Source organism: Aromatoleum anaerobium, assembly GCF_012910705.2.
In the GTDB taxonomy this organism is placed as follows: domain Bacteria; phylum Pseudomonadota; class Gammaproteobacteria; order Burkholderiales; family Rhodocyclaceae; genus Aromatoleum; species Aromatoleum anaerobium.
In genome coordinates, this window is record NZ_WTVG02000040.1 from 1258067 (window position 1) to 1314420 (window position 56354).

Consider the following 56354-nt stretch of genomic DNA (forward strand, 5'->3'; position numbering starts at 1 on the left):
ACCCGCAGCGGGCGCTGGCCGAGATGCACCGCGTGCTGCGCCCGGGAGGCCGGGTCGCGCTGTCGACGTGGGGCGCGCGCGACGACGTCCCGCTGATCGGCTGCGCACAGGATTGCATCGCCCGCCTGCTGCCGGCGCCGAAAGTCGCCCGCCCGTCGGTGTTCCGCTTTGGCGACGCGGCAGTGCTCGAAGCCGCGCTCGCAGCGGCCGGCTTCGTCGACGTGCATATCGAACCCTGCCGCTTCACGTGCGAGTTCGCCGACGCCGCAGCGTACTGGCAGGCTTTCCTCGATCTCGCCGGCGGCGCCGCCGAAGCGCTCGCGCGCCTGCCGCAGGCCACGCAACACGCGTTGCGCGACGCGGTCGCCGCGGAGCTCGAAGCGCACCGCAGCACCGGCGGCACGGGATATTCGCTCGACGCGCTCGCGCTCGTCGCCACCGCGCAGCGCGCGGCGGAATGAACCCTCGGCGGGCAGACCGCGACCAACGGCGGGTGACGAGGGCCGCGCGCCCCCTCCTGCCCGGGACTTCGAGCCCGCCGCGACCGAATCCTTTAAACTGTCGGGCTTGCTCATTGATGGCGGTAGCCGATGTTTGTGCTGTTCGAAGAGGACGGGGCCTTCAAGGCCGGGACGGTTCTCGCTGATAACGACTCCTCGCTGCAGGTGGAGACCTCTCACGGCAAACGGGTGAAGCTGAAAAGCAACCACGTGCTGCTGCAGTTCCGCGAGCCCGCGCCGGGGGAACTGCTCGAACGCGCCGCCGCCGACGCCGAGGAGCTGGACACCGGTTTCCTGTGGGAAGTGTGCGGCGACGGCGAGTTCGGCTTCCAGGACTTCGCCGCCGAGTACCACGGTCACGCGCCGAACGCCGTCGAAGCCGCTGCCGTGCTGCTGCGCCTGCACTCGGCGCCGATCTATTTCCACCGCAAGGGGCGCGGGCGTTTCCGCAAGGCTCCCGCCGAGATCCTGCAGGCGGCGCTCGCCGGCCTGGAAAAGAAGCGCCAGCAGGCCGAGGCGATCGAGCGCATGCGCAGCGAACTCGTCGCGGGCCGCCTGCCGGCCGAACTCGCCGGCATGCTGCCGCAGCTGCTGTACCGCCCGGACCGCAACCGCATCGAGACCAAGGCGTTCGAGGCGGCCTGCGTCGACGCCGGCCTGTCGGCGCCGCGGCTGCTGCTCAAGTGCGGCGCGCTCGCATCGAGCTACGATTTCCACTATCACCGCTTCCTGTTCGAACATTTCGAGGACGGCGTCGCGTTCCCGCCTTTCGAGCCGCCGCACGACCCGGCCGAACTGCCGCGCGCCGATGTCGCGGCGTTCTCGATCGACGACGCGACGACGACCGAGATCGACGACGCGTTCTCGGTGACGCCGCGCGCAGGCGGCGGCTGGCGCATCGGCATCCACATCGCCGCGCCGGCGCTCGGTTTTGCGCGCGGCTCGGCGCTCGACGCGATCGCGCGCCGCCGGCTGTCGACGGTGTATATGCCGGGCAACAAGATCACGATGCTGCCGGACGCCGTCGTCGAGGCCTTCACGCTCGCCGCCGGGCGCGACTGTCCGGCGGTGTCGCTGTACCTCGACGTCACCGCGGCGCTGGCGATCGTCGGCCACGAGAGCCGCGTCGAGCGCGTGCCGATCGTCGCGAACCTGCGCCACCACGACATCGAGCCGCTGTTCAACGAGCAGGTATTGCACGAGCAGGACGGCCCCGACTTCGCGTGGAAGCGCGAACTCACCTTGCTGTGGGACCTCGCGACGGTGCTCGAAGCCGGCCGCGGCAAGGCCGAATCCAACCAGAACCAGGTCGATTTCAACTTCTACGTCGACTGGCAGACCGAGACCGCCGACGGCGCCGGCTACGTGACGATCACGCAGCGCCGGCGCGGTTCGCCGCTCGACAAGCTGGTCGCCGAGATGATGATCCTGGCGAACGCGACGTGGGGCAAGCTGCTCGACGAAGCGGGCGTGCCGGGCCTCTATCGCGCCCAGAGCGGCGGCAAGGTGCGCATGACGACGGTCGCCGCGCCGCATGACGGCTTGGGCGTCGACTGCTACGCGTGGTCGAGTTCGCCGCTGCGCCGCTACGTCGACATGATCAACCAGTGGCAGATCATCTCGGTGCTGCGCCACGAGCCGCCGGCCTTCGCGCCGAAGTCGGCGGACCTGATGGCGGTGCTGCGCGACTTCGAACTGACCTACGCCGCGTATGCCGACTTCCAGCGCCAGATGGAGCGCTACTGGTGCCTGCGCTGGCTGCGCCAGCAGCCCGGCATCGCGGTCGACGGCAAGGTGCTGCGCGACAACCTCGTGCGCCTCGAGACGATTCCGCTGCTGCTGAAAGTGCCGTCGCTGCCGGTGCAGCTGCCGGGCAGTCGCGTGCGCTTGACGATCGAGGACAGCGACGTGCTCGACGTCGACGTCCGCGCGCGCTACGTCGAGACGCTCGCCGAGCCGACCCCGGAAGAGGCCGCAGACGCCGCGCTGGAAGGCTGAGCCGGCTGCGCAATGTCGAGCCGCCCGACCCTCCGCCGATCGACGCCCGCCGCGAGCGCCCTGCGCACGCTGGCGAAGCTGACCGGCGGCGCGGGGCGGGACGCGCGCCGGCTGCAGCTGGCGCTCGCCGTCTCGGTAGTGCTGCATGCGGTGATCCTGAGCATCAGCTTCACGCTCCCGGTGCGCCCGCCGATCCGCGATCCGGGGCTGGAAGTCGTCCTCGTCAATGCCCGCCACGCCCGCGCCCCCGACAAGGCCGAGGCGCTGGCGCAGGCGAACGTCGACGGCGGCGGCAACAGCGGCCGGCAAGTCAGGCCGAAGTCGCCGCTGCCGCCGCAGCAAGTCCGCCGCGACGGCAACGCGCCCGTCGAGGCGAGGAAGCGCGTCGCACCGCCCGCGCCGGTCGAGCGCCGCGTCGCAGCCGAAGGCTGGGCAGCGGTCCGCCCCGCCGCGCACCCGGGGAGACGACGCCGGCCTCGCCGCCACCCCAAGGCTCGATCTCCTCAACAGCGCGGCCACCGTCGCGCGCCTGGAAGCCGAGATCGACCGCCAGCTCGACGACTACGCCAGGCGCCCGCGCAAGAAGTTCATCGGCGCGCGCACCAAGGAATACCGCTTCGCGCAGTACGTCGAGGACTGGCGCCACAAGATCGAGCGCGTCGGCACGCTGAACTACCCGGAAGCGGCGCGCGGGCGGCTGTACGGCAGCCTGCTGCTGGTCGTCGCGATCCGCGCCGACGGCTCGATCGAGCGCGTCGAGGTGCAGCGCTCGTCGGGCGAGCCGATCCTCGACGAAGCCGCGAAGCGCATCGTCCAGCTCGCCGCGCCGTTCGCGCCGTTCCCCGGCGACATCCGCGGCGACACCGACATCCTCGAGATTGCCCGCACCTGGACTTTCACCAACGCCGACAAGGTAACCGCGCAGTGACCATCGACCGTTACGCCGTCATCGGCAACCCGATCTCCCACAGCCGCTCGCCGGCCATCCACGCCGAGTTCGCGCGCCAGACCGGGCAGCAACTGTCCTACGAGGCGCTGCTCGCGCCGCTCGACGGCTTTCGCGACGCGGTCGAGCGCTTTCGCCGTGGCGGCGGGCGCGGCATGAACGTCACGGTGCCGTTCAAGCTCGAAGCGTTCGCGCTGGCCGAGCGCTGCTCGCCGCGCGCGCGCGCCGCCGGCGCCGTCAATACGCTCGCGTTCGGGCCCGACGGCATCTTCGGCGACAACACCGACGGCGCCGGGCTCATCCGCGACATCGTCCACAACCTCGATCGCCCGCTCGAAGGGCAGCGTGTCCTGCTGCTCGGTGCGGGAGGCGCGGCGCGCGGCGTGCTGCTGCCGCTGCTCGCCGAGCGCCCGGCGCAGCTCACGCTCGCGAACCGCAGCGTCGACAAGGCGTATGCACTGGCCGAGGCGTTCCGCAGCCACGCCCCGGACGTCGCGCTCGACGCGTGCGGTTTCGTCGACTTGGCCGGTCGGGCGTTCGACGTCGTCATCAACGCGACCGCCGCGAGCCTCGCCAACGAAGCGCCGCAGCTGCCTGCCGGGCTGTACGCGGCGGGCGGGCTGGCGTACGACATGATGTACGGGCGCGGCGATACGCCCTTCCTCGCCGCGGCCCGCAGCGATGGCGCCACGCAGCGGGCCGACGGCCTGGGCATGCTCGTCGAGCAGGCGGCCGAGAGCTTCCTGCTGTGGCGCGGCGTAAGGCCGGATACCGCGCCGGTGCTCGCCGCGCTGCGCCGCCAGCTCGACGGCAGATGAAAACCGCGCTGCGCGGCGCAGGCTGGGCGCTGCTGGCGCTGGTCGCGCTGTTCGCGCTGTACCAGCTGTGGATTTTCACGCTCGTGCTGTGGTGGAGCCAGTTCAATCCGTCGAGCACGAGTTTCATGCAGCTGCGCCTCGACGAACTGCAGCAGAAGCGGCCGGATGTCGCACTGCGGCACGAGTGGGTGCCGTACGAACGCATCTCGATCCACCTCAAGCGCGCCGTGATCACCGCCGAGGACGACACGTTCATCGACCACGACGGCTTCGACTGGGAAGGCATGCAGCGCGCGCTCGAGAAGAACCAGCGCAAGGGCCGTGCGGTCGCCGGCGGCTCGACGATCAGCCAGCAGCTCGCGAAAAACCTGTTCCTGTCGCCGTCGCGCAACTACTTCCGCAAGGCCCAGGAGGCGGTCATCACGGTGATGATCGAAACCGTGTGGAGCAAGCGCCGCATCCTCGAGGTCTATCTGAACGTGGTCGAATGGGGCAACGGGATTTTCGGCTGTGAAGCTGCGGCGCGGCGCTATTTCCGCGTCCCCGCGGACCGCCTCGGCCCTGCCGAAGCCGCTCGCCTGGCGGTGATGCTGCCGAATCCGCGCCGCTACGAGAAGCAGTTCGGGCCACGCCTCGCCGCCCATGCAGAGCGGATCCGGTCGCGGATGATCCACGCCACGGTGCCCTGAAACCGCCTTCCGGGGAACCGGCTGGCGGCGTGGCCGAGGAGGTCGCCGAGCTGCTGCGCCGAACTTTCGCGGCAGCGCAGCATTTTGCCGGATCCGGGGTCGCAAGGGCGGGTCGAAGCCCGTAGAATTCGCGCCTTACGCCCTGTCCCCACCCGATTCCACCCCCGACCCGGAGGCGCCGATGAGCGCGCAAGACGAGCTCCACCCGGACGACGTCCAGCAGCACCTGCGCGAAGTGCAGGCGCTGCTGTCACGCCACAAAGTGGTGGAAGAACTCGTCCATCGGCAGGACATGCCGCGCCACGAGCTCGTCGAAAACCTCGTCCACAAGCAGCACCTGGCCGAGTTGCAGAGTCGCCTCGACAAGCTCCACCCGGCCGACATCGCGTACATCCTCGAAGCGCTGCCGCCCGAGGACCGCCTGTTCGTCTGGGACCTCGTCAAGGCCGACCGCGACGGCGACATCCTGCTCGAAGTGTCGGACGCGGTGCGCGAGACGCTGATCGAGACGATGCGGCCCGACGAGCTCATCGCCGCGGCCGAAACGCTCGACGCCGACGAGCTCGCCGACCTCGCGCCGGACCTGCCGCCCGAGGTCATGCAGGACGTCTTCCAGGCGCTCGACAGCGAAGGCCGCGAGCAGCTGCGCGCGGCGATGTCGTTCCCGGAAGATTCGGTCGGCGCGCTGATGGACTTCGACATGGTGACGGTGCGCGAGGACGTCACGCTCGAAGTCGTGCTGCGTTACCTGCGCCGCTTCGAGGAGTTGCCCGACCATACCGACAAGTTGTTCGTCGTCGACCGCGACGATCACCTGAAAGGCATCCTGACGCTCGAATCGCTGCTGATCAACGATCCGGAGATGACTGTCGCGTCGGTGATGCACCGCGAGAACGTCATCAGCTTCGAGCCCGACGACGAGGCTGACGACGCCGCGCAGGCGTTCGAGCGCTACGACCTGGTGTCGGCGCCGGTGATCGACCGCGAGCGGCGCGTCATCGGCCGGCTGACCGTCGCCGACGTCGTCGATTTCATCCGCGAGGAATCCGAAGCCGAGATCCTCAGCCACGCCGGCCTGCGCGAGGAGGAGGACATCTTCGCGTCGGTGTGGGATTCGGTGAAGAACCGCTGGGCATGGCTCGCGGTGAATCTCGTCACCGCTTTCATCGCGTCGCGCGTCATCGGCGCGTTCGAAGGCTCGATCGAGAAGCTCGTCGCGCTCGCCGCGCTGATGCCGATCGTCGCCGGCATCGGCGGCAACTCCGGCAACCAGACGATCACGATGATCGTGCGCGCGATCGCGATGGGCCAGGTCGAACAGTCGGCGATGCAGCGCCTGATGAAAAAGGAAATCGGCGTCGCGCTGTTCAACGGCGTGGTGTGGGGCGGGCTGCTCGGCGTGCTCGCGTGGTGGCTCTACGGCAGCGCGTCGCTCGGCGCCGTGATGACGGCCGCGATGACGCTGAACCTGCTGCTCGCCGCCGCCGCCGGCGTCGTGATCCCGATGCTGCGCATGCGCCTCGGCGCCGATCCGGCGATCGGCGGCTCGGTGATGATCACCGCGCTCACCGACTCGGGCGGCTTCTTCATCTTCCTCGGGCTCGCGACGCTGTTCCTGCTGTGATCCCGGCCGGAGCCCTCGGGTTCAGCCGAGGCTCGCGAACACCTTGCGCGCCGCCGCGATCGTCTCATCGATGTCGGCCGCGGTATGTGCCGCCGACACGAAACCCGCCTCGAACGCCGACGGCGCGAAGTAGTGGCCGGCGTCGAGCATCGCGTGGAAGAAGCGGTTGAAGGCGTCGCGGTCGGACGCCATGACGTCGGCGAAGGACTTCGGCACGGCGGCGCTGAAATACACGCCGAACATGCCACCGACCGAGTCGGCACTGAACGTCACGCCCGCGTCGTTCGCCGCCGCGGCAAGCCCTGCGACGAGCTGCGTCGTGCGCGCGCTGAGGTTTTCGTAGAAGCCGGGTTCGCGCAGCAGTTTCAGCGACGCGAGGCCCGCGGCGACCGCGACGGGGCTGCCCGACAGCGTGCCCGCCTGGTACACCGAACCGAGCGGCGCGATTTTCTCCATGATGTCGCGCCGGCCACCGAAGGCGCCGACCGGCATGCCGCCGCCGATGACCTTGCCGAGCGTCGTGAGGTCCGGCGTGATGCCGTAGAGACCCTGCACCCCTTGCGGGCCGACGCGAAAGCCCGTCATGACCTCGTCGAAGATCAGCACCACGCCGTATTCGGTGCATAGCCGGCGCAGCCCTTCGAGGAAGCCCGGCAGCGGCTTGACGAGGTTCATGTTGCCGGCGATCGCTTCGACGATGACTGCGGCGATCTCGCCGCCGCGCGCGCGAAACGCGTCCTCGACCTGCTGCAGGTCGTTGTAGTCAAGCACGATCGTGTGCTTCGCGAAGTCGGCCGGCACGCCGCCCGACGACGGGTTGCCGAACGTCAGCAAGCCGGAGCCGGCCTTGACCAGCAGACTGTCGGCGTGGCCGTGGTAGCAGCCTTCGAACTTGACGATCGCGTCGCGGCCGGTGAAGCCGCGCGCAAGCCGGATCGCGCTCATCGTCGCCTCGGTGCCGGAGCTCACCAGCCGCACCATCTCGATCGACGGCATCAGCTCGCAGATCAGCTCGGCGATGTCGACTTCGGCCTCCGACGGGGCGCCGAACGACAGCCCGGCGAGCGCCGCCTCGCGCACCGCCTCGACGATCGCGGGGTGCGCGTGGCCGGCGATCGCCGGCCCCCACGAGCCGACGTAATCGACATAGGCCTTGCCGTCGGCATCCCACACGCGCGCCCCTTCGGCCCGACTGATGAAGCGCGGCGTGCCGCCGACCGAGCGGAACGCGCGGACCGGTGAGTTGACGCCGCCGGGGATGGACTTCCGGGCACGCTGGAAAAGGGTTTCGTTTCTGCTGGTCATGTCGAGGGCAACCCGTGATGGCATTTGAAGGGAAAAAAGCGGACGTATCAGGCGTCGAACAGCGTGCGGTAGGCGGCAGCGCGCGCGCCCGGATCGGGGGCGTCGAAAACGTCGGCGACGACCGCGACAAGACTCGCCCCGGCCGCGATCACTTGCGCCGCGTTGTCGAGCGTGATGCCGCCGATCGCGGCGAGCGGCACCGCGAGTTCGCGCCTGCCGCGGACGAACAGATCGAGCGGCGCGCGCACTGCGGCCGGTTTCGTTGCCGACGCGAACACCGCGCCGAACGCGACGTAGTCGGCACCGGCCGCGCATCCCGCCACCGCGCGCGGCCATTCGTCGTAGCAGGTCACGCCGAGAATGCGGCCCGCCCCGAGCGCGCGTCGCGCCGCGCCGAGATCGCCGTCCTCGCGGCCGAGATGCACGCCGTCCGCGCCGCTCGCGAGCGCGAGATCGAGGCTGTCGTTGACGATGAACGGCACGCCGGCCTGGCGGCACAGCGCCGCGATCTGCCGCGCCTGCCCGAGCCGCAGCGCGGCGTCCGGCTGCTTGCTGCGGTACTGCAGCAGCGCGGGCCGCCCGCCGAGCGCGCGCGCGACCTGCGCGACGAGCGTTGCCGTGTCGGGAGAGTCCGGGGTGATCAGGTACAGCCCGCGCAGGCGTGCGTCAGGCATCGTCGCGTTCCTCGGGCCGCGCCCAGAAGAAGCGGTCGGGCAGCGCCAGCCCCATCCCCGGCCGGTACGCGCCGGAGAGCGCCTGAAACGTGAACTCCTGGGCCTCGCGCACCGCTTCGGGCACTTCCATGCCGTGCGCCAGCGCAGCCGCGACCGCGCCCGCGAGCGTCGCGCCGGCGCCGAGGAAACGCGCCGGCAGCCGCTCCCACGCGTCGGTGCGCACGACGCCTTCGGCCCCCATCAGGATATTGACGACCTGCGGCCCCGGCTCGCCGACCCCGGTCAGCAACACGTATTCCATGCCGAGCGCGAGCAGGTGCGCGACGGCGTCCTCGAGCAGGAGCGGCTCGTCGGCGTCGGCGTCGGCATCCGCGTCCTCGAGGCTGGCGAGCGCGAGCCGCAGCACTTCGTGGCGGCTCGCGACGAGCACCGTCACCTGCGGCAGGACCAGTTCGGCAAGCGCCGCGAGCATCTCGTCTGCCGCGCCTTCGTCACCCTCGACGTACGACAGCGCCGGCTCCAGCACGAGCGGCAGATCGGGGTAGTCGGACAGGATCTCGGCGATCGCGGCGACGTTCTCGACGTTGCCGACCAGCCCCAGCTTCAACGCCTGCACCGGGATATCTTCGAGCACCGCGCGCGCCTGCGCGGCGACCGCGTCGGCATCGAGCGCGAGCAGCTCCTCGATGCCGCGGGTGTCGCGCACGGCGACCGCTGCGACGACGGTCAGCGGGTGGCATCCCATGCTCGCGAGCGTCAGGACATCGGACTGCAGCCCGCCGCCGCCCGTCGCATCACTGGTGGCAAAACAGAGCACGGAAGGCGGAACGTCGGAAGTACCGTAAGACATTTATGAAGGCTACCTGCTGCTGGGTACGCCGGCTGGTCTGGCGCGGCAGGGAAAATGCGGTAAGATGCGGCGGATTTTACAGCCAATTCGCGCCGAACACGCCGCCAGATGGCCAGCACGCAATACAAGACCTGGATGTGCCTGATCTGCGGCTTCATCTACGACGAAGCCGCCGGAGTGCCCGGCGAAGGCATTCCGCCCGGCACCCGCTGGGAAGACATTCCTCCGAACTGGACCTGCCCCGAGTGCGGAGCCCGCAAGGAAGACTTCGAGCAGGTCGAGCTCTGAAGTGTGCGAAGGCCGCACCGGCCGGGCGGAGCGGCCCGCGCCGGAGGATCTTGTCCGGTCGCATGGCGGAAGGCCTGCAAGAACGAACCAGCGAGGATTGACGTCATGGATCTGACCGGACTCCGGGTGATGGTGATCGACGACAGCAACACCATCCGGCGCAGCGCCGAGATCTTCCTGACCCACTCGGGCTGCGAGGTGCTCCTCGCCGAGGACGGCTTCGATGCGCTGGCGAAGATCGCCGACCATCGCCCTCATGTCATTTTCGTCGACATCATGATGCCGCGCCTCGACGGCTACCAGACCTGCGCGCTGATCAAGAAGAACCCGCGGCTTTCGGCGACGCCGGTGATCATGCTGTCGTCGAAGGACGGGCTGTTCGACCGCGCCCGCGGCCGCATGGCCGGGTCGGACGAATATCTCACCAAGCCGTTCACCAAGGACAGCCTGCTCAGGGCGGCAGCTGCCCACGCCAGCCGCGCCACCGACTGAGCGCCACGGGAGCACCGGGACAAATGACGATCAAGAAAATCCTCGTGGTCGACGATTCGCCGACCGAACGCTTCGCCCTCACCGAGCTGCTGTCCGCGCGCGGCTACCAGGTGGTCACGGCCGAAAACGGCGAGGATGCGATCGCGAAGAGCCAGAGCGAAATGCCGGACCTCATCCTGATGGATGTCGTCATGCCCGGCATCAACGGCTACCAGGCCACGCGCATGATCGCGCGCAGCGAATCCACCCGCTCGATCCCGATCATCATCTGCACCAGCAAAGGCCTCGAGACCGACCGCATCTGGGGCATGCGCCAGGGCGCCCACGACTATCTCGTGAAACCGGTGGACGGCGCCGAACTGCTCATCCGTATCCAGGCGCTGGGCTGAGGCGGATGGCGAAGCGACTGAGCCTGCGCGAGTTCCAGGAAGACCTCGTCCGCCGTTTCGCCGAAGCGCGCAGCGACGACCGCCATGCGCTGCTGGGCGTGCGCGCAGGAACGGAAAACTGGCTGATCAACCTGACCGACACCGGCGAGATCCTGCCGGTGCCGCCGCTCGCGCCGGTGCCGCTCGCGTGCGAATGGTTCCGCGGCCTCGCGAATGTGCGCGGCACGCTGTTCAGCGTCGTGGACTTTGCGGCCTTCCACGATGGCGCGCCGATCGATCCGGGTGGCGCGACGCGGCTGCTGCTGGTGGGCATGCGTCACGGCGTCAATTGCGCGCTGCTCGTCTCGCGCGCGATCGGCCTGCGCAACCCCGACGACTTCCAGCCGGACCGGAGCGGGGGCGACGACGCGCGGCCGTGGGTCCAGGGCCGCCTGCGCGACGCGCGGGAGCGTCTGTGGCTGAAGCTCGACGTCCCGCAACTCCTTGCGCATCGCGGCTTCCTGAACGCCGGCATTGACTGACGCAAACCGGTTTTTCCCCTGAACGACGATCCGAATTCGCGGAGCAAGAACATGGCCCTCAAGCTTCCAAAGCTGGACTTCAGCATCGCCAGGACAGCCTACGTCGAGGATGCACCGGCCGCGACCACGATCATGGAAGCGCCGCTGCGCCGCCCCGCGACGAAGGAACGGAAGGCCCCGGCGCAAAAGCGCGCCCGCACCGCGTCCGAAAAAATCACCCTGCTGGGCGTCGCCTTCGCGCTGACGACGATCGCCGGTCTCGGGCTGATCTTCCACCAGTTCCGCGAATCGGCGCACGCGACAACCTACATTTCCATCGCCGGCGAAATGGAAACGCTGTCGCAACGGATCGCCAAGGCGGCGCAACTGTCGCTGCAAGGCAACCCGCAGGCGTTCGCCGACCTGCGCAGCGGAACGCGCCGCTTCACCGAACTCCTCGACACGCTCGGCCAGGGCGGCGCGGTCGCCGGGAAGGGAATTCCGCCGGTGCCGAACAGCGCGCAAACCGGGATCGACGCGCTGCGCAGTGCCTGGAGCGAGACTGCCCGCAACGCCGCCTGGCTGATCGACCAGGAGAAGACGCTTCTCGCGCTGACCCAGTCGATCGCGTCGCTCAACGAGCAGGACGAACAGCTGTTCCAGCAAGCCCGGCATCTTGCGCAATTCAAGCTGCAGACCAATGCTTCCGGCGCCGACATCGCCGCGGCCAGCACCGTCGTGATGTTGACGCAACGCATCACGAAGAACGCGAACGCGCTGCTCGTCCCCAACGCGATCGAACCGCAGACCGCGGCCGCGCTCGGCCAGGACGCGCGTGCCCTCGTCGACCTGGTCGCCACGATCGCGCAGACGACGACGGATCCCGCGGCGCGTGCGCGCCTGCAGGGTTTCGAGACGCACGCGCAGGACACGCTCGGCGCGGTCACCCGCCTCGTCGACAACATCGACGTCCTCGTGCAGGCGAAACAGGCCGGGCGGCAGATCTTCTATCAGGATTCCGAGGCCCTGACGACCCGCGTGCGCGCGCTGTCCGACACCCTCGACGAGAGCTCCCGCGGCCTGACTCCGGCGACGCTCGGGATCGCCGTCGTCGCCCTGCTCGGCCTGGCGATCCTCGGCCTGATGGCGAAGATCAACAATGCGGAGATCGCTGCCCGCGGCGCCGAAGCCGAAGCGTTGCGCAAGAACGCCGAGAACGAACACAATCTTGCCCAACAGGCGATCCTGCGGCTGATGAACGAGATGGGCGAGCTCGCCGATGGCGACCTGACAGTGCGCACGACCGTCTCGGAGGACATCACCGGCGCGATCGCGGACTCGGTCAATTACACGATCGAAGAACTCTCGGTGCTGGTGCGGCGGATCAACGACGCCGCCGGCCGCGTCACCGCCGCGACCGAATCGGCGCAGAGCACGTCGAACGAGCTGCTCGACGCGACCGGACGCCAGTCGCGGGAGATCCAGGAAGCCGGCGCGGCCGTGCAGCAGATGGCCCGCTCGATGACCGAATCGTCCGAACTCGCGTTGCGCTCGGCGCAGGTCGCGCGGCGCTCGCTCGACTCGGCGCGCAAGGGCGCGGGCGCGGTCGAAAACACGATCCGCGGCATGAACGACATCCGCGGCCAGATCCAGGAAACCTCGAAGCGCATCAAGCGGCTCGGCGAGTCGTCGCAGGAAATCGGCGAGATCGTCGAACTGATCTCGGACATCACCGAACAGACCAACGTCCTCGCATTGAACGCGGCGATCCAGGCCGCGTCGGCCGGCGAAGCGGGGCGCGGCTTCACCGTCGTCGCCGAAGAAGTGCAGCGCCTGGCCGAACGTTCCGGCGAAGCGACGAAGCAGATCGCGGCGATCGTGAAGACGATCCAGACCGACACCAAGGATGCGGTCGGTTCGATGGAAACGGCAACGCGCGACGTCGTCGAAGGGGCGCAGCTGTCCGACGCCGCGGGCCAGGCGCTGGCTGAGATCGGCGACGTGTCGACGGAAACGGCGCGCCTCATCGAACAGATTTCCGGCGACACGCAGCAGCAGGCCGCGGCCGCGACGCGCGTGGCCGAAGCGATGAAGGAGATCCTCGCGGTCACCGAGCAGACCGCGCGCGGCACGCAGCAGACCGCCGTGTCGGTGGGCCAGCTGGCCGATCTCGCGGTCGAGCTCAAGGGCTCGGTGTCGGGCTTCAAGGTCTGACCGCGGCATAGAGGACGCCCATGAGCCACCCTGACGCGCTGGATCTCGGCCCGCTGACCTGGGTCAAGACCGAAATCGACCTCGCGCTCGCGCGCGCCGACGAATCCCTCGATCAAGCGCTCGGCGCATCGGGGGGCGCCGCCTGCGTCCAGTTTGCGCAGACTCATCTCCACCAGGCGTGCGGCGCGTTGTCGATCGTCGGCCTCGACGGGCTGAGCCAGTTCGCGTCCTCGCTCGACCAGCTGCTGGGCATGCTCGCGCACGACGAACGGCCGATCGACGCTTCGACGGTGGAGCTCGCGCGCCGTGCGCTGGCGACGATCGGCAACTATCTCGAGGAGCTTGTGCACGGCACGCCGGACCAGCCGCTGCGCCTTCTGTCGCTATACGAGGAGATTGGCACCGTCCGGGGCGCGGGGCCGCTGTCGCCCGCGGAGCTGTTTTTCCCCGACCTCTCGCTGCGTCCTGCGCGGCGCGGCGCGGCGCCGGCCGGATTGAACGAGGACGTCCGCCAGCAACAGCTGCGCACCCACCGCGCGCTGTTCCAGCGTGGCCTGCTGCAATGGCTGCGCACCCCCGCGGACGCCGCCGGTCCGCACGCGATGCTCGCAGCGGTCGGCGAGATCGAAGCCCTGCACACCGGCACCCCGGTCGGCGTGCTGTGGTACGCCGCACAGGCCTTCCTCGAGACGCTGATCCATCAGGACCTGCCGGCACGGCCGGAAATCAAGCGCCTGTGCTCGCAGCTCGATGCCCAGCTCAAGCGCCTGTCCGACATCCCGGTCGTCGTCCCCGACCGCCTCGTGCGCGAGTTGCTGTACTGGACCAGCCAGGCGCCGGCGCGCAGCGCCCACCAGAAGGACGTCCGCGCGACCTGGCGACTCGACGCGCTGCTTCCGCAACCCGGCGCGACGGTCAGTGCAGCTCCGCTCGCTGCGCTGCTGAAGACCCTGCAGGGGCTGATGAGCGCGGCGAAACAGGCCTGGGACGGCTTCGCGGAGGGCCAGGCGGTGGAGCTGCCACGCTTCGACGCGCATCTCGCCGAGCTCGCCGCACAAGCCTCCCGGCTCGGCCGGCCGGCGCTCGACCGGCTGCTTCGCGGCATCGCCGAATTCATCGCATGGCTGCGCAAGGACCCACTGCGCTGCAGCGACCCGATCGCGCTGGAAGTCGCGACCGCATTGCTGCTGTGCGAGGCGGGGCTCGAGCGCGGCGCACCCGCTGCCGGATTTTCCGCGCACGTCGACGACACGGTCGCGCGCCTGGAAGCGCTGGCGCGAGGCGAGCCGGTCCCTGCTGCCGAGCGTTCGCCGGCCACGGAGACGGCACGGCGCGCGCAAGAGCGCGACGCGCTCGGCCAGCTTGCGCGTGAAATCCTGTCGAGCCTCGCCCAGGTCGAGCAGGTTCTCGACGATTTTTTCCGCAACGAGCAGAAACGCACGCTGCTGGCGAGCCTCGCAAAGCCGCTCGGGCAGATCGCCGGCGCGTTCGCGCTGATCGGCGACGCCCCGGCCGTCGCCCTCGTCGAGGACGCCGCCGGCACGGTCGCCCGCCTTGCGGACGCCGGGCAGAGCCCCGATCAGGGCGAACACGAACGGCTCGCGCGGCGACTGTCGGCGCTGGGTTTTTACGTCGAAGCCCTGCAGCATGGCCCCGCGCAGCTCGAACGCTTTCTCGACCCGCAAGACGTCGAAGAGACGCTGGTCCCGGCCCCTGCGCCCGCCGGCGCACAGTCAGCAGAGCCTGCCGCATCGCCCCCAGCCGCAGCCGCAGCCGCCGACCTCGATGCCGAACTGCTCGCGATCTTCATTGAAGAAGCCCATGAAGTCCTGGCAACGATCGGCGCACGCCTCGACCTGTCGAGCAGCGACGCCGACGCGCGCGAGCATCTCGTCGCGATCCGCCGCGGTTTCCACACCCTCAAGGGCAGCGGCCGCATGGTCGGTCTGCACGACCTCGGCGAGACCGCGTGGGAGATCGAACAGACGCTGAACCGCTGGCTGCAGCTCGAGTGGACGCCCTCATCCGCCCTTCATCGGCTCATCGACGCGGCTCGCACGGCGTTGCTGGAATGGGTGCGCGATCTCGAAGCCGGCCGGGCTCAGGCGCGGGATGTCGCGGCGCTGGTCGCCGAGGCGCAGCACCTGCGCAGCGACGAAAGCGAGGATCTTCTCGCCGGCCTCGAAATCGAGAGCTCGGTCTTCGATTTCGGCGACCTTCCCGGCAGCGATTCTGAAGCGCCATTGCTGCCGTTCGAGCCGGAGGTGTTCAACTTCGCGCCGGGCGCGTCGTTCGAAACGGCTGCCGGCGCGCCCGATGCCGGCCCCGACGAGCCGGCCGCACTGCCCGCGGCCGCCGAACGGGAAGTCGTGCGCATCGGCGCGGCGGAAATCAGCCGGCCGCTCTACGACCTCTACGTCGGCGAAGCGCGTCAGCACCTCGCGGTCCTGCACGCCGAGCTCGCGCGCCTGGAAGCCAATCCGACCCTGATACCGGCGGAGGAAGCGCTTCGCGCCGCCCATACGCTGGCGGGCATCTCGGGCACCACGCGGCTGACGCCGCTGCACGAGCTCGCACGCGGACTCGAACACGCGCTCGAACGCCTGCGCGACACTGCCCAGGAGCCCACGGCCGAACAGGCCGCGCTGCTGAAATCCGCCAACGACACACTCGGCGCGATGCTGGCCGAAGTGGTCGCGCGCCGCATGCCGCTCGCGGTGCCGGAGCTCGTCGAGCAGCTCGACGACGTCGGCCGCGAGACACCGCTGGAAACCGGAACCGAAACCGAAAGGGCGCCGAGCGTCCGCGGCCTCGCCAGCCACGACAACCTCATCGCCGCGCAGCCCGCCGACGCCGGGAGCGTGCCGTCCGGGCCCGGCTCCCCGGTCCATGACGAACTCGACGCGCAGCTGCTGCCGGTCTTTCTCGACGAAGGCGCAGAGCTGCTCGGCGAACTGCACGCAGCGCTGCGCCAGTGGCGCAGCGACGGCGCGGCCGATGCCGCGCAAAGCACGGCGCGATTGCTGCACACGCTGAAGGGCAGCGCGCGCATGGCCGGTGCGATGACGCTCGGGCAGCACGTCCACCACCTCGAATCGCAGCTCGTTGCAGCGCTCGAAGGCGGACAGGAACCGGCCGGCGGACTGATCGACGAACTGACCGCCGGGCTCGATCAGGCCGAACAGCTGATCGACGCGATCGCCGGCGGCGGCCCCGCACAACCGGCGCCGGCCCCGGACGACGCGGCGCCGGCAACGTCAGCCGGGCAGGACGGGGCGAGCGGCGCCGCCACTTTGCGCGTGCGCGCGGACGCGGTCGATCGCTTCGTCAACCAGGCGGGCGAAATCGGCATCACCCGCACGCGCGTCGCCGGCGAGTTGCGCACGCTGCGCCGCTCGCTGCTCGACCTGACCGAAAACGTCATCCGCCTGCGCAACCAGCTGCGCGAAGTCGAGCTCCAGGCCGACGTGCAGATGCAGTCCCGCCTCGCGCGCAGCGACGCGCACGACGGCGCGTTCGACCCGCTCGAGATGGACCGCTACACGCGGCTGCAGGAACTCACGCGGATGATGGCCGAGAGCGTCGGCGACGTGACGACCGTCCAGCAGAGCCTGTTGCGCAACCTCGACGGCGCGGAGCTGGCGCTCAACAGCCAGGCGCGCCTGTCGCGCAACCTGCAGCAGGCGCTGATGCAGGTGAGGATGGTGCCGTTCGACAGCCTCGCCGACCGGCTCTACCGGGTTGTGCGCCAGAGCGCGAAGGAACTGGGCAAGCGTGCTGACCTCGACTTGCGCGGCGGACGCATCGAGATCGACCGCAGCGTGCTCGAACATCTGGTCGCGCCGCTCGAACACCTGCTGCGCAACGCCGTCGCGCACGGCATCGAACATCCCGACGCGCGGCGCGCAGCCGGCAAGGGCGAAATCGGCCAGATCACGCTGAGCGTAAGCCAGGAAGGCAACGAAATCGCGATCGCGCTCGCCGACGACGGCGGCGGCCTCGACTACGGGCGCATCGCCGAACGGGCGCGTGCGAGCGGCCTGCTCGGCGCCGACGAGGCGGCCGACGAGTGGCGCCTGACGAACCTGATCTTCATCCCGGGTTTTTCGACCGCCGACAGCGTGTCGCCGCTCGCCGGCCGCGGCGTCGGCATGGACGTCGTGAAGTCCGAGACGGCGGCGGCGGGCGGTCGCATCGACGTTCATTCCGAGGTCGGCCGCGGCACCGAGTTCCGCCTCCATCTGCCGCTCACGCTCGCGGTCACGCAGGCCTTGCTGGTCCGCGCCGGCAGCCGGACTTACGCGATCCCGTCGAGCATGATTGCGCAGGTGCTCGAACTCAAGGCCGAGCCGCTCGACGCGCTGCGCCGCGACGGCGGCACCGAGTGGCAGGGCCGGCACTTCGCGTACCGCTATCTTCCGCAGCTGCTCGGCGAGCGCTTCACCCAGCCGCCGGAACAACGCTTCAACTGGGTCCTGCTGCTGCGTATCGGCGCGCAGACGCTGGCGCTGCACGTCGATGCGCTGCGCGGCAACCAGGAAATCGTCGTCAAGAACGCCGGCCCGCAGCTTGTGCGCATCGTCGGCATTTCCGGCGCGACAGTACTCGGCGACGGCGAGATCGTGCTGATCCTGAACCCCGTCGCCCTGGCGAGCCGCCGCCTCGCCGAAGGCACCGCGACCGCGGCGAACGCGGGCGGCGAAGCGCCGGAACCGCTGGAGCCGTTCGAGGCGGCGCCGGTCCGCGCCCCCACCGTGATGGTCGTCGACGATTCGCTCACCGTGCGCAAGATCACCGGACGCCTGCTGGAACGCGAAGGCTACCGGGTCGTCGCGGCGAAGGACGGCGTCGATGCGCTGGAGCGGCTGCTCGAAGCGGTGCCGGACGTGATCCTGTCGGACATCGAGATGCCGCGCATGGACGGCTTCGACCTGCTGCGCAACATCCGCGCCGACGAGCGCACGCGCGACGTGCCGGTGATCATGATCACGTCACGGCTCGCCGACAAACACCGCGAGTACGCCGGACGCCTCGGCGCGAACCACTATCTCGGCAAGCCGTACGACGAGGACGAACTGCTCGGGCTGCTGCGCACCCATACCGGGCGGGCCGCCGTGCCGGCCTGGCAACGCGTGCCGAGAAAACCGCGACCTGGGAGCGTGAGTTGCTACGCGGGAGCTGCACGAGGAAGCTGCGACGAAAGATCCCTTCCGCCGCATTCCTGCGCATCCTCGCCACGACGAGCTAAAATGCAGCCATGAGCGCAATCACTTCGAATCTCACGCACCATTTCCTGATCGCCATGCCGAACATGGCCGATCCGAATTTCGTGCGCAGCCTCACCTACATCGCCGAGCACAACGAGCAGGGCGCGCTGGGAATCATCGTCAATCGGCCGATCGACATGACGCTCGCGGCCTTGTTCGAACGCATCGACGTGCCGCTCGAAGCGGACGGGCTCGCCGGCCAGCCGGTTTATTTCGGCGGCCCGGTGCAGACCGATCGCGGCTTCGTGCTGCATCGTCCGGCGGGCGAATGGCATTCGACGCTCGTCGTGAATGACGAAGTCGGCCTGACGAGTTCGCGCGACATCCTGCAGGCGGTCGGCAGCAGCGGCGAGCCGCCCGACGTGCTGGTGACGCTCGGCTACGCGGGCTGGACCGCCGGCCAGCTCGAACAGGAGATCGCCGACAACAGCTGGCTGACCGTGCCGGCCGACCTCGCGATCGTTTTCGGACTCCCGCCCGAGGAGCGTCTCGCCGCGGCGATGCAAAAGCTCGGCATCGACTTCGCGAATCTGAGCGAGTCCGCGGGGCATGCCTGAGGCGCCGGGACCAGCGCCCGCCGCCCTGCCCGCCCGCGGCACCCTGCTCGGCTTCGATTTCGGTCTCGCGCGCATCGGTGTTGCCGTCGGCGAACTCGAAACCCGCCGGGCGAGCGCGCTGCTGACCCTCCAGGGCGAAGCCAGCGCGCCGCGCTTCGCGGCGATCGCAAAGCTCCTCGACGAATGGCGGCCGGTCGGACTGGTGGTCGGCATGCCGAGCCATCTCGACGGCACACCGCACGAAATGACCGCGCGCTGCCGACGTTTCGCGAACCAGCTGCACGGTCGGTTCGGCCTGCCGGTGTTCGAATGCGACGAGCGGCTGTCGTCGGTCGCGGCGGATGCAGCGCTGGCCGAAGCGGGGACGCACGACTGGCGCGCCCGCAAGCAAGTCCTCGACGCCGTCGCGGCACAGATCATCCTGCAACACTTCCTGGACACTCATGGACATGCAAAGCCTTGATGCCGAGGCGCTCTGCAAGACGCTGGTCGAGCAGATGCGCCCGCACGTCTCACCGGCGACCGCGCTGGTGGGCATCCACACCGGCGGCGTGTGGCTCGCCGAACGCCTGCATCGCGCGCTCGGCCTGAGCCAGCCGCCGGGCTCGATCGACGTATCGTTCTACCGCGACGACTTCGGCTCGAAAGGCCTGCACCCGCAGCCCAAGCGTACCGAGATCCCGTTCACGGTGGAAGGCGCCGACGTGATCATCGTCGACGACGTGCTCTACACCGGGCGCACGACGCGCGCGGCGATCAACGAGCTGTTCGACTTCGGCCGCCCGGCGCGCGTCGACCTCGCGGTGCTCATCGACCGCGGCGGCCGCGAACTGCCGATCGCGCCGCGCTGGTGCGCGCTGACCCTGCCCGAACCCCTGCCCGCGAACCAGAGCCTGCAGCTCGAGGCCGGCGCGACGGGCGAACTGACGCTGAGGCTGATCGATGCGTAATCCGCAGCTCAACAAACACGGCGAACTGCAGCACCTCTTGACGATCGACGGCCTGCCGCGCGGCATCCTGACGGCGATCCTCGACACCGCCGCACCCTTCACCGCAGTCGCCGAACGCGAAGTGAAGAAGCTGCCGCTGTTGCGCGGCAAGAGCATCTTCAACCTGTTCTTCGAAAATTCCACGCGCACACGCACGACTTTCGAGATCGCCGCGAAGCGCCTGTCGGCGGACGTCGTCAACCTCAACGTGTCGACCTCCTCGACCGCGAAAGGCGAGAGTCTGCTCGACACTGTCGACAACCTGTGCGCGATGCAGGCCGACATGTTCGTCGTGCGCCACGCGGCGAGCGGCGCGCCGTTCCTGATTGCGCAGCACCTCTTCGCCACCGGCCGCGACGACATCCACGTCGTCAATGCCGGCGACGGGCGCCACGCGCACCCGACGCAGGGGCTGCTCGACATGTACACGATCCGGCACTTCAAGCGCGACTTCACGAACCTCACCGTCGCGATCGTCGGCGACGTGCTGCACTCGCGCGTCGCCCGTTCGCAGATCAGCGCGCTGACGACGCTCGGCGTGCCCGAAGTGCGCGTCATCGGCCCGAAGACCCTGCTGCCGACCGACGTCGAGCGGCTCGGCGTGCGCGTCTTCCACGACATCCGCGAAGGCCTGCGCGGGGTCGATGTCGTGATGATGCTGCGGCTGCAGAACGAGCGCATGAACGGCGCGCTGCTGCCGACGCCGCAGGAGTTCTACAAGGTGTGGGGCCTGACCGCCGAGAAGCTCGCGCTGGCGAAGCCCGACGCGATCGTGATGCACCCGGGGCCGATGAACCGCGGCGTCGAGATCGACTCCTCGGTCGCCGACGGCGCGCAGGCGGTGATCCTGCCGCAGGTCACGTTCGGCATCGCGGTGCGCATGGCAGTCATGAGCATGCTGGCCGGTCAGCAGGGGAGCAAGTAAATGAAGATTCGCATCGCCAATGGCCGCGTCGTGGACCCGGCCAATGGACTCGACGACACGCACGACATGTATCTCGCCGACGGCAAGATCGTCGCCCACGGGCGCGCACCCGACGGCTTCACCGCGGAGCGCACGATCGACGCGACCGGGCTCGTCGTCGCGCCCGGCCTGATCGATCTGGCCGCGCGCCTGCGCGAGCCGGGCTTCGAATACCGCGCCACGCTCGAATCCGAAATGGACGCGGCGATGGCCGGCGGCGTCACGAGCCTCGCGATCCCGCCCGACACCGATCCCGTGCTCGACGAACCCGGCCTCGTCGAGATGCTGTGCTACCGCGCGAAGAAGCTGAACCGCGCGCACGTCTATCCGGTCGGCGCGCTGACGGTCGGGCTCAAGGGCGAACGCCTGTCGGAAATGGCCGAGCTCGTCGAAGCCGGCTGCGTCGCGTTCGGCCAGGCCAACGTCCCGGTCGTCGACAGCGCGGTGCTGTTGCGGGCGATGCAGTACGCCGCGACTTTCGGCTTCCGCGTGTGGCTGCAGCCGCTCGCGCCTTTCCTGTCGCGCGGTTTCGCGCACGACGGCGAAGTCGCGACCCGCCTCGGCCTGCCGGGCATCCCGACGGCCGCCGAAACCATCGCGCTGTATGCCCATATCCAGCTCGCCCGCGCGACCGGCGCGCGCCTGCATGTGACGCGGCTGTCAAGCGCCGAAGGGCTGGCGCTGATCCGGCAGGCGCGCGCCGACGGACTCGACGTCACCTGCGACGTGTCGATCAACCACCTGCACCTGTCCGACATGGATATCGGCTACTTCAACAGCAACTGCCACCTCGTGCCGCCGCTGCGCAGCCAGCGCGACCGCGACGCGCTGCGGCAGGGGCTCGCCGACGGCAGCATCGACGCGCTGTGCTCCGACCACACGCCCGTCGACGACGACGGCAAGCTCACGCCGTTCAGCGAATCCGAGCCCGGCGCGACCGGCCTCGAACTGCTGCTGCCGCTGACGCTGAAGTGGGCGGAAGAAGCGGGCCTGCCGCTGGGTCAGGCGCTCGCCCGCGTCACCTCCGACGCGGCACGCATCGTCGGCATCACGAAGGCCGGACATCTCAGTCCGGGCGCGCGCGCCGACCTGTGCCTGTTCGACCCGGCCGCCCACACGACGGTGCGCCGCGACACGCTGCACAGCCAGGGCAAGAACACGCCCTTCCTCGGGCTGGAATTGCCGGGACGCGTGCACTACACGCTGGTCGAAGGCCAGGTGATGCACGCGCTCGACTGAGCCCGGCCACGGGCGGGAAGAAATCCCGGTCTCCGCGGGGCGCGACCGGCCTGCCGGATCAATCGCACGGAGATGATCCTGCTCGATTGACAGACGCGCAGCGCCGGCCGTCACGCGAGCCTGGGGGCGAGGCGCTCGAGCATCGCGCGGCGCTCCAGCTCGGCCGCCGCGCGCGTCGCGAAAATGCGGAACACGGCGTCGAGCAGCATCTCCGCCCCCATCTCCTTGCTGTCGAGGAAGGCGAGGTGGCCCAGCACCTTGCCCTCGCGCCCGATGATCGGGATGCCGATATAGCTCTCGAACGGCCCTTCGACCGGGAACTTCCGCGCGAGCCCGCACGGATGAAAGCAGGTGCGCGCCTCGTGGATCACCGCCTCGCACGGCGTGCCGGCGAGCTCGTATTCGAGGCTGTCGAGGAACGATGACGCGGACCAGAACGCGAGCGTGCGCACCCGCGTCGGCGGCTGGTCGGTGCACTCGGTGATGAAGGCGCACGACACTTCCAGCGCCGCGGCGAAGTGGCGCACGAGGCAGCGGAAGAAGTCCTCGCCGTAGGTGCCCGCGGTGCCCTCGACGACCTGCTGCAGCACGTACTCGACGCGCTTGATCGCGGTGATGTCGGTGTCGAGCCCAATGATGCGGTAGGCGCGACCGTTGGCGTGGCGCACCGCGCTGCCGCGCGAGAGCATCCAGCGATAACGGCCGTCCTTGTGCAGCAGGCGCAGCTGGCGCTCGTAGCGGGGGGTGGCGCCTTCGAGATGGGCCGCGAGCGCGGCCTCGGCGCCGTCGCGATCGTCCGGATGCACGTGCTCGCGCCACGCCTCGATCGCGTTCGGGAACTCGTCATCGGCATAGCCAAGCAGGCTCTTCCAGCGCGGCGAGAGGATCAGCCGCGCGTTGTCCAGATCGCGCTCCCACAGGCCGTCGTGGGCGCCGCGCACCGCGATCGCGAGCCGCTCCTCGCTCAGCGCGAGGGCCCGCTCGGCGCGCTCGCACCGCTCGTCCGCGGCGCACAACTCGGCCCGCTGCGCGGCGGCCGTCTGCTGCAGGCCGTGGATCGCACGCTCGATGCGCCGGAACGCCGCGTCGGCGGCTGCGACCGGCGCCGCCGCGGGCTGCGCTGCGGCTTCCCCCAGGCGCGCGAGTGCGGCGAGGGGGCGGCGCACGGTGAACTCGACCGTCACCGCGATCACCGCCAGCATCGGCACGAGCCCCGCCAGCAGCGCGGCCCCGTGCGAGGCTTGCGACACCAGCGCCGGCGCGCCGCCCCACGCGAACGCGCCGGCCAGCACGAGGGCATACACCGCCGCGGGCAGAACGATCTTCGCTGTCAGGTTCATGGCCATGCCTCCGTGCGCCGTCGCGCGCGAACTGAAGAAACCTTGACTCCCTCGTGACGCTTCCGTGACGACTGCGCGCGACACTGGCCGCATCGCCGCGCTCCCGCCGCGCGCCACCACCAGGACCCGACGCCATGCCCCTGCCATCCGACCCCGCGACGAGACCCCGACGCATTCCGCGCCGCGCCGGCATCGGCCTGCGCGCCCCGCACTATCGCCGCCTGCTCGACGAGCTGCCCGATGTCGGCTGGCTCGAAGTCCATAGCGAAAATTACTTCGGCGACGGCGGCCAGCCGCTGCACTACCTCGAACGCGCCCGCGCGCACTATCCGCTGAGCCTGCACGGCGTGGGGCTGTCGCTCGGCTCGGCGCAGCCCCTCGACCGCGGCCACCTCGCGCGGCTCGCGGCGCTGCTGCGGCGCTTCGAGCCGGATCTCGTGTCCGAGCACCTGAGCTGGGGCGCGGTGCCGGGCCGCCACCTCAACGACCTGCTGCCGCTGCCCTACACCGAGGAGGCGCTGGCGGTCACGGCGGCGCACGTCGCCGAAGTGCAGGATGCGCTCGGCCGCCCCATCCTCGTCGAGAACATCTCGAGCTACCTGCGCTTTCGCCATTCGACGATCGGCGAGGCGGAGTTCATCGCGGCGCTGGCGGCGCAGACCGGCTGCGGAATCCTGCTCGACGTGAACAACATCCACGTGAGCGCCGCGAATCACGGCTTCGACGCCGCGGCCTACGTCGAGGCGATCCCGGTCGCGGCGGTGCGCGAGATCCATCTGGCCGGTTTCGACCGCATCGGCGAGCTGCTCGTCGACACCCACGGCACGCGCGTCGCGCCACCCGTGTGGGCACTCTACCGGCTCGCGCTGACGCGCTTCGGCGCGGTGCCGACGCTCATCGAGTGGGACACCGACCTGCCCGAGCTCGACGTGCTGCTCGCCGAGGCCGCGACCGCGGAACGCTTCATGGAGGCCCATCGTGCCCTCGCTGCCTGAGTTGCAGGAAACCTTCGCCGCCGCACTGCTCGCCCCCGCGCCCGACGGCGCGCTGCCCTTCGTCGTGGCCGACCGCATCGCGCCGGCCGAGCGCCTCGCGGTCTATCGCCACAACGTGCGGCACAACTTCCGCGAAGCGCTGCGCGCGGTCTACGCGGTGGTCGACCGGCTCGTCGGCGCCCGCTTCTTCGATTACGCGGCCGACCGCTATACCCGCGAGCACCCTTCGACGAGCGGCGACATCCACGCCTTCGGCGCGCGCTTTGCAGACTTCCTCGCCGCTTTCGCACCGGCCGCGGGCCTGCCCTACCTGCCCGACGTGGCGCGCCTCGAGTGGGCGATGCACGAGGTCTTCCACGCCGCCGCGCCGCCCCCCTTCCCGCTTGAGCGGCTCGCCGCGCTGCCGGCCGCGGCGCACGCCGCGCTGTGCTTCACGCCGAGCCCGGCGTGCCGGCTGCTCGCCTCGCGCTGGCCCGTGCACCGCCTGTGGGCGCTCAACCAGCCCGGCGTGGCGTGGGACGAGACCTTCGACCTCGGCGCCGGCGGCGTCACGCTGCTGGTGCGCCGCAGCGGCTTCGAGGTCGAACTCGAGCCGCTGCCCGGCGCCGAATTCGCGCTGCTCGATCGCCTCGCCGGCGGACAGGCCCTCGCCGCCGCGCTCGAGGCCGTGGGCACGAGCGCGCCGGACTTCGATCTGGCCGCCTTCCTGCAGCGTCATCTGCTCACCGCCACGCTGTGCGACTTCAGCCCGGGCTGACGGCGGGCGCGGCCGGCAGTTCGACGACGAAGCGCGTCCCCTGCCCCGGCGTGCTCTCCGCGCGGATCGTGCCCGCGTGCAGCTCGACGATGCGGCGCGTGATCGCCAGCCCGAGCCCGGCATGGGCGGCGTTGCCGGGCTCGCCGCGGTCGACCCGGTAGTAGCGGTCGAACACGTTCGCCAGCTCGTTGGTGGCGATGCCCTTGCCGGTATCGCTGACGCCCAGCCTCACCGCCGCGCCGCCGTCCGCCTGCAGCGTGACGCGGATCGTGCCTTCCGCCGGCGTGTAGCGCATCGCGTTCTCGATGAGGTTCTCGAGCACGCGCTCGATCATGCCGATATCGGCGAGCACCATCGGCACCTCGGGCGCGATCTCGGTGACGAGGTGCTGGCCGGCCTTTCTCGCCTGCAGCTCGAACTTCTGCGCCACGTCCTGCACCAGTTCGGCGAGCGGAAAGCGCTCCGGCTGCGGACGGATCTCGTGCGCCTCGAGCCGTGTCAGCTCGAACAGGTCGCGCACCAGCTTGCCCAGCCGCTCGCAGTGGCGGGTCGCCACCTGCAGGTAGCTGCGCCGCTCCTCCGGCGTGAGACTGCCGTCCTTCAGCAGCAGGGTCTCGAGATAGCCCTGCATCGACGCGAGCGGCGTGCGCAGGTCGTGCGAAACGTTGGCGAGCAGCTCGCGGCGGCGCGCATCGACCTGCGCGAGCGCCTCGAGCTGGCACACGATGCGCTCCGACATCTCGGCGAACACCGCTGCCAGCATGTCGATCTCGTCGCCGCCGCCGTTGCCGGCGAGCTGCAACGGCGCGGAGAAGCCGCCGTCGCGGAAGACCTCGATCGACTCGCACAACGTGCGCAGCCGGCGCGTCAGGAAGCGGAACACGATCAGCGCCGCCAGCAGGCTGAACGCGACCGCGCCGACGATCAGGTAGGTGGCGAGCTCGAGCAGCAGGTTCGGCTCGAGCACCGTCTGCAGGCGCTCCGGCTCGAACATCGTCTGCGAGGCGACGATCATCAGCCCGCCGACGGCGACGAAAACGCCCATCAGCACCGCCGCGAGCCGGCCGTAGAGGGAGCGGAACATCCTCAGCTCCGCGCCACGTCGCGAAACTTGTACCCCACGCCCCACACCGTCTGGATGTATTCGGGCTGGTTCGGGTTGGTCTCGATCTTCGCGCGCAGGCGGTTGATGTGCGAGTTCACCGTGTGCTCGTAGCCGCTGTGGCTGTAGCCCCACACCTGGTCGAGGAGCTGCGCGCGCGTGAAGACCCGGCCGGGGTGGCGCGCGAAGTGGAGCAGGAGCTCGAATTCGGTCGCGGTGAGTTCCACCGGCCGGCCGTCGAGCCGCACTTCGCGCCGCTCGACGTCGATCACGAGCGCGCCGCTCTCGATCACCTGGCCGGTCGCGGCCGACTGGTTCGCGAGGCTCTCGACGCGGCGGAAGATCGCCTTCACCCGCGCGACGAGCTCGAGCACGCTGAAGGGCTTGGTGACGTAGTCGTCGGCGCCCATCTCGAGCCCCAGCACGCGGTCGAGCTCCCCGGACTTGGCGGTGAGCATCAGGATCGGCGTGTAGGCGGGGCGCGCGCGGATGCGCCGGCAGATCTCCAGCCCGTCGATGCCCGGCAGCATCAGGTCGAGGATCACCAGGTCGTAGGGCTTCGCCTCCAGTTCGGCGAACCCGCGCAGCCCGTCCGCGGCGAGCTTGACCGTGCACCCGATGTCGGCGAGCTGCAGCTTGATCAGCCGGCCGATGTCGGGGTCGTCCTCGATGACCAGTACCTGTCGCGCCATACCGTCGCCTCCGGTCGGGTGCTTGAAGCATAGGCAAGCGCGACGCCCTTCGCCGGCTCGTTTTGCGGTCGGCCGGGCGTGACGAAAACGTGAGGATCAGGCGACCGGCGCGTGAATTCTGCCGCCGATCATGCACACCACGGACAGGCGCAAAGCCGGTCCGCTTCCCCAATCACCGACATGGAGTGCGAATCATGAAAAGCGAACTGATCATCCGTGGTGCGATGGCGAGCCTGCTTGCGCTGAGCGTCGTGGCCGCCAGCGGCCAGGCGCTGGCCGCCAAGGGCGACATGGAGAAATGCGCCGGCGTGGCGAAGGCGGGCAAGAACGACTGCGGCACCTCGAAGAGCTCGTGCGCAGGCACGGCGAAGGCCGACAACGACCCCGAGGCCTGGGTGCTCGTACCCAAGGGCACCTGCGAAAAGATCGCCGGCGGCACGGTCACGGACAAGCCCTACAACGCGCCCGGCGGCATGGCCGCGCTGAAAAAGTAAGCCGCGGCTTCGCCCTGCACCGGCCGCGCGAGCGGCCGGACTGCCCTCCCCCTTTCTGCGTTCCCTTCCAAGGAGACCGACATGGATTTCGCAGCCAGCCGCCCCCCGGCCGCCGCCCGCGCGCCCCGGGGCATCATGGCCGGCCTCGGCCGCGCCGCCGACGCTGCCCGCAGCGCGCTCGTGTTCTTCACCCCGGCGCTCGATTTCGGCATTCGCCTGCTGTTGGCGAGCGTCTTCTTCAAGGCCGGCCTGACCAAGATCGCGAGCTGGAGCACGACGCTCGCGCTGTTCGAGTACGAGTACGCGGTACCGCTGCTGCCGCCGGAGGCGGCCGCCTGGCTCGGCACCGCGGCCGAACTCACGCTGCCGGTGCTGCTGGTGCTCGGACTCGGCACGCGGCTCGCGGCGTTCGCGCTGTTCGTCTTCAACATCGTCGCGGTGATTTCCTACCCGGACCTCGGCGAGGTCGGCTTGAAGGATCACCAGTACTGGGGCCTGCTGCTGCTCGTCACGCTGTTCCACGGTCCGGGCAAGCTGTCGCTCGATCACCTGATCCACCGGCGTTTCGGCTGAGCCGCGCGAGGAGACGACCATGCATACCGATCGCGCCGCAGTCCTTGCGCCGCCCGCCACCAACCGCGGGTCCGGCGACCGCACCATCGTCATCATCGGCGGCGGCTTCGCCGGCACGACGCTCGCCCGCTCGCTCGAACGGCTGCTGCCGGCGAACTGGCACGTGCTGCTGGTAAGCCAGGAGAGCTACACGACCTTCAACCCGATGCTCGCCGAAGTCGTCGGCGCCTCGGTGTTCCCCGAGCAGGTGGTGGCGCCGATCCGCCAGATGCTGCGCCGCACCCGCTTTGTCATGGGTACCGTGACCGGCGTCGATCTCGAGCGCCGCACGGTGCTCGCCGACACGCTCGCCGGCCCGCGCGACCTGCCCTATGCGCACCTCGTGTTCGCCTTCGGCACGCGCGCCAATCTCGCGCTCGTGCCGGGCATGGCCGAGCACGCGCTGCCGCTGAAGCTCGTCGGCGACGCAATGTTCATCCGCAACCGCGTGCTGCAGCGCGTCGCACGCATCGAGCTCGAGTCCGACCCCGCGGTGCGCCGGCGGCTGGGGCACTTCGTCGTCGTCGGCGGCGGCTTCTCCGGCGTCGAGGTGGCTGGCGAACTCGCCGATTTCCTGCGCAGCGCGCGGCGCTACTACCCGCGCGTGCGGGCCGACGAGCTGCAGGTCACGATCCTGCAGGACGGCCCACGGCTGCTGCCGGAGCTGCCCGAGAAGCTCGGGCACGGTGCCGCACGCTCGATGCGCCGACGCGGCATCGACGTGCGCCTCGGGGCGCGCGCCGCGCGGGTCGCGGCCGACGGCGTGACGCTCGCCGACGGCACCGCGATTGCCGCCGCCACCGTGATCTGCACCATCGGCACGCATCCGCACCGGCTCGTCGAGCGGCTCGCGCTGCCGCTCGCGCGCGGGCGCATCGAAACCGCCCCCGACATGTCGGTGCCCGGCGTGCCCGGCGTGTGGGCGATCGGCGACTGCGCGCTGGTGAAGAACGCCGCGGCGGACGACGCCTTCTCGCCGCCGACCGCGCAGTTCGCGGTGGCCCAGGCGCGGCAGCTTGCGCACAACCTCGCGCAGCGCATCCATGGCCGTCCGACGCGCGCCTTCGGCCACGTCTCGAAAGGGATGATGGCCACGGTCGGCCACATGAACGGCGTCGCCCAGGTGTTCGGCGTGCGCCTCTCGGGGGTGCCGGCGTGGCTGCTGTGGCGCGCCTTCTACCTCCTGCGCATGCCCACCTTCGGCCGCAAGCTGCATATCTGGATGGAATGGACGTGGGGGATGTTCTTCCGCGCCGACATCACCCACCTGCGCTTCAACCGCAGCAACGAGACGGAAGACGAGCCCGCGCCCGTCGAATCCGCCGCCCTGCACTGACCCACCCCCAGCAAGGAGAACGACATGCTCAAAGGAAAATCCGCGATCGTCACCGGTTCCACCAGCGGGATCGGACTCGGCATCGCGAGCGCGCTCGCCCGCGCGGGCGCCGACGTGATGCTCAACGGCTTCGGCGACGCCGACACGATCGAGACGCTGCGCTACCGGCTCGAGCAGGAGCACGGCGTGCGCGTGCGCTATTCGCGCGCCGACATGAGCCGCCCCGAAGCCATCGCCGCGATGGCCGAGACCGCCCGCGCCGAGTTCGGCCACGTTGACATTGTCGTGAACAACGCCGGCATCCAGCACGTCGCACCGGTCGACGAGTTCCCCGCGGAGAAGTGGGACGCGATCCTCGCGATCAACCTGTCGTCGGCCTTCCACCTCGTCAAGGCGGTGCTGCCGCAGATGAAGGCCCGCCGCTGGGGCCGCATCATCAACGTCGCCTCGGCACACGGGCTCACCGCCTCGCCGTTCAAGTCCGCCTACGTCGCCGCCAAGCACGGCATGGTCGGGCTCACGCGCGCGGTCGCGCTCGAGGTCGCGCAGCACGGCATCACCTGCAACACGGTGTGTCCCGGCTACGTCATGACGCCGCTCGTCGAGCAGCAGATCGCCGACCAGGCAAAAGCCCACGGCATCTCGCCCGAACGGGTCGTGAGCGAGGTGATGCTGGTGCATCAGGCGCGCAAGGCGTTCGTGCAGGTCGACGAGCTCGCCGCACTCACCGTGTTCCTGTGCTCGGACGCTGCCGCGTCGATGACCGGGACCGCGCTGCCGATGGACGGCGGCTGGACCCTGCACTGAAGGGAGCGTGCCGTGAATTTACGAGACATGACCAGCGAGCGGCCAGCCGCCGCTCACAAGAGCCCGCTGCGCGTCAAGCCGGTGACGCTCGCCCTGCAGGGCGGGGGTGCGCACGGCGCCTTCGCGTGGGGCGTGCTCGACCGGCTCCTCGAGGACGGGCGGCTCGCCTTCGAGGGGGTCAGCGCGACCAGTGCCGGCGCGATGAACGCCGCGGTGCTCGCCTGCGGCCTGATGCGCGGCGGGCGCGACGGTGCGCGCGCCGCGCTCGCCGAGTTCTGGCGCGACATCGCCGACACCGCCGCACTGTGCAGCCCCTTCCGCCAATGGCCGTGGGCGGGCGGTGCCAACGGCCACACGCTCGACAACTCGCCGTTCTACCTGATGACGGACATGCTGCTGCGGGTCTTCTCGCCCTATCAGTTCAACCCGTTCAACTTCAATCCGCTGCGCGAGGTGCTTGCCCGCCACGTCGACTTCGCCGCGCTGCGCGAGCACGGGACGCTGCGGCTCTTCCTCTGCGCGACCAATGTCGAGACCGGCAAGGTGCGCATCTTCCCGCGCGAGGAGGTGTGCATCGACGCGGTGCTCGCCTCGGCCTGCCTGCCCTTCCTGTTCCAGGCGGTCGAGATCGACGGCGAGCCCTACTGGGACGGCGGCTACGTCGGCAACCCGGCGATCTACCCGCTGATCTACGAGTGCGACACGCGCGACGTCGTGATCGTGCACATCAACCCGATCGTGCGCCGCGGCGTGCCGCACACTGCCGCCGAGATCCTCAACCGCATCAACGAGGTGAGCTTCAACTCGTCGCTGATGCGCGAGATGCGCGCGATCGCCTTCGTCACCTCGCTGATCGAGCGCGGCAAGGTCGCGCCGGGCGAGATGAAGCAGATGCTGATCCACTCGATCCGCTCGGACGAGACCATGACCGGGCTCGGCGTCTCGAGCAAGCTCAACGCCGACTGGGGCTTTCTCACCGAGCTGCGCGAGCGCGGGCGCGAAGAGGCCGAGGCCTGGCTCGCCGCGTCCTTCGACGCGGTGGGCGAGCGCTCCACCGTCGACCTCCGCACCGAATTCCTGTGACCCCCACCCCCGACCCGAGGACCACTGCCATGCAGATCGAAGACATTCTCCAGACCGCGTCGATGCCGCTCGCCAGCCCCAGCTACCCGAAGGGCCCCTACCGCTTCATCGACCGCGAGTACATGATCATCACCTACGAATCGGACCCCGCGGCGATCCGCACCGCGGTGCCCGAGCCGCTCGCGCCCGACGGCTCGAACCAGGTGCTCTACGAGTTCATCCGCATGCCCGACTCGACCGGCTTCGGCGACTACACCGAGTCGGGCATCGTGATCCCGTGCCGCTTTCAGGGCGAGGCGATCAATTTCGTCGCCCAGATGTACCTCGACTGCGAGCCGCCGATCTCGGGCGGGCGCGAGATCTGGGGCTTCCCGAAGAAGCTCGCGGACGTGTCGCTGAAGGTCGTGCGCGACACGCTCGCCGGCCGCCTCGAGTACGCGGGCCAGCCGGTGGCGCTCGCGAGCATGGCCTACAAGCACGACAACCTCATCTGCGCCGGCAACGGCAGCCTGGTGTGCGACACCGCGCCGCTGGTGAAGAAGCTCACCAAGACCCAGGTCAACCTCAAGCTGATCCCGGACGTCGATGGGTCGCTGGCGATCGCCCAGCTCGTCGCCTACAACCTCGCCGACGTGCACGTGAAGGGCGCGTGGGAGAGCCCCGCGCGGCTGCACCTGATCCCGCACGTCAATGCGCCGGTCGCGGACCTGCCGGTGCGCCGCGTGGTGGGCGGCAGCCACTTCGTCGCCGACCTCACGCTGCCTTACGGGCGCGTGCTGTTCGACTATCTCGCCGACAAGGAGCGCACATGGCACACCGACTCGCCAACGCTGCGGTCATTGGCGCCGCAATCGGCCTGAGCGTGCTCGCGGTGCAGCAGTTCACCCACGCGCTGCCCGGCTCGCCGAAGACCTTCACGTCGGAGCGCGAGCGCTGCTACGGGGTGGTGCGGGCCGGGCGCAACGACTGCGGCACCTCGAAGCACGCCTGCGCCGGACAGGCGCGGCGCGACCGCGACGCCGAGGAATGGCTGATGCTGCCCGCCGGCACCTGCGAACGCCTCGCCGGCGGACGGCTCAAGGCCGGCGCAGCATGAAGGAGAGCGTCATGGAAAGCGCGAGCCTCGACCCGGCCCCGACGGCGGACGCCGCCTTCGCGCGGCTCGTCGCCACGCTGGCGAGACGCCTCGCCGCGCTGCGGCCGGCCTCGTCGGCCGCGCTGCCGGCCCGCGTGCGGGACGCGATCGCGCGCGAGCAGTACCGCAGCGAGCTGCTCGTCACCGCGGTCCAGCTCGCCATCGCCGCGCTGCTCGCGCTCCTTTATGCCGGCACGCCGCGCGGCTTCGCGCCCGACGCGCCGGTCGAGGCGGCGCCGCTGGGGCTGTCGCTGTTCGCGATCCTGTCGCTCGTGCGCCTGTACTTCGCGCTCACCGGCCAGCTCGGGCGCGGGCTCCTCGGCTTCACCGTGGTCGCCGAGATGGCGGTGCTGATGTCCGTGATCTTCGCCTACCACCTGCAGTACGAGCAGCCGCCGCAACTGTCGCTGAAGAGCACCGAGTTCGCCTACGTCTTCATGCTGATCGCGCTGCGCGCGCTGCGCTTCGAGGCGGTGTGGGTGGTGCTCTCGGGGCTCACCGCGGCGGCGAGCTGGGTCGCGCTGGTGGCCTGGTCGGTGGCGAGCGCGACGGCGAATCCCGTGACCTGGGACTACGTCACGTCGCTGCGCTCGTTCCAGATCCACTACGGCGGCGAGTTCGACAAGCTGCTGGCGATCCTGGTGGTCACCGCGATGCTCGCCTTCTCGCTCGCTCGCGCGCGGCAGCTGCTGGCCGACGCGGTCGCGCGCGAGCAGGCGGTCGCGGACCTGTCGCTGTTCTTCGACGACTCGGTCGCCGCCCGCATCACCGGCTCCGAAGCCGAGGTCATGGCCGGCCAGGGCGAGCTGCGCGAGGCTGCGATCCTGTTCCTCGACCTGCGCGGCTTCACCGCGGCCGCCGCGCGCCTGTCACCCGACGCGCTGATCGCGCTGCTCGGCGACTACCAAGGCCTGGTGCTGCCGATCATCAAGGCGCACGGCGGCAGCATCGACAAATTCATGGGCGACGGCATCCTCGCGAGCTTCGGCGCGGTGCGCCCCGATCCGCAGTTCGCCGCGAACGCGCTGCGCGCCACCGATGCGATCCGGCTCGCCGTCGACCGCTGGCGCGCCGCCCGCGAGGCCGCCGGCCTCCCCGCCCCCGACGTCGGCGCGGGGCTTGCGACCGGCGCGGTCGTGTTCGGCATCATCGGCCACGCGCGCCGCCTCGAATACACCGTGATCGGCGATGCGGTCAATCTCGCGGCCAAGCTCGAAAAGCACAACAAGGTCGAGCGCACGCGCGGGCTGGCCACGCGCACCGCATACGAGCTCGCGCGCGAGCAGGGCTACCGCGACGTCCGCGAGATCCTCGCCCGACGCCGCGTCGGCGGCGTCGCGGCGCCGCTCGACCTCGTCGCGCTCGGCGGCGAGCGGGGCACCTGTTAACCCGGCAACCCCATACCGTCGGGCCGAGCCTGTCGAAGCCCTGCCGTCGCCCTGCGACAAGCTCAGGGCGAACGGATTTACTCGATCACCGGGTCAATAGCCGAGGGCGCGCAGCGCGGCGAGCGCAGCCCCGCGCGGGTCGGCGATCCGCACCCGCTTCGCGCGCGAGCTCTCGCCGCTCACCAGCGTCACCGCCGCGCGCGGCACGCCGCAGAATTCGGCGAGGAAGACGCACAGCGCGGTGTTCGCCCGGCCGTCGACCGGCGGCGCGGCGAGGCGCAGTTTCATCGCCTCGCCATGCGGGCCGGTGAATTCCGTCTTCTTCGCTCCGGGCTGGACATGCAGCGACAGGACGAGGCTGCCGTCCGCGGCTTCACGCAGCCAGTGCACGCCCGTCAGCCCGCGAGCAGCGCGACAAAGTTGCCGCGCAGCCCGCTGACCACCATCAGCACAATCTGCAGCACCAGCAGCAGCACCAGCGGCGACAGGTCGACGTTCGCGATCGGCGGGATCACGCGGCGGAACGGCCGCAGGAACGGCGCCGACAGATTTTGGAAGACCGACGCCGCCGGGGCGTGCGGGCTGACCCACGACAGCACGGCCGACATCAGCACCACGGCGAAGACCAGATAGATCGCCATGCGCAGCAGTTCCAGCAGGCCGAGCCCCCAGACGCCGAGCAGCAGGCCGGCGACACTGCCGTCGAGTGGCACCCCCCTCACCCACAGCTCGATGAACACCATCAGCGTCTGCAGCACCCAGGCCGGCACGAGACTGGCGAGGTCGATCCCCATCAGGCCGGGAATCACGCGGCGCAGCGGGCGGACGATCCAGTCGGTCGTCGCGACGACGAACTGGCCGATCTGGTTGCGGAACGACACCCGCTGCCACTGCATGAAGAAGCGTGCGAGCAGCATCAGCGTCAGGAAGCCGGCCGCGGTGTTCAGGATCAGGAGCAGCACGTTGCCGAGCATGGCCGATCAATCCTTTCCGAGCTGTTCGCCGAGTTCGCGGCCGCGCACGTCCGCCGCGTGCACCGCGCGCACGATCGCGTCGAACACGCCCGACGACGCCATGCTCGCGAGCGCGGCCTCGGTCGTGCCGCCTTTCGACGTCACGCGCTCGCGCAACACGCCGGGCGCCTCATCGGAGCCGGCGGCAAGCTTCGCCGCACCGAGCACGGTATCGATCGCCAGCCGCCGCGCGGTTGCCGCATCGAAGCCGAGCGAGGCGCCGGCCGCTTCGAGCGCCTCGATGAAATGGAACACGTAGGCCGGGCCGCTGCCGGAGACGGCCGTCACCGCGTCCATCTGCGCCTCGTCGGCGATCCACACCGTGCTGCCGACGGCGCCGAGAATGCGCTCGGCCGATTCGCGCCCGGCGGCATCCACGGAAGGGTCGGCGTACAGGCCGGTGACGCCGGCGCCGATCAGCGCAGGCGTGTTCGGCATCGCGCGCACCAGCCGATGGTAGCCGCCGAGCCAGCGACCGACGTCGGCGAGCCGCAGGCCGGCGGCGATGCTGACGACCACCTGGCGCGTCAGGCGCCCCGCCAGCGGCGCGACGGCGGCCTTCATCTGTTGCGGCTTGACCGCCAGCACGACGACGTCGCACGCGAGCACCTCGTCATCGACGGCCGGGGCCGTGCGGATGCCGAAGCGCTCCGCGAGCCGCGCGCGGCTGTCGGCCTGCAGGTCGACCGCCTGGATGTCTGCGCTCGCAAAGCCGCGCTCGGCGAGGCCGCCGATCAGCGCGGTCGCCATGTTGCCGCCGCCGAGGAAACTGATCTTCATGCGTTCCGTCATGTTTGCTCCTCGCGCACGTTCCGTGCGCCGAAAATTGCAGTGCCTACCCGCACCATCGTCGCACCTTCGGCGATCGCCAGTTCCAGGTCGTCCGACATGCCCATCGACAGCGTGTCGAGCGCAATCCCCGCGTCGTTGAGGCGATCGCGCAGCTGCCTCAAAGTCGCGAAGCGCGCACGCAACAGCGCTTCGTCGCCCCCCGCTTCGGGAATGCACATCAGCCCGCGCAGCGCCAGACGCGGCAGCTTCGCGACCGCCGCCGCGAACGCCGGCACTTCGTCCGGCGCGACACCGCTCTTGCTCGCCTCGCCGCCGACATTGACCTGGATGCAGACGTTCAGCGGCGGCAGGTCGTCGCCGCGCTGTTCCGACAACCGTTCGGCGAGCTTGAGCCGGTCGACCGAATGGACCCAGTGGAAATGCGCCGCGACGGGACGCGTCTTGTTGCTCTGCAGCGGCCCGATGAAATGCCATTCGAGTTGCAGCGCGTGCAGCTCGACCGCTTTCGCGACACCTTCCCGGACGTAGTTTTCGCCGAACAGCCGCTGGCCGGCGTGCGCCGCCTCGGCCACGCGCTGCGCCGGCTGCGTCTTGCTGACGGCGATCAGCGCGACGTCCTCCGGCGTGCGTCCCGCAGCCCGTGCGGCAGCCGCGACGCGCCGGCGCACGGCTTGCAAGTTCGCGGAGATTGATGTCATATAGCGGCGGATTTCGGCCGTGGATCAGGCGAGCGAGTATATAGCATCGCGACCGGGACGCCCCCGCGCCCCGCAATCCGCCCGGTCAACCTCAAGCGACAATCCCATGGACATCACCGAACTGCTTGCCTTCGCGGTCAAGAACAAGGCATCCGACCTGCATCTGTCGTCCGGACTGCCGCCGATGATCCGGGTACATGGCGACGTGCGCCGCATCAACCTGCCGCCGATGGAGCACAAGGACGTGCACTCGATGGTGTACGACATCATGAACGACGGCCAGCGCAAGCAGTTCGAGGAAGTGCTCGAATGCGACTTCTCGTTCGCAGTGCCGAACCTCGCGCGCTTCCGCGTCAATGCGTTCAACCAGAACCGTGGTGCCTCGGCCGTGTTCCGGACGATCCCGACGAAAGTGCTGAGCCTCGAGGAACTGGACGCGCCGAAGATCTTCAAGGACATCGCCAAGCAGGCGCGCGGCATCGTGCTGGTGACCGGCCCGACCGGTTCGGGCAAGTCGACGACCCTCGCCGCGATGGTCGATTACGTCAACGAGAACGACTACGGCCACATCCTGACGATCGAGGACCCGATCGAATTCGTCCACGAATCGAAGCGCTGCCTGATCAACCAGCGCGAAGTCGCCCGCGACACGCTGTCGTTCAACAACGCGCTGCGCTCGGCGCTGCGCGAGGATCCGGACGTCATCCTCGTCGGCGAATTGCGCGACCTCGAGACGATCCGCCTCGCGCTGACCGGCGCCGAAACCGGCCACCTCGTGTTCGGCACGCTGCACACCTCGTCGGCGGCGAAGACCGTCGACCGCATCGTCGACGTCTTTCCGGCAGCCGAGAAAGACATGGTGCGCGCGATGCTGTCGGAGTCGCTGCGCGCGGTGATCTCGCAGACGCTCTTGAAGACCAAGGACGGCCAGGGCCGCGTCGCGGCGCACGAGATCATGATCGGCACCCCGGCGATCCGCAACCTGATCCGCGAGAACAAGATCGCGCAGATGTACTCGGCGATCCAGACCGGCCAGGCCGTCGGCATGCAGACGCTGGACCAGAACCTCGCCGACCTGGTGCGACGCAACGTCGTGTCGGTTGCCGAAGCGAGGCTGCGCGCGCAGAACAAGGACAATTTCGCCGGGTAAATTTCGCCCGGTGATTCCGGCCCGCGGCGCCGCAACCACCCCTGTTTCACCCCGATTGGCGGCGATAATCGGGCGACTTGGCATTCAAAGCGGACACTTTCCGCGGGAGCGCAGCAATGGAACGCGATCAGGCCCTGAAGTTCATGCACGACCTGCTGCGGCTGATGGTGCAGAAAAACGGCTCGGACCTCTTCATCACCGCCGGTTTTCCGCCAGCGATCAAGGTGGACGGGCGCGTCACGCCGCAGTCGAACCAGACGCTGACGGCGCAGCACACGACCGAACTCGCGCGCGCGATCATGAACGACCGCCAGGCGGCCGAGTTCGAGTCGACGAAGGAATGCAACTTCGCGATCTCGCCGCCGGGCGTCGGGCGCTTCCGCGCCAACGCGTTCATCCAGCAAGGCAAGGTCGGCCTCGTGCTGCGCACGATTGCGCAGACGATCCCGAACTTCGACGAGCTCGGCATGCCGCCGGTGCTGCGCGACATCGCGATGGCCAAGCGCGGGCTGGTGATCTTCGTCGGCGGCACCGGCACCGGCAAGACGACCTCGCTCGCGGCGATGGTCGACTTCCGCAACGAACACTCCTACGGCCACATCATCACCGTCGAGGACCCGATCGAATACGTGCATCAGCACAAGAACTGCATCGTCACGCAGCGCGAGATCGGCATCGACACCGACAATTGGGAAGCGGCGCTGAAGAACACGCTGCGCCAGGCGCCCGACGTGATCCTGATGGGCGAAATCCGCGACCGCGAGACGATGGACTACGCGATCGCGTTTGCCGAAACCGGCCACCTGTGCCTGGCGACGCTGCACGCGAACAGCGCCAACCAGGCGATCGACCGGATCATCAATTTCTTCCCCGAAGACCGCCGCCCGCAGCTGCTGATGGACCTGTCGCTGAACCTGCGCGGGCTGATCTCGCAGCGCCTGCTGCCGCTCAAGGAGCGCAAGGGGCGCGTGCCGGCGGTCGAGGTGCTGCTGAACTCGCCGCTGATCGCCGACCTGATCTTCAAGGGTGAAGTGCCGGGGATCAAGGAGGTCATGAAGCGCTCGCGCGAGCTCGGCATGCAGACGTTCGACCAGAGCCTGTTCGACCTCTACGAGGAAGATCGGATCAGCTACGAGGACGCGCTGCGCAACGCCGACTCGGTCAACGATCTGCGCCTGCAGATCAAGCTCAACAGCAAGCACGGCGACAAGGACCTGGTGTCGGGCATCCAGCACCTCGACATCGTGTGAAGCGTCCGGCCTCCGGGCCGCTGCCTCCGCAGGCCGCGCGCCTACTCGCCGCCGGCCGGCTTGCGCCGCATGCTGCCGGCAACCATGCGGTATTCGAACAGCCGGCACTCGAGCGCGCCGTTGAACAGCGGCGTGCGCTTGCTGGCCTTGAGCCCGATCAGTTTGGGCAGCGCCGGGTCGGCCGTGAGGAAATAGCAGCGCCAGCCGCTCCAGCGCTGCTTCAGCGCGTCGCCGAACTGCGGATACAGCGCCGCCAGCTCTTCCGCCTCGCCGATGCGCACGCCATAGGGCGGATTGGTCACCAGCACGCCCGACTGCGCCGGCGGTTCGAGCTTGAGGAAATCGGCGCGGTCGAGGACGACGCAATCGCCGAGCCCCGCCGACTGCAGGTTGACGCGGCTGCGCCGCACCTGCTCGCCGACGATATCCGAGCCGTATATCTTCAGCCGCCGCGGCGGCTGGCGACGTGCCTCGGCCGCCTGCCGGATGCTTGCCCAGGCCGCGCGATCGAGATGACGGAAGCGCTCGAACGCGAAGCCGCGACCGAGCCCCGGCGCGATGTCCAGCGCGATCTGCGCTGCCTCGATGAGGAAAGTGCCGCTGCCGCACATCGGATCGAGCAGCGCTTCGCCCGGCTGCCACCCCGACAGGCGCAGGATGCCGGCGGCAAGGTTTTCCTTCAGCGGCGCTTCGACGGCGGCCGGCTTGAAGCCGCGCTTGTACAGCGGCTCGCCGGAGGTATCGAGATACAGCGTGACGCGGTCGCGCGTCAGGAAGGCGTGGATGCGGATGGCCGGATTCGCGGTGTCGACGCTCGGGCGCTTGCCGGTCACGGTGCGGAAGTGATCGCACACCGCGTCCTTGATGCGCAACGTGATGAATTCGAGGCTTTTCAGCGGCGACTGCTTCGCCGTGACATGGATGCGGATCGTGTCGTCGACGGTGAACCACTTCGCCCAGGTCACGCCGTAGGCGAGGCGATAGATGTCCTCCTCGCTCTGGTAGCGCCCCTCGGCGAGGCGCCACATGACGCGGGTCGCGAGGCGGCTCTCGAGGTTGGCGCGGTAGCACACGCGCCAGTCGCCGGAAAAACCGACCCCGCCGTGGGTCGGCGCGATCGAAGCGGCGCCGAGCGTCGCGAGTTCCTCGGCGAGCGCCGGCTCGAGGCCGCGCGGACAGGGGGAAAAAAAGGATTCGGACATATCGGGGACCGCGACGGGAAAGGGAAGGGAAAGAAAGGAAAGGGAATCGGAAAGGATGCGACGCATCGGGCGGCGCGGCGGCAAAGCGATCGTGCGACCGCCTCGCCGCCGGCACTGTACGTCAGAACGGCTTCAACACCGCGAGAAAGACGACCGCGAACAGCACCAGCACCGGCACTTCGTTGAACACCCTGAACCAGACATGGCTGCGGGTGTTGCGGCCGGCGGCGAAATCCCGCATCAGTTTGCCGCAGTACAGGTGGTACGCGACGAGGAACAGCACCAGCATCGTTTTCGCATGCAGCCAGCCGCCGATCGCGATCCTGTCGCCGAAGCCGAACCACAGCCAGAAGCCGAGGCCGACCGCGAGGATGCCGAGCGGCGTCATGAACCGGTACAGCTTGTATTCCATCAGCGCGAGGCGCTCGCGCGTCGCCGCGTCCTCGACCATCGCATGGTTCACGAACAGGCGCGGCAGATAGAACAGCCCGGCGAACCAGCTCACGACGAACGTGATGTGCAGCGCCTTGACCACCAGCATCAAATGTTTCCTCCGCGATCGTTGCGTGCCGCGGCGAACCCTTCGCGCACGGTCGGGTATTTCAGGCGCACGCGCAATTCGCGCCGGATGCGCTCGTTCGACAAACGGCGCGACTCCGACATGAACGACAGCGCCATCGGCGAGAGGGCCGCGGCAATGTCGTCCCGGCTCATGCGCGGCGGCCGCGGAACGCCAAAAAAATCCGCGGCGAAGTCGAAATAGTCCCCCATCTTCATGCTCGTATCATCGACCGCGTTATACACCCGCCCCGGGCGTCCGCGAAAGATCGCGACACAGGCGAGCTGTGCGAGGTCATCGGCATGAATGTGGTGGGTATGCACGTCCTGCTCTGCCAGCAGCACCGGCTCGCCCCGCTGCAGGCGAGCGAGCGGCAGGCGGTCGGCGGCATAAATGCCGGGCGCGCGCAGGATGCTGACGGCAACTGCGCAGCGGCGCCCGAAACGCCTCAGGCGGCGCTCGGCGTCGACGCGGCGCCGTGCCCGATCGGTCCGCGGCGCGCAACGGCTCGCCTCGCCGACCCACGCGCCGCCGCAGTCGCCATAGACGCCCGTCGTACTTATGTATATGACCCGCTGTGGTAGACTCGGCCGCTGCGCCAGCGCTGCCAGCAGCCATGCGGTACGCGGGTCCTGGAGTCCGGCGCCCGGAGGCGGGGCGAAATGCAGGACCGTGTCGGCGATCCCGGCCAGTCGTGCGAGGCTGCGCCGGTCGTCGAGATCCGCGAGCAACGGGATCGCGCCGCGGGAGCGGAGCGCCGCGCACGCGGTCGGGCTGCGCGTCACGGCATATACCCGGAAGCGTTTCGCCAGCCACGGAATCGCCCGCATGGCAACGTCACCGCTGCCGACGATCAATATTCTCTTCATGTCTTAATTATCTCACGCCCGATGCCGTTCCAGATTTCACTCGAGCCTGACGGACAGCGCTTCACCGCCGAAGACGACCAGACCATTCTCGACGCGGCGCTCGCGGCCGGACTGCTGCTTCCGCACGGCTGCCGGGACGGCGCGTGCGGCGCATGCAAGGGGCGGGTGCTCAGCGGCGAGGTGGACATCGGCCAGGTTTCGCCGAGCGCGCTGCCCGACGCGGAGCGCGCTGCCGGCCTCGCGCTGTTCTGCCGCGCCCGCGCCCGCAGCGATCTCGTCCTTGAAGCGCGCAACGTGCGCCGCGCCGGCGACATCCCGGTCAGGAAGCTGCCGTGTCGCGTGCAGCGCCTGCGCCGCGTGGCTCACGACGTGATGATCGTCGAGGTGAAGCTGCCGGCCAGCGAGACTTTCCGCTTCCGTGCCGGCCAGTACATCGACTTCATCCTCGCCGGCGGCGGCCGCCGCAGCTTCTCGATCGCCAATGCGCCGGAGGATGCCGATCACCTCGAACTGCACGTCCGGCACGTGCCCGGCGGACAATTCACCGACCACGTGTTCAACGCGATGAAAGAGCGCGACATCCTGCGCTTCGAAGGCCCGCTCGGCAGCTTCGGCCTGCACGAAGGCTCCAGCGGACCGACGGTGCTGATCGCGGGCGGCACCGGGTTCGCGCCGATCAAGAGCATCGTCGAGCACGCGATCCGCACCGGAGAACGACGTCCGATAACGTTGTATTGGGGCGCGCGCGACCGCGCCGGTCTTTACCTCGACGACCTGGCCCGCTCATGGGAATCGCTGCTGCCCGGCTTCCGGTACGTTCCGGTCCTCTCCGAACCCGGCCCAGGCGACTCGTGGAACGGGCGAACGGGTCTCGTCCACCACGCCGTGATGCAGGACCTCCCCGATCTCTCCGCCCATGAAGTGTATGCCTGCGGCGCTCCGGCGATGATCGACGCGGCGCGCCGGGACCTCGTCGCCGAGCGCCACCTGCGCGCAGAGACTTTCTTCTCCGACGCATTCACCTTCGCTTCCGACGCGGGCCGCTGAGACGATGGCCGAGACTGCCTTTCTCACGCGCGAACCGGTCGTCAACCGCAACCGGGCGATCACCGCGAACCGCTTGATTGCCCATGGCCCGCATATCGCCGCCGTGGTGGAAATGCTCAACGGACTCGGCGAGACGTGGCCGACGCATCACCCCGTTTTCCTCTGCCTCGGCAAACTCGTGCCGATGCCGGAGCTGATGAAGTGGCAGGCGCCGACGAACGCGATGATCGAGATTCCGGTGCAGGCCCTCGCCCATCCGCAGACCCAGGCCCTGCTGCCGCAGCTGCGCGAAGCCGGCGTCAGCGTATGCCTGAGCTGGTTCTCGCCGGGAACGCCTGTGCCGGCCGGCTACGACTGGCGCTTCGTCCTGATGGACAGCAGGAAGCATCAGGCCTCGTCGGGTTCGCCCGGCATTGCCCTCGCGTGGGGGCTGCCCCATGTCGACGCCTTCGGGCAGGCCGTCCAGGCCGGCTACGACGGCGCCTCCGGCTGGTTCTTCCTGCACGGCAATCAGCCGCCGAAGCAGCTGTCGCCGGCGCACGCGCAACTTGTCCGGCTGATCGGGCTGGTGCGCCACAACGCCGACATCCGCGAGATCGAGGCCGTGCTGCGCCAGGACGTCGCGGTTTCCTACAAGCTGTTGCGCTACATCAACTCCGCCGGATTCGGGCTGATGTGCGAGATCCAGTCCTTCCGCCACGCGGTCAGCATCCTGGGCTACGCGAAACTGCACAAATGGCTGTCGTTGCTGCTGGTCACCGCGAACCGCGACCCGGGCGCGCCGGCGATGATGCAGACGTCGATTTCGCGCGGCCGGTTCATGGAGGAGATCGGCGCGTCGTTCTTCGACAAGTCCGAGCGTGACAACCTGTTCATCACGGGCGCATTTTCGCTGCTCGACGTCATGCTCGGGACGTCGATGCAGAGCCTGCTCGAGGAGATGAGCCTTCCCGCCGCGGTCAGCGACGCGCTGCTTCTGGATCAGGGCGCCTATGCGCCTTTCCTGAAGCTGGCGAAAAAGTGCGAAAGCTTCGACCCTGCGGCGTTGCAGAAGCAGGCGGCGGAACTGCAGATCGCTCCGGAGCAGCTCAACCGCGCAATCGTCGGCGCGCTGGGCTTCGCGGACAGCCTGCAGGCTTGAGCGGCCCGCAGCCCGAGGGCACTCTCCCCCTGTCGGCAGCGTCCGCAGACGCAGGATCAGGCATGCGTTAGTCGTTCCCGCAGGCATTCGGTCACATCGCGCGCAACGCGTCGCCCCTAGAATGCCCCATTGTCCCGACAAAAGCGCCCGGCCACCCGATGACGGTCCTGTCCGAGCAAGGCCTCTTCCCTGTCCGTTCTTTCGCCCCCCTGGCCGAGCACCGGGAGGGGGCGCTGCGGCTGCTCGTTCCCGACGCGCCCGACTGGGACGAGCTCGCGTCGCTGATCCTGCGCGACCCGGCCCTGCTGTGTGCGATTTTCGCCGCCGCCCCGCTGCCGCCGCCCCAGCGCCTCGCCTCGACACTGCGCGTCGAACTCTCGCAGCGGCTGCAGATCCTCGGTGCCAGCGTGCTGCGTGCCTGGCTGCTGCAGCTCGCATGGAGCGCGGCCCCTGTCGATCGCGATGCCCGCCTGCGCTACGGCGAGGCCCTGATGGGGGCTGAATGCGCGCTCCATCTCGCCCTGGAAACCCGCTACCCGTATCCGGACGAAGCCTATCTCGCCGGCCTGTGGCACCCGTTCGGAGCGACCGTCGCCCACCGCTGCGGGCTCGCCGGCCCGCTTGCCGACGCGCTGGCATTCGACCACCCGCTGGAAGAAGCCGTGCTGTCCGCCCATCCGCTCGTGCCCCTGCTGCGGACGGCGCGCCGGCTCGCCCGCGAGGGCTGGGAACGCGAGTTGCCAAGCCTCGTGCGGATGTGCGGCTTGGCGGTCGAGACGCTCCTGAGCCTGCGTACCGACGTCGGCTTCCTGGTGCGGCAGTCCTCGGCCCCGCCGGCGCTGACCGACGCGATGGTCGACGAACCGGGCGGCGAGCGGACCGGCGGCGGTGCGCGGGTTGTTGCCAGACCGGGGGCCTCTTGCGGATCGGGCCTTGATGCGGTGCTCGACACGGCGCTGTCCGGACTGCTGCGGACCGCCTTCATGGACCTCGACCCGCAACGCGTCGCGGAGCGCCTCGCCATGGCGCTTCGCCTGCTGTGCGGAAACGATGCGGATGCGGTATTGGTGGTCGCCGCCGACGAGCACGGCATCCTCCAGGCGCTGCCGCTGGGCGCGGGGCAGGACATTGCGCAAGCGTACGGCGAACTGCGCCTGCGCCTCGAGGACGAAGCCAGCATCATCGCGCTGGCGGCCCGCACGGCAAGCCCTTCGTCATGTTTCCCGCGCTCCGGCGTGCCGCCGCGGAGCGTCCACGACTGGCACATCGTGCGCTGGCTCGGCCGGGAAGGGATCCGCTGCGTACCCTTGGGGTTGAAGGACGGCGCGGGCGTTGCCGTCATCGCAGCCGACGAGCGCAGCCCGCTGGCGCCCGCGGCGGCCCGCATCCTGGCCGAACTCGCGACCGCCGCTGCGCGGGCCCTGCGCGACCTCGACCAGCGGCAGAGCGCTCGCGCCGAAGCCGAAGAACGCATCGAGGCGCATCATCGCGAACATGTCCGACGCATCGTCCACGAGGCGCGCAACCCTCTCACCGTCATCAAGAGTTACCTCGGCATCGTCGCCCAGCGCCATCCGGGCGCCAGCGGACTCGCCGGGGAAATGGACGCGCTGCACGGCGAGCTGGACCGCATCGCCGACCTTCTGCAGCGGGCAGCCGAGACTCCGGCTGCCGAATCCGAACCCGCACGCTGCCGCGTCCCCGAACTGCTGCAGGAACTCCACGGCCTGTACGGCGAATCCCTGTTCGCCCGGCGCGGCATCCGGTTCGAGCTGCGCGCCGCAGCCGCTCTGCCTGCTGCCGCAATCCCGGGTTCGGCGCTCCGCCAGGTGCTGTTGAACCTGTTCCGCAATGCGGCCGAGGCCCTTCACCCGGGCGGCCGCTTCTCGGTTGCCGTTCCCGGGCAGGTGCTTGCAAACGGCAGGCAATGCCTTGAAATCCGCCTGATCGACAACGGCCCCGGCCTGCCCCCGGAGCGGCTCGCGGATCTTTTCAGCCCCCGTCCGAGCGGCAAGGGCAGCGGCCACGACGGCATCGGCCTGTCGATCGTCCGTGAAATCCTCGAACAATGGCACGGCCTGATCCTCTGCCGCAGCCAGGCCGGCAGCGGCACCAGCTTCCAATTGCTGTTACCTCTGGATACAAACACCTGAACTGAGGCATCATTGTCCGTCCATCGAGTGCATTGATCAGATCGGAGAACCATGGTTATTCCGGCAGAAGAGCCTTTCTACGACAGTGCATCCGACTCTCGTACGGATTCCGCGTCGGCGCGGATCCTGATCGTCGATGACGACGCACCGCTGCGGCGCGCCCTGCCGCACCTGCTCGCCCGCGACGGGCGCAGCTTCGACGAGTGCGCGAATGTCGCCGAAACGATTGCACGGCTCCACGACACGCAGTACGACCTGATCCTGCTCGACTACCGCCTGCCGGACGGTACCGGTCTTGCCGTGCTCGACTGGCTCGCGAGCCGTCGCCGCAGCGAAGCCGTGATCATGATTTCCGGCGAGGATGCGATCGACGCCGCGATCGGCGCGTTGCGGCGCGGGGCGGACGACTTCGTGCGCAAGCCCTACCATGTCGCGCAGTTGCAGCGCGCCGTGCAGGGCGCGCTGCACAAAACGGCGCTGGAACGCGCGAACCGGGCCATGAGCAGCCGCCTGCACGCATCCGAACGGCTGCACCGCTACCTCGTCGAGAGTTCGCCGGACCTGATCTTCACGCTCGATACCGCGGGCCGCTTCAGTTACCTCAACCCGCGCGTCGAAGACCTCCTCGGATTCGAGCGCGACCAGCTGATCGGCCGCCCGTTCCTGTCGCTCGTGATGCCGGAAGACGCCGAGCGCATCGAACACCTGCTGGAGGCGGAACAAACCGCGGCCGGCGCTGCCTTTTCCGTCGAACTGCGCCTGCGCCGCCCAAGGCAGGCAGGGGCCGGATACGTCACCGTGGCGCTGCAGGGGACGCCGATGCTTGCCGGCATCGCCGACCGGCGCACCTGCGGGCTGTACGGCGTCGCCCGCGACATTTCCGAACGCAAGCGCGCCGAAGAGATCATCACTTTCCAGGCCTATCACGACCAGCTCACCCAGCTGCCGAACCGGGTGCTGTTCAAGGACCGGCTCGAACTGGCAATCGTCCAGGCGCAGCGCCAGCGCGGCACGCTGGCCGTGATGTTCATCGACGTCGACCGCTTCAAGCTGGTCAACGACAGCTACGGCCACGCCGAGGGCGACGCGCTGTTGCGCGGTATCGCAGACCGCCTGTCCGCGGCGCTGCGACGCGGCGACACGCTGGCGCGACTGGGAGGCGACGAGTTCACGATCCTGCTTCCGGACATCGGCCACGCCCGCGATGCCGAAATCACTGCACGCAAGATCCTCGAGGCGCTCGACACCCCGTTCACGCTCGGGCATGGCGAGTTCCGGGCGACGGCGAGTGTCGGCGTCGCGCTCTATCCGCGCGACGGCGGGACTGCCGAAGCGCTGACCCAGCACGCCGACATCGCGATGTATCAGGTCAAGCGTTCGGGAAAGAACGGTTTCCGGTTCTTCGATCCGGAACTCAACCACCACCATCATGACCGGATCACGCTCGAAAACGATCTGCGCGCGGCAGTCGACCAGTCCCAGTTGCAGCTTTACTTCCAGCCCCAGGTCAGCCTCTCGCAACAGCGGGTCGTCGGCACCGAGGCCTTGTTGCGCTGGAACCGTCCGGCCCACGGTTTCGTCGCCCCCGACCTGTTCATCCCGCTCGCGGAGGAACTCGGCCTGATCGGCGAAATCAGCCGCTGGGTGTTGAACGCGGCATGCAGGCAACTGGCGCAGTGGCGGCGGGCCGGGTTTGCCGACCTGAAGATGTCGCTCAATCTGTCGACGCACGATTTCGAACGTGAGGACATCGTCTCCGCAGTCATCGAGTGCCTGCAACGGCACGACATCCCGCCAAGCCGTCTCGACCTCGAAATCACCGAAAGCATGATGATGCAGGATACGGCGCTTGTCGCGCACAAGGTGCGGCAACTGCGCGACGCCGGTCTCGGCATCGCGATCGACGATTTCGGCACCGGTTATTCGGCGCTTGCCTATCTGCAGAAAATCCCCGTCAGCACGTTGAAGATCGACCGCAGCTTCGTGCGCGACCTCGACGGACCGGTGACGAATCCGATCATCTCGGCAATCACCGGCATCGCGCGCGGTTTCGGGCTGCAATTGATCGCCGAAGGCATCGAACGCCCGGCGCAGGCCGAAACGCTCCGGGCTCTCGGATGCGACGTAATGCAGGGTTTCTATTATTCGCGCCCCACTCCGCCGAATGAAACCGTCGCATGGATGACGAGGCCGCCGGCCGGTTTGCTGAACTGAGCCCGCCGGCCACTGCTCCGGGCGGGCGGTACGACGGGACATCGGGGCTCTCCGCCAACTCGACCTCGATTCGATCGCCTCCATCGCGCCAAGTTGTGCCGTCAAGCCCAGTTTGCCTTCCTGGTTTTTTCGGACCCCGTCGCTCAGGCGGCGCAGGAAACCGGCCCGCCGGAGCGGGCGGACAACCCCGACACCGGCGCGCCGAGCACCACGTGGATCGCCGCCTCGAGCCCGGCCAGTTCGTCGAGCTGCGCGAGCATCGCGGCCTCGGCCTGTGCGAGCTCGGCGATCCGTTCTTCGAGGGTGTCGGTTGCCTGGTGGATGCGCTTGACGCTTTCGAGCCGGCGCTTGAGCTGGAGCTGGTATTCCCGCACCTGCGTCTCGAGCGGCGACATCACCGCCCGCAACCAGCGCTCGACGTCCCGATTGGCGACTTCGAAGGTGCGTCGCGCCTGAACCGCGACTGTTTCGAAGAAACGCTGCGTCAGTGTGTGCTTTTCGATCGTCACGAGCGTGAGCGCGGTGTTGATCTGGCGATTGAACGCGACTTCGAGCCGTTCGAGTTCGCGCTCGTAGCGCAATGTCGAAAACGCTTCGGGCGCGGCCAGCTTGAGTCCGTGCTCGACGCTGAAACGCTTGTACATGCTGTCGAGCATGCGCGTGATCTCGGCGATCTCGCCCGCCGATCGCGCCAGGCTGCCGCGCAGGTTTTCGAAGAAACCTTCCATCGCCGCGCTCAGGCCTTTCGAGAACGTGGATTCCAGCATGGCTTCGCGGGTGCGGCGCGTCTCGTCGCGCAACATGTCCATGCCCAGGTGGGCGAGCAGGTTGTTCGTCAGGTTCGAGAACACGCTGCGCACTGCGTAGTACTTCTGCAGCCCTTCCTCGAACTCGGTTTTTTCCGTGCGGATCTTGCGCATCATGTATTCGATGACGCTCTGGTTCTTGCCCCGCAGATCGGTGAGCTCGTGCAATTGCTCGCGCAGCCCGGAAAGCCGCGCGCCGAGGAGTTCGCGCGCCTGCAGGATCAGGTCGTCGGTTTCGCCGAGCGCACCATCGCGGACGATTTCCTGCTTCGTCGGCAGCAGCTCCTCGCCGAGCGCGCGCTCCAGCGCGCCGAGGCGACTGCGTTCGAGCAGCGCTTCGTCATCGTGGATCCGCGCGACCAGCCCTTTCTGTGCCGACACCGGGAAGACACTTTCCGCAGGCACTCCCAGCGCGCCCGCGACCGAGCGCAGTTGCCGGTCGATTTCCTCGTCGATGCGGGCCTCGTCGCGCAGACCGTCCCACAGACCATCGATCTTGTTCAGCACGACGAGTCCTCCCCTCCTCCCTCCGCCCGGGCCGCCGCGCACGTATTCGCGCCACACCGCGAGGTCGCTGTGCGTAACGCCGGTATCGGCTGCGAGGATGAACAGCACCGCGTGCGCATTCGGCAGCAGCGACAGCGTGAGCTCGGGCTCCGCGCCGATCGCATTGAGGCCCGGCGTGTCGAGCACGACCAGCCCCTGTTCGAGCAGCGGGTGCGGAAACTGGACCACGACGTGCCGCCAGCTCGGGATTTCGACGAGGCCGTCGAGGCCGGCCTTGAGCCCGTCCGCGCTGGCCGGATCGACTTCGAAGCCCAGCTGCCGTGCCTCGGTGGGCGACACCCGCTCGGTGTCGCCGACCCGCGAGAATCCCTGCTGCAGGCTGCCGACCGAGCCGACGTCGAGCGGCAGCACGAGCCATTCCTGCGGGAACCGCTTGAGCTCGCTGACGTTCGCGTGCGTCGCCCGGGTACGGATCGGCAGCAGACGGATCTCGGGGCATGCATCCGCGCTCCATTGCAGTTCGGTCGGGCACATTGTCGTGCGGCCGGCGCTCGATGGCAGCACGCGGTCGCCATAGCCGGAGAAAAAAAGCGCGTTGATCAGTTCCGACTTGCCGCGCGAGAACTCGGCGACGAAGGCCACCGTGAGCTTGTCGTCGCGCAGGCGTTCGAGCACACACTGCAGCCGCAGGTCGCCCTGCGCATCGCCGATCTCGCTGTGCGACAGCCATTGGCGCAAGCGGCCGACAGCAGACGAGGCTGCGGCCCGCCACTGGCTGTAAGCCGAGAATTGGTCAACCAGGGTCATGTCGGTCTCGCTCGCACGCGGAGGTTCACCGCGCAAATATTACACACGGCGCCAGCATAACCCCGATTCCGGCACCATCCAATTTGGGACTGGCGCCAGGTAACGGGTGCATCCCGCCGGTATCGCTCCAGCGGGGAAAGGGTTTCCCGGAACCGCTCAGCGCCGCTGGCAGCGCGGGCAGAAAAAAGTCGAGCGCTGGCCGATCACGACACGACGAACGGGCGTGGCACATACCCGGCACGCCAGGCCTTCACGCCCGTACACGAAGTACTGCTGCTGGAAATACCCGGCGCGCCCGTCCCCACCGACGAAGTCCCGCAACGTGCTGCCCCCGGCGTCGATCGCCGCGAGCAGCGTTTCGCGCACCGACGCGACAAGGCGCGCAAGGCGCTGCGGCCCGATCGCGCCGGCCGGTGCGAGCGGATGGATGCGGGCGCGGAACAGGCTCTCGGACGCGTAGATGTTGCCGACTCCGACGACACGGTGCGCATCCATCAGCGTCTGCTTGATCGAGAGCCGCACTCCACGCGTCGCTTCATGCAGCCAGGCGCCGGTAAAACCGCGCTCGAGCGGCTCGCGCCCGAGCGCCGCGAGCAGCGGGTGGGACAAGCCGTCGCCCGCATGCCACAGCACGAGGCCGAACCGGCGCGGATCGCGCAGCCGCAGCGCCTCGGCACCGAACACCAGGTCGACGTGATCGTGCACGCCCGCGGGCTCGTCGGCCGACACCACCCTGAGGCTGCCGGACATGCCAAGATGCACGAGGACGCTGCCGTGCGGAAAATCCAGCAGAAGGTATTTCGCACGGCGCCGCACGCCCTGCAGTCGCTCGCCGACGAGCGTCTGCGCGAGATCCGCGGGCACTGGCTGGCGCAACCGCGGATTGCGCACTTCGAGCGCAGTCAGGGTCCGCCCGGCGACGAGCGGGCGAATGCCGCGGCACGTGATTTCCACCTCCGGCAATTCCGGCATCGGCAATCCTTCTTCGAATTCCTCGCGCAAGCGCGTGCTTGCTCATGCGACGTGAAACTGCATAACATGGGGCGAACGGAATCGCCTCCGGCCCTTCTAATCCACCACCACTCGTTGGCGGACCCCAGCATACAGCCGGATACGGCGACTTGCAGCGTCCGCGGCTTCACGGAATCCCCTCGGGCATCAACCATGAATCGCACTCTTTCCCTGCTCACTGCCGGCCTCGGGCTGGCGATCGCGTTTGCGTTCCCGGCGTTCGCCCAGACGCCCGCCCTCGACGCTGCCGCCCCCTCGGCGGAAAGGACCGAGGTTCCGGGGCAGCCGCTGACCGCGCAGATGCTATACACATTCCTGCTGGCCGAGATCGCCGGGGCCCGCGGCGAAATCGGCATCTCGGTGCAAGCCTACCTCGATCTGGCGCAACGCACGCGCGACCCGCGCATCGCGCGGCGCGCAGTCGAAATCGCGCTGTTCGCGCGCAACCTGTCCGCCGCCACCGAAGCTGCCAGGATCTGGATCGACGTCGAGCCCGAGTCCGCCGAAGCCCGGCGCGTGATGGCCGGAATTCTCTCCGGCGGCAGCGGGCAGCTCGAGCAGGTGCAGATCCAGCTCGCGCGCCTGCTGGCAGAGTCGCCAGACCAGATCGAAAACCACCTGATGGGGCTCAACCGCGCATTCGCGCGCATCGACGACAAGCAGGCGGTGAAAGGCATCATCGACCGCCTGACCGAACCGTACCTCGACCTCCCCGAGGCGCAATTCGCCCGCGCGCAGGCCGCGATCGCCGCCGACGACGCGATCGCATCGCTCGCCGCGATCGACCTCGCGCTCGGGCTTCGCCCGGATTGGGAGCTTGCGATCCTGTTCAAGGCGCAGCTGCTGGCGCAGTCCGATTCGCCCGACGCGGCGCTGCAGCTCATCAAGGAGCATATCGACCGTCACCCCGAGAGCCAGAACGCGCGCGTTGCCTACGCGCGGGGCCTTGTTTCGGCACGCCGCTTCGAGGCGGCACGCGACGAGTTCCGCAAGCTCCTCGACAATGCGCCAAACGATCGCGACCTGATGTACGCGGTCGGCCTGCTGTCGGCCCAGCTCGACGATTTCGACGCCGCTGCGCCACTGCTCGAGCAGGCGCTGAACGCCGGCCATCCGGAAGCGGACGGTATCCGCCTCAACCTCGGCCAGATCGCCGAACGCCGCGACGACAGCGAAGGCGCGCTGCGCTGGTACCGCACAGTCGAGCACGGACGCCACCACACCGACGCCCAGATCCGCATCGCGGCGCTGCTCGCGCAACAGGGGAAACTGCAGCAGGCGCGCGAACATCTGCAGTCGGTGCAGGCCGGACCCGACACGATCAAGCGGCTGCGGCTCGCCGAAGCGCAACTGCTGCGGGCCGAAGGGCGCGAAGCCGAAGCGCTCGAACTCATCGACGGCGAACTGCGCAAGGCGCCTGAAGACCCGGACCTGCTCTACGAGTCGTCGATGCTCGCCGAACAGCTCGGGCAGCTCGACGTCATGGAAGGGCGCCTGCGCAAGCTCATCTCCCTGCAGCCCGACCACGCCCACGCCTACAACGCGCTCGGGTATTCGCTGGCCGACCGCGGACTGCGCCTCGACGAAGCCGAAGCGCTGATCGGCCGCGCGCTGGAACTGACGCCCGGCGATCCCTTCATCCTCGACAGCATGGGCTGGGTCAACTTCCGGCAGGGCGACGCGGCCACGGCGCTCGCACATCTCGAAAAAGCCTACAGCCTGCATCCCGACCCCGAAATCGCCGCCCACTTGGGCGAGGTATTGTGGAGCCTGAACCGCCAGGCCGACGCCACGCGGATCTGGAACGAAGCCTTGCAGGCTCACCCCGACAGCACGGTGTTGAAGAACATCATGCAGCGTTTCGGCCAGCGATGAACCGGCCTCTTGCAGGGTTTGTGGCGATCGCGGCGCTCACGACCGTCGCGCTGACCGGCTGCGCGATCCAGCCCGCCCCGCCGGCGGCGACAGTCGCGCCGCGGCCGATCGCCTCCGCGTTCGAACTCGAAGGCCGCATTTCGGCGACCGATGGCGAGCGCGCTGCGAACGGCGGGTTGCAGTGGTTTCATTCGCCGGCCGTGGACGAATGGACCGTCCTGAGCCCGCTCGGCCAGATCGTCGGCCAACTCGTCACGTCCGCGGAAAGCGCCCGACTACGCACCGCTGACGGGCGCGTCGAGCACAGCGACGACGCCGCTGGCATGCTGCACCGGTTGCTCGGTGTCGCCGCACCGCTCGACGGGCTTGCCTACTGGGTGCAGGCGGCGGCACGCCCTGGCGCCCGCGTGCTCGGCACAGATGAGCGGGGCCGTCCGGCGCGCATCACCGACGCCGGCTGGACGATCGACTACGTCGAATATGCCGGCGCTGCGGTCGACGCGATGCCACGCCGGATCGATGCCCACTGGGGCGACGCCCGTATTCGGCTTATCATCGATCAATGGACACCGCTGAACTGACCCGTCTCGCCGATTGCCCGGCGCCGGCGAAGCTGAACCTCTTCCTGCATGTCATCGGGCGCCGTCCGGATGGCTACCACCTGCTGCAAACGGCGTTTCGCCTGCTCGACTGGGGCGACGCGCTGTCGTTCGAGCTGCGCCATGACGGCGTCGTCGCACGCGTCACCGATCTTCCCGGCGTTTCTGCCGAGCATGACCTCGTCGTGCGCGCCGCGCGGCTGCTGCAGTCATACACCGGCTGCCGCCTCGGCGCCGACATCCGCGTCGACAAGCGACTGCCGATGGGTGGCGGTCTCGGCGGCGGCAGTTCGGACGCCGCGACGACGCTGATCGCGCTGAACCGTCTGTGGCGCACCGGCGTCCGCGGTGAAGAGCTCACCGCGCTCGGGCTGCGGCTCGGCGCCGACGTCCCGTTTTTCATCTTCGGCCGCGACGCGTTCGCCGAAGGCGTCGGCGACGAACTGCGCCCGCTCGACCTCCCGCCAGCCTGGTACGTCGTCGTCGCGCCGCCGGTCACGGTACCCACCGTGGAAATTTTTGCAGCAGGGGAGTTGACGCGGGATACCGAACCCATCAAAATTATGGACTTCGCAGCGAGCACCACTCGTAACGATCTGCAAGCAGTTGCCTGCAGCCGTTATCCCGAGATCGGTGCAGCAATCGACTGGCTGGCGCAGTTTGCGCCGGCGCGAATGACCGGTTCGGGCGCCTGCGTATTTGCGCAGGTGGCAAGCGAGGACGACGCCGAACGCATCGTCGCAAGCTGCCCGGGGTCGTACCGGGCATGGAAAGCGCGCAGCGTGATGCAGCATCCGCTTCGTGGCTGGGTCGGTTGAGCGGGCGAAAAGGTTTTACTGGGGAGTCGCCAAGTTGGTCAAGGCACCGGATTTTGATTCCGGCATTCGAAGGTTCGAATCCTTCTTCCCCAGCCAGTAAATTACGGGCAGGCCGCGCGCCTGCCCGTATCGTTTCATCCTCGCCATCCTATCGGCATCGGAGTTTCGGACATGGCCTACGGCAGCCTGATGGTCTTCACCGGCAACGCCAACCCCAAGCTTGCCGCGGACGTCGTTCGCAGACTGGGCATTTCGATCGGGGCGGCCACGGTGGGCCGGTTCTCCGACGGTGAAGTCAATATCGAACTGCTCGAAAACGTCCGCGGCAAGGACATCTTCGTGCTGCAGCCGACCTGCTCGCCGACGAACGAGAACCTGATGGAACTGCTGGTCCTCGTCGATGCGCTCAAGCGCGCGTCCGCAGGCCGCATCACCGCCGCGATCCCGTACTTCGGCTACGCCCGCCAGGATCGCCGCCCGCGCTCGGCGCGCGTGCCGATCACCGCGAAAGTCGTCGCCAACATGCTGCAGGCCGTCGGGGTGCAGCGCCTCCTGACGATGGACCTGCACGCCGACCAGATCCAGGGCTTTTTCGACATCGCGGTCGACAACGTCTATGCCGCGCCGGTGCTGCTCGCCGACCTCGACAAGCAGAAATACGACGACCTCCTGGTCGTGTCGCCCGACGTCGGCGGCGTCGTGCGCGCCCGCGCATTCGCGAAGCGCATGGAATGCGATCTGGCGATCATCGACAAGCGTCGCCCGAAGGCGAACGTGTCCGAAGTCATGAACATCATCGGCGAGGTCAAGGACCGCACCTGCGTGATCATGGACGACATCGTCGACACCGCCGGCACGCTGTGCAAGGCCGCGACCGCGCTGAAGGAAAACGGCGCCCGCCGCGTCCTGTCCTATTGCACCCATGCGGTGCTGTCCGGTTCGGCGGCCGCTCGCATCGCCGATTCCGACCTCGACGAACTGGTCGTCACCGACACCATCCCGCTGCGCGCCGACGCCAAAGCCTGTCCGCGCATCCGCCAGATCTCGGTCGCCTCGCTGCTCGCCGACACCGTGCTGCGGATCAGCAACGAGGAATCGGTCAGCTCGCTGTTCATGGAATGAATTTTCGCCGCCGGCACGAGCCGGCGGCCCAACCCATCCGCCTGGTCGCGGGCGGATCGTTTCAACCAGGAGTCACACAATGCAAATCGTATTCAAGGCCACCCAGCGCGTGGAACAGGGCACGGGTGCGAGCCGCCGCCTGCGTCGCGCCGGCCAGATCCCCGGCATCATCTACGGTACCGACGCCGATGCACAAGCGATCACGGTCGACCACAACGAGCTCTACCACCTGCTGAAGAAGGAAGCCTTCCACGCTTCGGTGCTGGCGATCGACGTCGAAGGTGCAAAGCAGACCGTCGTGTTGCGCGATGTCCAGTGGCATCCGTACAAGCAGCAAGTGCTGCACCTCGACTTCCAGCGCGTTGATGCGAGTCACAAGCTCCACCTGAAAGTGCCGCTGCACTTCGTGAATGGCGACACCAACCCGGCGGTCAAGCTGGGCGGCTGCATGATCTCGCACACGATCACCGAACTCGACGTCGAATGCCTGCCGGCGAACCTGCCTGAATTCATCGAAGTCGACCTGCAAACGCTCGAAGCCGGCCAGTCGATCCACGTCTCGCAGATCAAGCTGCCCGAAGGCGTCGAGGTCGTCCACCACGGCGAAGGCGACCCGGTCGTCGCGACCGCGCTGACCGTCAAGGGCGGTGCGGCCGAGGCTGCCGAAGGCGAAGCCG

The 56354-nt window shown here is 69.0% G+C and carries 53 protein-coding genes and 1 tRNA gene (2 of these 54 running past the window's edge); 39 read left to right on the top strand and 15 right to left on the bottom strand.

Annotated features, from left to right (window positions below; all coding sequences use genetic code 11):
- The 6 genes from GO606_RS21425 to mgtE form a co-directional block, all read left to right on the top strand.
- On the top strand, positions 1-461 hold the 3' portion of the coding sequence (locus GO606_RS21425) for a methyltransferase domain-containing protein (protein WP_169119784.1). The gene continues 418 nt to the left of window position 1, outside the view; the window shows 461 of its 879 coding nt (coding positions 419-879); its start codon lies beyond the left edge, outside the window; its stop codon occupies positions 459-461.
- Positions 462-590: 129 nt separating this feature from the next.
- Positions 591-2498 (top strand): ribonuclease catalytic domain-containing protein, encoded by a 1908-nt coding sequence (locus tag GO606_RS21430; RefSeq protein WP_169119783.1) that lies wholly within the window; start codon positions 591-593, stop codon positions 2496-2498.
- Positions 2499-2724: 226 nt separating this feature from the next.
- Complete coding sequence (locus tag GO606_RS21435) at positions 2725-3426, top strand: energy transducer TonB (RefSeq protein ID WP_343316359.1); 702 nt, start codon at positions 2725-2727, stop codon at positions 3424-3426.
- 2 nt (positions 3427-3428) lie between these two features.
- Complete coding sequence (gene aroE, locus GO606_RS21440) at positions 3429-4262, top strand: shikimate dehydrogenase (RefSeq protein ID WP_169118310.1); 834 nt, start codon at positions 3429-3431, stop codon at positions 4260-4262.
- Positions 4259-4951, top strand: a complete 693-nt coding sequence (mtgA, locus tag GO606_RS21445) for a monofunctional biosynthetic peptidoglycan transglycosylase (protein WP_169118303.1) — start codon at positions 4259-4261, stop codon at positions 4949-4951. Before aroE ends, mtgA begins: the two co-directional genes overlap by 4 nt.
- Positions 4952-5132: 181 nt before the next feature.
- A complete protein-coding gene (gene mgtE, locus GO606_RS21450; RefSeq protein ID WP_169118302.1) occupies positions 5133-6575 on the top strand; it encodes a magnesium transporter in 1443 nt (480 codons plus the stop codon).
- Between the two features lie 21 nt (positions 6576-6596).
- Here mgtE and hemL read toward each other — a convergent pair whose 3' ends face one another.
- Genes hemL through thiD form a run of 3 tightly spaced genes read right to left on the bottom strand, consistent with a single transcriptional unit; the run spans position 6597 to position 9404 of the window.
- Positions 6597-7880, bottom strand: coding sequence for a glutamate-1-semialdehyde 2,1-aminomutase (gene hemL, locus GO606_RS21455; RefSeq protein WP_169118301.1), 1284 nt, complete (start codon positions 7878-7880; stop codon positions 6597-6599).
- 47 nt (positions 7881-7927) lie between these two features.
- Complete coding sequence (gene thiE / locus GO606_RS21460; protein ID WP_169118300.1) at positions 7928-8554, bottom strand: thiamine phosphate synthase; 627 nt, start codon at positions 8552-8554, stop codon at positions 7928-7930.
- The gene (thiD, locus tag GO606_RS21465) at positions 8547-9404 is read right to left on the bottom strand and encodes a bifunctional hydroxymethylpyrimidine kinase/phosphomethylpyrimidine kinase (RefSeq protein WP_169118299.1); all 858 of its coding nucleotides are present in this window, start codon (positions 9402-9404) and stop codon (positions 8547-8549) included. The genes thiE and thiD overlap by 8 nt, the downstream gene beginning before the upstream one ends.
- A 135-nt stretch (positions 9405-9539) precedes the next feature.
- Here thiD and GO606_RS21470 point away from each other — a divergent pair, with 135 nt between their 5' ends.
- The 11 genes from GO606_RS21470 (at position 9540) to GO606_RS21520 (ending at position 22303) form a co-directional block, all read left to right on the top strand.
- Positions 9540-9692: a rubredoxin gene (locus tag GO606_RS21470; protein ID WP_211166608.1), complete on the top strand. Its 153-nt coding sequence runs from the start codon at positions 9540-9542 to the stop codon at positions 9690-9692.
- A gap of 105 nt (positions 9693-9797) precedes the next feature.
- Positions 9798-10184, top strand: coding sequence for a response regulator (locus GO606_RS21475; protein ID WP_169118297.1), 387 nt, complete (start codon positions 9798-9800; stop codon positions 10182-10184).
- A 23-nt stretch (positions 10185-10207) separates the two neighbouring features.
- A complete protein-coding gene (locus GO606_RS21480; RefSeq protein ID WP_169118296.1) occupies positions 10208-10573 on the top strand; it encodes a response regulator in 366 nt (121 codons plus the stop codon).
- Between the two features lie 5 nt (positions 10574-10578).
- Entirely contained in the window at positions 10579-11094 is a 516-nt protein-coding gene (locus GO606_RS21485; protein ID WP_169118295.1) for a chemotaxis protein CheW, read from the top strand.
- Between the two features lie 51 nt (positions 11095-11145).
- Complete coding sequence (locus GO606_RS21490; protein WP_169118294.1) at positions 11146-13287, top strand: methyl-accepting chemotaxis protein; 2142 nt, start codon at positions 11146-11148, stop codon at positions 13285-13287.
- Between the two features lie 20 nt (positions 13288-13307).
- A complete protein-coding gene (locus GO606_RS21495) occupies positions 13308-18548 on the top strand; it encodes a hybrid sensor histidine kinase/response regulator (protein WP_169118293.1) in 5241 nt (1746 codons plus the stop codon).
- The gene (locus GO606_RS21500) at positions 18545-19111 is read left to right on the top strand and encodes a YqgE/AlgH family protein (RefSeq protein WP_169118292.1); all 567 of its coding nucleotides are present in this window, start codon (positions 18545-18547) and stop codon (positions 19109-19111) included. Before GO606_RS21495 ends, GO606_RS21500 begins: the two co-directional genes overlap by 4 nt.
- Positions 19104-19574 (top strand): Holliday junction resolvase RuvX, encoded by a 471-nt coding sequence (ruvX, locus tag GO606_RS21505; protein WP_169118291.1) that lies wholly within the window; start codon positions 19104-19106, stop codon positions 19572-19574. The genes GO606_RS21500 and ruvX overlap by 8 nt, the downstream gene beginning before the upstream one ends.
- Positions 19561-20061, top strand: coding sequence for a bifunctional pyr operon transcriptional regulator/uracil phosphoribosyltransferase PyrR (gene pyrR, locus GO606_RS21510; protein ID WP_169118290.1), 501 nt, complete (start codon positions 19561-19563; stop codon positions 20059-20061). Before ruvX ends, pyrR begins: the two co-directional genes overlap by 14 nt.
- The gene (locus tag GO606_RS21515; RefSeq protein WP_169118289.1) at positions 20054-21025 is read left to right on the top strand and encodes an aspartate carbamoyltransferase catalytic subunit; all 972 of its coding nucleotides are present in this window, start codon (positions 20054-20056) and stop codon (positions 21023-21025) included. The genes pyrR and GO606_RS21515 overlap by 8 nt, the downstream gene beginning before the upstream one ends.
- The gene (locus tag GO606_RS21520; RefSeq protein WP_169118288.1) at positions 21026-22303 is read left to right on the top strand and encodes a dihydroorotase; all 1278 of its coding nucleotides are present in this window, start codon (positions 21026-21028) and stop codon (positions 22301-22303) included. It abuts the gene before it with no gap.
- Between the two features lie 110 nt (positions 22304-22413).
- Here GO606_RS21520 and GO606_RS21525 read toward each other — a convergent pair whose 3' ends face one another.
- Positions 22414-23643, bottom strand: coding sequence for a PAS domain-containing protein (locus tag GO606_RS21525; protein WP_169118287.1), 1230 nt, complete (start codon positions 23641-23643; stop codon positions 22414-22416).
- A gap of 134 nt (positions 23644-23777) precedes the next feature.
- On the opposite strand from GO606_RS21525, the gene bufB reads away from it, so the two are divergent.
- Both bufB and GO606_RS21535 read left to right on the top strand, forming a co-directional pair.
- Entirely contained in the window at positions 23778-24638 is an 861-nt protein-coding gene (bufB, locus tag GO606_RS21530) for an MNIO family bufferin maturase (RefSeq protein WP_169118286.1), read from the top strand.
- Entirely contained in the window at positions 24622-25395 is a 774-nt protein-coding gene (locus tag GO606_RS21535; protein ID WP_169118285.1) for an HvfC/BufC N-terminal domain-containing protein, read from the top strand. Before bufB ends, GO606_RS21535 begins: the two co-directional genes overlap by 17 nt.
- On the opposite strand, the gene GO606_RS21540 is transcribed toward GO606_RS21535, so the two are convergent.
- Together GO606_RS21540 and GO606_RS21545 are read right to left on the bottom strand one after the other, a co-directional pair.
- The gene (locus tag GO606_RS21540; protein WP_169118284.1) at positions 25382-26479 is read right to left on the bottom strand and encodes a HAMP domain-containing sensor histidine kinase; all 1098 of its coding nucleotides are present in this window, start codon (positions 26477-26479) and stop codon (positions 25382-25384) included. The two genes, GO606_RS21535 and GO606_RS21540, sit on opposite strands and share 14 nt — an antisense overlap.
- 2 nt (positions 26480-26481) lie before the next feature.
- The gene (locus GO606_RS21545) at positions 26482-27189 is read right to left on the bottom strand and encodes a response regulator transcription factor (protein ID WP_169118283.1); all 708 of its coding nucleotides are present in this window, start codon (positions 27187-27189) and stop codon (positions 26482-26484) included.
- Between the two features lie 194 nt (positions 27190-27383).
- On the opposite strand from GO606_RS21545, the gene GO606_RS21550 reads away from it, so the two are divergent.
- The 8 genes from GO606_RS21550 (at position 27384) to GO606_RS21585 (ending at position 34044) form a co-directional block, all read left to right on the top strand.
- Positions 27384-27683 carry a BufA1 family periplasmic bufferin-type metallophore gene (locus tag GO606_RS21550; RefSeq protein ID WP_169118282.1) on the top strand — a complete coding sequence of 100 codons (300 nt, stop codon included), beginning with the start codon at positions 27384-27386 and terminating at the stop codon, positions 27681-27683.
- An 81-nt stretch (positions 27684-27764) separates the two neighbouring features.
- Positions 27765-28256: a DoxX family protein gene (locus tag GO606_RS21555; protein ID WP_246979835.1), complete on the top strand. Its 492-nt coding sequence runs from the start codon at positions 27765-27767 to the stop codon at positions 28254-28256.
- A 19-nt stretch (positions 28257-28275) separates the two neighbouring features.
- Positions 28276-29631: an NAD(P)/FAD-dependent oxidoreductase gene (locus GO606_RS21560; RefSeq protein WP_169118281.1), complete on the top strand. Its 1356-nt coding sequence runs from the start codon at positions 28276-28278 to the stop codon at positions 29629-29631.
- Between the two features lie 24 nt (positions 29632-29655).
- Positions 29656-30438 carry a 3-hydroxybutyrate dehydrogenase gene (locus tag GO606_RS21565; RefSeq protein WP_169118280.1) on the top strand — a complete coding sequence of 261 codons (783 nt, stop codon included), beginning with the start codon at positions 29656-29658 and terminating at the stop codon, positions 30436-30438.
- A 12-nt stretch (positions 30439-30450) separates the two neighbouring features.
- Positions 30451-31521 carry a patatin-like phospholipase family protein gene (locus GO606_RS21570; RefSeq protein ID WP_246979836.1) on the top strand — a complete coding sequence of 357 codons (1071 nt, stop codon included), beginning with the start codon at positions 30451-30453 and terminating at the stop codon, positions 31519-31521.
- Positions 31522-31550: 29 nt separating this feature from the next.
- Positions 31551-32381 carry an acetoacetate decarboxylase gene (locus GO606_RS21575; protein WP_169118279.1) on the top strand — a complete coding sequence of 277 codons (831 nt, stop codon included), beginning with the start codon at positions 31551-31553 and terminating at the stop codon, positions 32379-32381.
- Positions 32330-32617 (top strand): BufA1 family periplasmic bufferin-type metallophore, encoded by a 288-nt coding sequence (locus GO606_RS21580; RefSeq protein ID WP_169118278.1) that lies wholly within the window; start codon positions 32330-32332, stop codon positions 32615-32617. The genes GO606_RS21575 and GO606_RS21580 overlap by 52 nt, the downstream gene beginning before the upstream one ends.
- Before the next feature lie 11 nt (positions 32618-32628).
- Complete coding sequence (locus GO606_RS21585) at positions 32629-34044, top strand: adenylate/guanylate cyclase domain-containing protein (RefSeq protein WP_169118277.1); 1416 nt, start codon at positions 32629-32631, stop codon at positions 34042-34044.
- A 93-nt stretch (positions 34045-34137) separates the two neighbouring features.
- Here GO606_RS21585 and GO606_RS21590 read toward each other — a convergent pair whose 3' ends face one another.
- From GO606_RS21590 to GO606_RS21605, 4 genes are read right to left on the bottom strand one after another with little or no spacing between them, the layout of a single operon-like run.
- Entirely contained in the window at positions 34138-34434 is a 297-nt protein-coding gene (locus GO606_RS21590; RefSeq protein WP_169118276.1) for a DUF167 domain-containing protein, read from the bottom strand.
- Positions 34435-34439: 5 nt separating this feature from the next.
- Entirely contained in the window at positions 34440-35018 is a 579-nt protein-coding gene (locus GO606_RS21595; protein WP_169118275.1) for a YggT family protein, read from the bottom strand.
- Between the two features lie 6 nt (positions 35019-35024).
- Positions 35025-35837 carry a pyrroline-5-carboxylate reductase gene (proC, locus tag GO606_RS21600; RefSeq protein WP_169118307.1) on the bottom strand — a complete coding sequence of 271 codons (813 nt, stop codon included), beginning with the start codon at positions 35835-35837 and terminating at the stop codon, positions 35025-35027.
- An 8-nt stretch (positions 35838-35845) separates the two neighbouring features.
- Positions 35846-36547, bottom strand: a complete 702-nt coding sequence (locus GO606_RS21605) for a YggS family pyridoxal phosphate-dependent enzyme (RefSeq protein WP_169118274.1) — start codon at positions 36545-36547, stop codon at positions 35846-35848.
- Between the two features lie 106 nt (positions 36548-36653).
- On the opposite strand from GO606_RS21605, the gene GO606_RS21610 reads away from it, so the two are divergent.
- Entirely contained in the window at positions 36654-37697 is a 1044-nt protein-coding gene (locus GO606_RS21610; protein ID WP_169118273.1) for a type IV pilus twitching motility protein PilT, read from the top strand.
- A 116-nt stretch (positions 37698-37813) separates the two neighbouring features.
- On the top strand, positions 37814-38947 hold the full coding sequence (locus tag GO606_RS21615; protein ID WP_169118272.1) for a PilT/PilU family type 4a pilus ATPase: 1134 nt from the start codon (positions 37814-37816) through the stop codon (positions 38945-38947).
- A 41-nt stretch (positions 38948-38988) separates the two neighbouring features.
- Here GO606_RS21615 and GO606_RS21620 read toward each other — a convergent pair whose 3' ends face one another.
- The 3 genes from GO606_RS21620 to GO606_RS21630 form a co-directional block, all read right to left on the bottom strand.
- Positions 38989-40149 (bottom strand): THUMP domain-containing class I SAM-dependent RNA methyltransferase, encoded by a 1161-nt coding sequence (locus tag GO606_RS21620; RefSeq protein ID WP_169118271.1) that lies wholly within the window; start codon positions 40147-40149, stop codon positions 38989-38991.
- Between the two features lie 121 nt (positions 40150-40270).
- Positions 40271-40690, bottom strand: a complete 420-nt coding sequence (locus GO606_RS21625; protein WP_169118270.1) for a CopD family protein — start codon at positions 40688-40690, stop codon at positions 40271-40273.
- A complete protein-coding gene (locus tag GO606_RS21630) occupies positions 40690-41577 on the bottom strand; it encodes an SDR family oxidoreductase (protein WP_169118269.1) in 888 nt (295 codons plus the stop codon). Before GO606_RS21630 ends, GO606_RS21625 begins: the two co-directional genes overlap by 1 nt.
- Before the next feature lie 21 nt (positions 41578-41598).
- Between GO606_RS21630 and GO606_RS21635 the strand changes: the two genes are divergently transcribed.
- The 4 genes from GO606_RS21635 to GO606_RS21650 all read left to right on the top strand — a co-directional run bounded on the left by GO606_RS21635 (position 41599) and on the right by GO606_RS21650 (position 48132).
- A complete protein-coding gene (locus tag GO606_RS21635; protein WP_169118268.1) occupies positions 41599-42624 on the top strand; it encodes a CDP-6-deoxy-delta-3,4-glucoseen reductase in 1026 nt (341 codons plus the stop codon).
- Between the two features lie 4 nt (positions 42625-42628).
- Positions 42629-43765, top strand: a complete 1137-nt coding sequence (locus GO606_RS21640; RefSeq protein ID WP_169118267.1) for an EAL and HDOD domain-containing protein — start codon at positions 42629-42631, stop codon at positions 43763-43765.
- Between the two features lie 158 nt (positions 43766-43923).
- Positions 43924-45918, top strand: coding sequence for a sensor histidine kinase (locus tag GO606_RS21645; protein WP_169118266.1), 1995 nt, complete (start codon positions 43924-43926; stop codon positions 45916-45918).
- A gap of 51 nt (positions 45919-45969) precedes the next feature.
- Positions 45970-48132 (top strand): putative bifunctional diguanylate cyclase/phosphodiesterase, encoded by a 2163-nt coding sequence (locus GO606_RS21650; RefSeq protein ID WP_169118265.1) that lies wholly within the window; start codon positions 45970-45972, stop codon positions 48130-48132.
- A gap of 143 nt (positions 48133-48275) precedes the next feature.
- Here the strand turns inward: GO606_RS21650 and GO606_RS21655 are convergent, their stop codons facing one another.
- Together GO606_RS21655 and mutM are read right to left on the bottom strand one after the other, a co-directional pair.
- Positions 48276-50252 (bottom strand): dynamin family protein, encoded by a 1977-nt coding sequence (locus tag GO606_RS21655; RefSeq protein WP_169118264.1) that lies wholly within the window; start codon positions 50250-50252, stop codon positions 48276-48278.
- A gap of 156 nt (positions 50253-50408) precedes the next feature.
- Entirely contained in the window at positions 50409-51224 is an 816-nt protein-coding gene (gene mutM / locus GO606_RS21660; RefSeq protein ID WP_011236611.1) for a bifunctional DNA-formamidopyrimidine glycosylase/DNA-(apurinic or apyrimidinic site) lyase, read from the bottom strand.
- A gap of 192 nt (positions 51225-51416) precedes the next feature.
- Between mutM and GO606_RS21665 the strand changes: the two genes are divergently transcribed.
- The 6 genes from GO606_RS21665 to GO606_RS21690 all read left to right on the top strand — a co-directional run.
- A complete protein-coding gene (locus tag GO606_RS21665) occupies positions 51417-53138 on the top strand; it encodes a tetratricopeptide repeat protein (protein WP_169118263.1) in 1722 nt (573 codons plus the stop codon).
- Complete coding sequence (gene lolB, locus GO606_RS21670) at positions 53135-53719, top strand: lipoprotein insertase outer membrane protein LolB (protein ID WP_211166606.1); 585 nt, start codon at positions 53135-53137, stop codon at positions 53717-53719. Before GO606_RS21665 ends, lolB begins: the two co-directional genes overlap by 4 nt.
- Positions 53701-54555 carry a 4-(cytidine 5'-diphospho)-2-C-methyl-D-erythritol kinase gene (gene ispE, locus GO606_RS21675; RefSeq protein ID WP_169118262.1) on the top strand — a complete coding sequence of 285 codons (855 nt, stop codon included), beginning with the start codon at positions 53701-53703 and terminating at the stop codon, positions 54553-54555. Before lolB ends, ispE begins: the two co-directional genes overlap by 19 nt.
- Positions 54556-54574: 19 nt before the next feature.
- Positions 54575-54651, top strand: a tRNA-Gln gene (locus tag GO606_RS21680).
- 75 nt (positions 54652-54726) lie between these two features.
- Positions 54727-55677 carry a ribose-phosphate pyrophosphokinase gene (locus GO606_RS21685; RefSeq protein ID WP_169118261.1) on the top strand — a complete coding sequence of 317 codons (951 nt, stop codon included), beginning with the start codon at positions 54727-54729 and terminating at the stop codon, positions 55675-55677.
- A gap of 79 nt (positions 55678-55756) precedes the next feature.
- A protein-coding gene (locus GO606_RS21690; protein WP_169118260.1) for a 50S ribosomal protein L25/general stress protein Ctc crosses the window boundary here: on the top strand, positions 55757-56354 show its 5' portion. 8 nt of this gene lie beyond the right edge of the window; only the first 598 of its 606 coding nucleotides appear in the window; its start codon is at positions 55757-55759; its stop codon lies off the right edge, out of view.

Bases quoted from the DNA above. Each gene is read 5' to 3' on its own strand.
- GO606_RS21480 (WP_169118296.1), top strand. From the start codon at position 10,208: ATGACGATCAAGAAAATCCTCGTGGTCGACGATTCGCCGACCGAACGC.
- GO606_RS21540 (WP_169118284.1), bottom strand. From the start codon at position 26,479: ATGTTCCGCTCCCTCTACGGCCGGCTCGCGGCGGTGCTGATGGGCGTT.
- GO606_RS21515 (WP_169118289.1), top strand. From the start codon at position 20,054: ATGCGTAATCCGCAGCTCAACAAACACGGCGAACTGCAGCACCTCTTG.
- GO606_RS21620 (WP_169118271.1), bottom strand. From the start codon at position 40,149: ATGTCCGAATCCTTTTTTTCCCCCTGTCCGCGCGGCCTCGAGCCGGCG.
- GO606_RS21435 (WP_343316359.1), top strand. From the start codon at position 2,725: ATGCCCGCCACGCCCGCGCCCCCGACAAGGCCGAGGCGCTGGCGCAGG.
- GO606_RS21475 (WP_169118297.1), top strand. From the start codon at position 9,798: ATGGATCTGACCGGACTCCGGGTGATGGTGATCGACGACAGCAACACC.
- GO606_RS21565 (WP_169118280.1), top strand. From the start codon at position 29,656: ATGCTCAAAGGAAAATCCGCGATCGTCACCGGTTCCACCAGCGGGATC.
- GO606_RS21630 (WP_169118269.1), bottom strand. From the start codon at position 41,577: ATGAAGAGAATATTGATCGTCGGCAGCGGTGACGTTGCCATGCGGGCG.
- GO606_RS21550 (WP_169118282.1), top strand. From the start codon at position 27,384: ATGAAAAGCGAACTGATCATCCGTGGTGCGATGGCGAGCCTGCTTGCG.
- GO606_RS21495 (WP_169118293.1), top strand. From the start codon at position 13,308: ATGAGCCACCCTGACGCGCTGGATCTCGGCCCGCTGACCTGGGTCAAG.
- mutM (WP_011236611.1), bottom strand. From the start codon at position 51,224: ATGCCGGAATTGCCGGAGGTGGAAATCACGTGCCGCGGCATTCGCCCG.
- GO606_RS21545 (WP_169118283.1), bottom strand. From the start codon at position 27,189: ATGGCGCGACAGGTACTGGTCATCGAGGACGACCCCGACATCGGCCGG.
- GO606_RS21645 (WP_169118266.1), top strand. From the start codon at position 43,924: ATGACGGTCCTGTCCGAGCAAGGCCTCTTCCCTGTCCGTTCTTTCGCC.
- GO606_RS21650 (WP_169118265.1), top strand. From the start codon at position 45,970: ATGGTTATTCCGGCAGAAGAGCCTTTCTACGACAGTGCATCCGACTCT.
- GO606_RS21555 (WP_246979835.1), top strand. From the start codon at position 27,765: ATGGATTTCGCAGCCAGCCGCCCCCCGGCCGCCGCCCGCGCGCCCCGG.
- GO606_RS21615 (WP_169118272.1), top strand. From the start codon at position 37,814: ATGGAACGCGATCAGGCCCTGAAGTTCATGCACGACCTGCTGCGGCTG.
- GO606_RS21635 (WP_169118268.1), top strand. From the start codon at position 41,599: ATGCCGTTCCAGATTTCACTCGAGCCTGACGGACAGCGCTTCACCGCC.
- mgtE (WP_169118302.1), top strand. From the start codon at position 5,133: ATGAGCGCGCAAGACGAGCTCCACCCGGACGACGTCCAGCAGCACCTG.
- GO606_RS21585 (WP_169118277.1), top strand. From the start codon at position 32,629: ATGGAAAGCGCGAGCCTCGACCCGGCCCCGACGGCGGACGCCGCCTTC.
- GO606_RS21490 (WP_169118294.1), top strand. From the start codon at position 11,146: ATGGCCCTCAAGCTTCCAAAGCTGGACTTCAGCATCGCCAGGACAGCC.
- thiD (WP_169118299.1), bottom strand. From the start codon at position 9,404: ATGTCTTACGGTACTTCCGACGTTCCGCCTTCCGTGCTCTGTTTTGCC.
- mtgA (WP_169118303.1), top strand. From the start codon at position 4,259: ATGAAAACCGCGCTGCGCGGCGCAGGCTGGGCGCTGCTGGCGCTGGTC.
- GO606_RS21580 (WP_169118278.1), top strand. From the start codon at position 32,330: ATGGCACACCGACTCGCCAACGCTGCGGTCATTGGCGCCGCAATCGGC.
- bufB (WP_169118286.1), top strand. From the start codon at position 23,778: ATGCCCCTGCCATCCGACCCCGCGACGAGACCCCGACGCATTCCGCGC.
- GO606_RS21430 (WP_169119783.1), top strand. From the start codon at position 591: ATGTTTGTGCTGTTCGAAGAGGACGGGGCCTTCAAGGCCGGGACGGTT.
- GO606_RS21525 (WP_169118287.1), bottom strand. From the start codon at position 23,643: ATGAACCTGACAGCGAAGATCGTTCTGCCCGCGGCGGTGTATGCCCTC.
- GO606_RS21575 (WP_169118279.1), top strand. From the start codon at position 31,551: ATGCAGATCGAAGACATTCTCCAGACCGCGTCGATGCCGCTCGCCAGC.
- ruvX (WP_169118291.1), top strand. From the start codon at position 19,104: ATGCCTGAGGCGCCGGGACCAGCGCCCGCCGCCCTGCCCGCCCGCGGC.
- proC (WP_169118307.1), bottom strand. From the start codon at position 35,837: ATGAAGATCAGTTTCCTCGGCGGCGGCAACATGGCGACCGCGCTGATC.
- GO606_RS21595 (WP_169118275.1), bottom strand. From the start codon at position 35,018: ATGCTCGGCAACGTGCTGCTCCTGATCCTGAACACCGCGGCCGGCTTC.
- GO606_RS21470 (WP_211166608.1), top strand. From the start codon at position 9,540: ATGTGCCTGATCTGCGGCTTCATCTACGACGAAGCCGCCGGAGTGCCC.
- hemL (WP_169118301.1), bottom strand. From the start codon at position 7,880: ATGACCAGCAGAAACGAAACCCTTTTCCAGCGTGCCCGGAAGTCCATC.
- GO606_RS21655 (WP_169118264.1), bottom strand. From the start codon at position 50,252: ATGACCCTGGTTGACCAATTCTCGGCTTACAGCCAGTGGCGGGCCGCA.
- lolB (WP_211166606.1), top strand. From the start codon at position 53,135: ATGAACCGGCCTCTTGCAGGGTTTGTGGCGATCGCGGCGCTCACGACC.
- GO606_RS21640 (WP_169118267.1), top strand. From the start codon at position 42,629: ATGGCCGAGACTGCCTTTCTCACGCGCGAACCGGTCGTCAACCGCAAC.
- GO606_RS21625 (WP_169118270.1), bottom strand. From the start codon at position 40,690: ATGCTGGTGGTCAAGGCGCTGCACATCACGTTCGTCGTGAGCTGGTTC.
- GO606_RS21560 (WP_169118281.1), top strand. From the start codon at position 28,276: ATGCATACCGATCGCGCCGCAGTCCTTGCGCCGCCCGCCACCAACCGC.
- thiE (WP_169118300.1), bottom strand. From the start codon at position 8,554: ATGCCTGACGCACGCCTGCGCGGGCTGTACCTGATCACCCCGGACTCT.
- GO606_RS21665 (WP_169118263.1), top strand. From the start codon at position 51,417: ATGAATCGCACTCTTTCCCTGCTCACTGCCGGCCTCGGGCTGGCGATC.
- ispE (WP_169118262.1), top strand. From the start codon at position 53,701: ATGGACACCGCTGAACTGACCCGTCTCGCCGATTGCCCGGCGCCGGCG.
- GO606_RS21605 (WP_169118274.1), bottom strand. From the start codon at position 36,547: ATGACATCAATCTCCGCGAACTTGCAAGCCGTGCGCCGGCGCGTCGCG.
- GO606_RS21500 (WP_169118292.1), top strand. From the start codon at position 18,545: ATGAGCGCAATCACTTCGAATCTCACGCACCATTTCCTGATCGCCATG.
- GO606_RS21520 (WP_169118288.1), top strand. From the start codon at position 21,026: ATGAAGATTCGCATCGCCAATGGCCGCGTCGTGGACCCGGCCAATGGA.
- GO606_RS21485 (WP_169118295.1), top strand. From the start codon at position 10,579: ATGGCGAAGCGACTGAGCCTGCGCGAGTTCCAGGAAGACCTCGTCCGC.
- GO606_RS21685 (WP_169118261.1), top strand. From the start codon at position 54,727: ATGGCCTACGGCAGCCTGATGGTCTTCACCGGCAACGCCAACCCCAAG.
- GO606_RS21610 (WP_169118273.1), top strand. From the start codon at position 36,654: ATGGACATCACCGAACTGCTTGCCTTCGCGGTCAAGAACAAGGCATCC.
- pyrR (WP_169118290.1), top strand. From the start codon at position 19,561: ATGCAAAGCCTTGATGCCGAGGCGCTCTGCAAGACGCTGGTCGAGCAG.